Annotated in this window: 56 protein-coding genes, 1 tRNA gene and 1 pseudogene (2 of these 58 cut by a window edge); 33 read left to right on the top strand and 25 right to left on the bottom strand. The window is 45.6% G+C overall.

What is annotated here, in order from left to right:
* Both LIN78_RS07825 and dacB read left to right on the top strand, forming a co-directional pair.
* On the top strand, positions 1 to 447 hold the 3' end of the coding sequence (locus tag LIN78_RS07825) for a FecR family protein (protein ID WP_227180224.1). Its footprint begins 1203 nt before the window's first position; the window shows 447 of its 1650 coding nt (coding positions 1204–1650); the start codon falls outside the window, past its left edge; it ends in the stop codon at positions 445 to 447.
* Between the two features lie 28 nt (positions 448 to 475).
* Positions 476 to 1924 carry a D-alanyl-D-alanine carboxypeptidase/D-alanyl-D-alanine endopeptidase gene (dacB, locus tag LIN78_RS07820; RefSeq protein ID WP_227180223.1) on the top strand — a complete coding sequence of 483 codons (1449 nt, stop codon included), beginning with the start codon at positions 476 to 478 and terminating at the stop codon, positions 1922 to 1924.
* On the opposite strand, the gene LIN78_RS07815 is transcribed toward dacB, so the two are convergent.
* The 5 genes from LIN78_RS07815 to pssA form a co-directional block, all read right to left on the bottom strand.
* Positions 1918 to 2505, bottom strand: coding sequence for a hypothetical protein (locus tag LIN78_RS07815; RefSeq protein ID WP_227180222.1), 588 nt, complete (start codon positions 2503 to 2505; stop codon positions 1918 to 1920). The genes dacB and LIN78_RS07815 overlap by 7 nt on opposite strands.
* A gap of 34 nt (positions 2506 to 2539) precedes the next feature.
* On the bottom strand, positions 2540 to 3019 hold the full coding sequence (locus tag LIN78_RS07810) for a GNAT family N-acetyltransferase (protein WP_227180221.1): 480 nt from the start codon (positions 3017 to 3019) through the stop codon (positions 2540 to 2542).
* A 9-nt stretch (positions 3020 to 3028) separates the two neighbouring features.
* Positions 3029 to 3649, bottom strand: a complete 621-nt coding sequence (locus tag LIN78_RS07805) for a LysE family translocator (protein WP_227180220.1) — start codon at positions 3647 to 3649, stop codon at positions 3029 to 3031.
* 11 nt (positions 3650 to 3660) lie between these two features.
* Positions 3661 to 4830, bottom strand: coding sequence for a cation diffusion facilitator family transporter (locus tag LIN78_RS07800; RefSeq protein ID WP_227180219.1), 1170 nt, complete (start codon positions 4828 to 4830; stop codon positions 3661 to 3663).
* A gap of 143 nt (positions 4831 to 4973) precedes the next feature.
* Entirely contained in the window at positions 4974 to 5738 is a 765-nt protein-coding gene (gene pssA / locus LIN78_RS07795) for a CDP-diacylglycerol--serine O-phosphatidyltransferase (protein ID WP_227180218.1), read from the bottom strand.
* Positions 5739 to 6081: 343 nt separating this feature from the next.
* Here pssA and LIN78_RS07790 point away from each other — a divergent pair, with 343 nt between their 5' ends.
* Both LIN78_RS07790 and LIN78_RS07785 read left to right on the top strand, forming a co-directional pair.
* Entirely contained in the window at positions 6082 to 6555 is a 474-nt protein-coding gene (locus LIN78_RS07790) for an EVE domain-containing protein (protein ID WP_227180216.1), read from the top strand.
* Positions 6555 to 7052 (top strand): flavodoxin family protein, encoded by a 498-nt coding sequence (locus LIN78_RS07785; RefSeq protein ID WP_227180214.1) that lies wholly within the window; start codon positions 6555 to 6557, stop codon positions 7050 to 7052. Before LIN78_RS07790 ends, LIN78_RS07785 begins: the two co-directional genes overlap by 1 nt.
* A gap of 14 nt (positions 7053 to 7066) precedes the next feature.
* Here LIN78_RS07785 and ruvC read toward each other — a convergent pair whose 3' ends face one another.
* From ruvC to LIN78_RS07770, 3 genes are read right to left on the bottom strand one after another with little or no spacing between them, the layout of a single operon-like run.
* Positions 7067 to 7591, bottom strand: a complete 525-nt coding sequence (gene ruvC / locus LIN78_RS07780; RefSeq protein WP_227180212.1) for a crossover junction endodeoxyribonuclease RuvC — start codon at positions 7589 to 7591, stop codon at positions 7067 to 7069.
* Positions 7582 to 8307, bottom strand: coding sequence for an N-acetylmuramate alpha-1-phosphate uridylyltransferase MurU (gene murU, locus LIN78_RS07775; protein WP_227180210.1), 726 nt, complete (start codon positions 8305 to 8307; stop codon positions 7582 to 7584). Before murU ends, ruvC begins: the two co-directional genes overlap by 10 nt.
* Positions 8307 to 9359, bottom strand: coding sequence for an aminoglycoside phosphotransferase family protein (locus tag LIN78_RS07770; protein WP_227180208.1), 1053 nt, complete (start codon positions 9357 to 9359; stop codon positions 8307 to 8309). The genes murU and LIN78_RS07770 overlap by 1 nt, the downstream gene beginning before the upstream one ends.
* Before the next feature lie 45 nt (positions 9360 to 9404).
* On the opposite strand from LIN78_RS07770, the gene LIN78_RS07765 reads away from it, so the two are divergent.
* The 5 genes from LIN78_RS07765 to ruvA are packed head-to-tail and all read left to right on the top strand — an operon-like array spanning position 9405 to position 15393.
* Positions 9405 to 11642 (top strand): LPS-assembly protein LptD, encoded by a 2238-nt coding sequence (locus LIN78_RS07765; protein WP_227180206.1) that lies wholly within the window; start codon positions 9405 to 9407, stop codon positions 11640 to 11642.
* Between the two features lie 57 nt (positions 11643 to 11699).
* Positions 11700 to 13001 (top strand): peptidylprolyl isomerase, encoded by a 1302-nt coding sequence (locus LIN78_RS07760; RefSeq protein ID WP_227180204.1) that lies wholly within the window; start codon positions 11700 to 11702, stop codon positions 12999 to 13001.
* 15 nt (positions 13002 to 13016) lie between these two features.
* On the top strand, positions 13017 to 13997 hold the full coding sequence (gene pdxA, locus LIN78_RS07755; RefSeq protein ID WP_227180251.1) for a 4-hydroxythreonine-4-phosphate dehydrogenase PdxA: 981 nt from the start codon (positions 13017 to 13019) through the stop codon (positions 13995 to 13997).
* A gap of 35 nt (positions 13998 to 14032) precedes the next feature.
* Positions 14033 to 14812: a 16S rRNA (adenine(1518)-N(6)/adenine(1519)-N(6))-dimethyltransferase RsmA gene (gene rsmA / locus LIN78_RS07750; protein ID WP_227180202.1), complete on the top strand. Its 780-nt coding sequence runs from the start codon at positions 14033 to 14035 to the stop codon at positions 14810 to 14812.
* Positions 14809 to 15393: a Holliday junction branch migration protein RuvA gene (gene ruvA, locus LIN78_RS07745; RefSeq protein ID WP_227180200.1), complete on the top strand. Its 585-nt coding sequence runs from the start codon at positions 14809 to 14811 to the stop codon at positions 15391 to 15393. Before rsmA ends, ruvA begins: the two co-directional genes overlap by 4 nt.
* A 92-nt stretch (positions 15394 to 15485) precedes the next feature.
* Here the strand turns inward: ruvA and dksA are convergent, their stop codons facing one another.
* The 4 genes from dksA to LIN78_RS07725 form a co-directional block, all read right to left on the bottom strand.
* On the bottom strand, positions 15486 to 15902 hold the full coding sequence (dksA, locus tag LIN78_RS07740) for an RNA polymerase-binding protein DksA (protein ID WP_227180198.1): 417 nt from the start codon (positions 15900 to 15902) through the stop codon (positions 15486 to 15488).
* A gap of 173 nt (positions 15903 to 16075) precedes the next feature.
* Complete coding sequence (gene ccsB, locus LIN78_RS07735) at positions 16076 to 17221, bottom strand: c-type cytochrome biogenesis protein CcsB (RefSeq protein WP_227180196.1); 1146 nt, start codon at positions 17219 to 17221, stop codon at positions 16076 to 16078.
* A complete protein-coding gene (locus LIN78_RS07730) occupies positions 17221 to 19245 on the bottom strand; it encodes a cytochrome c biogenesis protein ResB (RefSeq protein ID WP_227180194.1) in 2025 nt (674 codons plus the stop codon). Before LIN78_RS07730 ends, ccsB begins: the two co-directional genes overlap by 1 nt.
* Before the next feature lie 188 nt (positions 19246 to 19433).
* Entirely contained in the window at positions 19434 to 20081 is a 648-nt protein-coding gene (locus LIN78_RS07725) for a c-type cytochrome (protein WP_227180192.1), read from the bottom strand.
* Between the two features lie 165 nt (positions 20082 to 20246).
* Between LIN78_RS07725 and yihA the strand changes: the two genes are divergently transcribed.
* Positions 20247 to 20864: a ribosome biogenesis GTP-binding protein YihA/YsxC gene (gene yihA, locus LIN78_RS07720; RefSeq protein WP_227180250.1), complete on the top strand. Its 618-nt coding sequence runs from the start codon at positions 20247 to 20249 to the stop codon at positions 20862 to 20864.
* Between the two features lie 161 nt (positions 20865 to 21025).
* On the opposite strand, the gene LIN78_RS07715 is transcribed toward yihA, so the two are convergent.
* Entirely contained in the window at positions 21026 to 21580 is a 555-nt protein-coding gene (locus tag LIN78_RS07715) for a gamma carbonic anhydrase family protein (RefSeq protein WP_227180190.1), read from the bottom strand.
* Between the two features lie 192 nt (positions 21581 to 21772).
* Between LIN78_RS07715 and LIN78_RS07710 the strand changes: the two genes are divergently transcribed.
* Both LIN78_RS07710 and LIN78_RS07705 read left to right on the top strand, forming a co-directional pair.
* Positions 21773 to 23803: a M3 family metallopeptidase gene (locus LIN78_RS07710; RefSeq protein ID WP_227180187.1), complete on the top strand. Its 2031-nt coding sequence runs from the start codon at positions 21773 to 21775 to the stop codon at positions 23801 to 23803.
* Between the two features lie 101 nt (positions 23804 to 23904).
* Positions 23905 to 24576 (top strand): glutaredoxin family protein, encoded by a 672-nt coding sequence (locus LIN78_RS07705; RefSeq protein ID WP_227180184.1) that lies wholly within the window; start codon positions 23905 to 23907, stop codon positions 24574 to 24576.
* 30 nt (positions 24577 to 24606) lie between these two features.
* On the opposite strand, the gene LIN78_RS07700 is transcribed toward LIN78_RS07705, so the two are convergent.
* Entirely contained in the window at positions 24607 to 25707 is a 1101-nt protein-coding gene (locus LIN78_RS07700; RefSeq protein WP_227180182.1) for an HD domain-containing phosphohydrolase, read from the bottom strand.
* A 117-nt stretch (positions 25708 to 25824) separates the two neighbouring features.
* Here LIN78_RS07700 and LIN78_RS07695 point away from each other — a divergent pair, with 117 nt between their 5' ends.
* Genes LIN78_RS07695 through LIN78_RS07685 form a run of 3 tightly spaced genes read left to right on the top strand, consistent with a single transcriptional unit; the run spans position 25825 to position 29320 of the window.
* Complete coding sequence (locus LIN78_RS07695) at positions 25825 to 26409, top strand: YqiA/YcfP family alpha/beta fold hydrolase (RefSeq protein WP_227180180.1); 585 nt, start codon at positions 25825 to 25827, stop codon at positions 26407 to 26409.
* 38 nt (positions 26410 to 26447) lie between these two features.
* On the top strand, positions 26448 to 28343 hold the full coding sequence (locus LIN78_RS07690; RefSeq protein ID WP_227180178.1) for a ribonuclease catalytic domain-containing protein: 1896 nt from the start codon (positions 26448 to 26450) through the stop codon (positions 28341 to 28343).
* Positions 28344 to 28390: 47 nt separating this feature from the next.
* On the top strand, positions 28391 to 29320 hold the full coding sequence (locus tag LIN78_RS07685) for an energy transducer TonB (protein WP_227180176.1): 930 nt from the start codon (positions 28391 to 28393) through the stop codon (positions 29318 to 29320).
* A 4-nt stretch (positions 29321 to 29324) separates the two neighbouring features.
* Here LIN78_RS07685 and LIN78_RS07680 read toward each other — a convergent pair whose 3' ends face one another.
* Complete coding sequence (locus LIN78_RS07680; RefSeq protein WP_227180174.1) at positions 29325 to 30740, bottom strand: cryptochrome/photolyase family protein; 1416 nt, start codon at positions 30738 to 30740, stop codon at positions 29325 to 29327.
* 112 nt (positions 30741 to 30852) lie between these two features.
* Between LIN78_RS07680 and LIN78_RS07675 the strand changes: the two genes are divergently transcribed.
* The 10 genes from LIN78_RS07675 (at position 30853) to LIN78_RS07630 (ending at position 39174) form a co-directional block, all read left to right on the top strand.
* Positions 30853 to 31413, top strand: a complete 561-nt coding sequence (locus LIN78_RS07675) for a YqgE/AlgH family protein (protein ID WP_227180172.1) — start codon at positions 30853 to 30855, stop codon at positions 31411 to 31413.
* Positions 31410 to 31892, top strand: a complete 483-nt coding sequence (gene ruvX / locus LIN78_RS07670; protein ID WP_227180170.1) for a Holliday junction resolvase RuvX — start codon at positions 31410 to 31412, stop codon at positions 31890 to 31892. The genes LIN78_RS07675 and ruvX overlap by 4 nt, the downstream gene beginning before the upstream one ends.
* Before the next feature lie 29 nt (positions 31893 to 31921).
* The gene (pyrB, locus tag LIN78_RS07665; RefSeq protein WP_227180168.1) at positions 31922 to 32938 is read left to right on the top strand and encodes an aspartate carbamoyltransferase; all 1017 of its coding nucleotides are present in this window, start codon (positions 31922 to 31924) and stop codon (positions 32936 to 32938) included.
* Between the two features lie 66 nt (positions 32939 to 33004).
* Positions 33005 to 33853, top strand: a complete 849-nt coding sequence (locus LIN78_RS07660; protein WP_227180166.1) for an undecaprenyl-diphosphate phosphatase — start codon at positions 33005 to 33007, stop codon at positions 33851 to 33853.
* A gap of 9 nt (positions 33854 to 33862) precedes the next feature.
* Positions 33863 to 35044 (top strand): cystathionine beta-lyase, encoded by a 1182-nt coding sequence (metC, locus tag LIN78_RS07655; protein ID WP_227180164.1) that lies wholly within the window; start codon positions 33863 to 33865, stop codon positions 35042 to 35044.
* Positions 35045 to 35143: 99 nt separating this feature from the next.
* Positions 35144 to 36037: a 50S ribosomal protein L11 methyltransferase gene (gene prmA, locus LIN78_RS07650; protein WP_227180162.1), complete on the top strand. Its 894-nt coding sequence runs from the start codon at positions 35144 to 35146 to the stop codon at positions 36035 to 36037.
* Positions 36038 to 36055: 18 nt separating this feature from the next.
* Positions 36056 to 37186, top strand: a complete 1131-nt coding sequence (locus LIN78_RS07645; protein ID WP_227180160.1) for a DUF3426 domain-containing protein — start codon at positions 36056 to 36058, stop codon at positions 37184 to 37186.
* 94 nt (positions 37187 to 37280) lie between these two features.
* Positions 37281 to 37661 (top strand): glycine cleavage system protein GcvH, encoded by a 381-nt coding sequence (gene gcvH / locus LIN78_RS07640; protein WP_227180157.1) that lies wholly within the window; start codon positions 37281 to 37283, stop codon positions 37659 to 37661.
* A 147-nt stretch (positions 37662 to 37808) separates the two neighbouring features.
* A complete protein-coding gene (gene tpx / locus LIN78_RS07635; protein WP_227180156.1) occupies positions 37809 to 38327 on the top strand; it encodes a thiol peroxidase in 519 nt (172 codons plus the stop codon).
* A 67-nt stretch (positions 38328 to 38394) separates the two neighbouring features.
* A complete protein-coding gene (locus tag LIN78_RS07630) occupies positions 38395 to 39174 on the top strand; it encodes a DUF3025 domain-containing protein (RefSeq protein WP_227180154.1) in 780 nt (259 codons plus the stop codon).
* Here LIN78_RS07630 and LIN78_RS07625 read toward each other — a convergent pair.
* From LIN78_RS07625 to LIN78_RS07615, 3 genes are all read right to left on the bottom strand, one after another.
* Complete coding sequence (locus LIN78_RS07625; RefSeq protein WP_227180151.1) at positions 39171 to 39746, bottom strand: DUF2889 domain-containing protein; 576 nt, start codon at positions 39744 to 39746, stop codon at positions 39171 to 39173. The two genes, LIN78_RS07630 and LIN78_RS07625, sit on opposite strands and share 4 nt — an antisense overlap.
* Before the next feature lie 175 nt (positions 39747 to 39921).
* Positions 39922 to 40377, bottom strand: coding sequence for a GNAT family N-acetyltransferase (locus LIN78_RS07620; protein ID WP_227180150.1), 456 nt, complete (start codon positions 40375 to 40377; stop codon positions 39922 to 39924).
* Between the two features lie 25 nt (positions 40378 to 40402).
* The gene (locus LIN78_RS07615) at positions 40403 to 40738 is read right to left on the bottom strand and encodes an antibiotic biosynthesis monooxygenase family protein (protein WP_227180148.1); all 336 of its coding nucleotides are present in this window, start codon (positions 40736 to 40738) and stop codon (positions 40403 to 40405) included.
* A 106-nt stretch (positions 40739 to 40844) separates the two neighbouring features.
* Here LIN78_RS07615 and pdxR point away from each other — a divergent pair, with 106 nt between their 5' ends.
* Complete coding sequence (gene pdxR, locus LIN78_RS07610; protein WP_227180146.1) at positions 40845 to 42341, top strand: MocR-like pyridoxine biosynthesis transcription factor PdxR; 1497 nt, start codon at positions 40845 to 40847, stop codon at positions 42339 to 42341.
* Here pdxR and LIN78_RS07605 read toward each other — a convergent pair.
* The 3 genes from LIN78_RS07605 to LIN78_RS07595 all read right to left on the bottom strand — a co-directional run bounded on the left by LIN78_RS07605 (position 42317) and on the right by LIN78_RS07595 (position 44062).
* Complete coding sequence (locus tag LIN78_RS07605; protein ID WP_227180145.1) at positions 42317 to 42976, bottom strand: HD domain-containing protein; 660 nt, start codon at positions 42974 to 42976, stop codon at positions 42317 to 42319. The genes pdxR and LIN78_RS07605 overlap by 25 nt on opposite strands.
* A gap of 3 nt (positions 42977 to 42979) precedes the next feature.
* Positions 42980 to 43294 (bottom strand): rhodanese-like domain-containing protein, encoded by a 315-nt coding sequence (locus LIN78_RS07600; protein ID WP_227180142.1) that lies wholly within the window; start codon positions 43292 to 43294, stop codon positions 42980 to 42982.
* Positions 43295 to 43408: 114 nt separating this feature from the next.
* A complete protein-coding gene (locus tag LIN78_RS07595; RefSeq protein ID WP_227180140.1) occupies positions 43409 to 44062 on the bottom strand; it encodes a protein-L-isoaspartate O-methyltransferase family protein in 654 nt (217 codons plus the stop codon).
* A 247-nt stretch (positions 44063 to 44309) separates the two neighbouring features.
* Between LIN78_RS07595 and LIN78_RS07590 the strand changes: the two genes are divergently transcribed.
* Together LIN78_RS07590 and lnt are read left to right on the top strand one after the other, a co-directional pair.
* Positions 44310 to 45176 carry a CorC family transporter gene (locus LIN78_RS07590; RefSeq protein ID WP_227180138.1) on the top strand — a complete coding sequence of 289 codons (867 nt, stop codon included), beginning with the start codon at positions 44310 to 44312 and terminating at the stop codon, positions 45174 to 45176.
* A complete protein-coding gene (gene lnt / locus LIN78_RS07585) occupies positions 45173 to 46687 on the top strand; it encodes an apolipoprotein N-acyltransferase (RefSeq protein ID WP_227180136.1) in 1515 nt (504 codons plus the stop codon). The genes LIN78_RS07590 and lnt overlap by 4 nt, the downstream gene beginning before the upstream one ends.
* A 172-nt stretch (positions 46688 to 46859) precedes the next feature.
* Here lnt and LIN78_RS07580 read toward each other — a convergent pair whose 3' ends face one another.
* A complete protein-coding gene (locus LIN78_RS07580) occupies positions 46860 to 47630 on the bottom strand; it encodes a flagellar brake protein (RefSeq protein WP_227180134.1) in 771 nt (256 codons plus the stop codon).
* Positions 47631 to 47816: 186 nt separating this feature from the next.
* Between LIN78_RS07580 and LIN78_RS07575 the strand changes: the two genes are divergently transcribed.
* Positions 47817 to 48596 carry a GNAT family N-acetyltransferase gene (locus LIN78_RS07575; RefSeq protein WP_227180132.1) on the top strand — a complete coding sequence of 260 codons (780 nt, stop codon included), beginning with the start codon at positions 47817 to 47819 and terminating at the stop codon, positions 48594 to 48596.
* Positions 48597 to 48698: 102 nt separating this feature from the next.
* A complete protein-coding gene (locus LIN78_RS07570) occupies positions 48699 to 49502 on the top strand; it encodes a lysophospholipid acyltransferase family protein (protein ID WP_227180130.1) in 804 nt (267 codons plus the stop codon).
* Between the two features lie 5 nt (positions 49503 to 49507).
* On the opposite strand, the gene LIN78_RS07565 is transcribed toward LIN78_RS07570, so the two are convergent.
* Together LIN78_RS07565 and LIN78_RS07560 are read right to left on the bottom strand one after the other, a co-directional pair.
* Positions 49508 to 50341 (bottom strand): symmetrical bis(5'-nucleosyl)-tetraphosphatase, encoded by an 834-nt coding sequence (locus LIN78_RS07565; RefSeq protein WP_227180128.1) that lies wholly within the window; start codon positions 50339 to 50341, stop codon positions 49508 to 49510.
* 6 nt (positions 50342 to 50347) lie between these two features.
* The gene (locus LIN78_RS07560) at positions 50348 to 53767 is read right to left on the bottom strand and encodes a bifunctional diguanylate cyclase/phosphodiesterase (RefSeq protein WP_227180126.1); all 3420 of its coding nucleotides are present in this window, start codon (positions 53765 to 53767) and stop codon (positions 50348 to 50350) included.
* Between the two features lie 117 nt (positions 53768 to 53884).
* Here LIN78_RS07560 and LIN78_RS07555 point away from each other — a divergent pair.
* Positions 53885 to 55654: pseudogene (locus tag LIN78_RS07555) on the top strand (UvrD-helicase domain-containing protein); the annotation flags it as partial.
* A 330-nt stretch (positions 55655 to 55984) separates the two neighbouring features.
* On the opposite strand, the gene LIN78_RS07550 reads toward LIN78_RS07555, so the two are convergent.
* Entirely contained in the window at positions 55985 to 56506 is a 522-nt protein-coding gene (locus LIN78_RS07550) for a c-type cytochrome (protein WP_227180122.1), read from the bottom strand.
* 157 nt (positions 56507 to 56663) lie between these two features.
* On the opposite strand from LIN78_RS07550, the gene LIN78_RS07545 reads away from it, so the two are divergent.
* Positions 56664 to 56740, top strand: a tRNA-Arg gene (locus LIN78_RS07545).
* A gap of 161 nt (positions 56741 to 56901) precedes the next feature.
* Positions 56902 to 57170, top strand: partial view of a transposase gene (locus LIN78_RS07540; RefSeq protein WP_227180120.1) — the 5' portion only. It continues 73 nt past the right edge of the window; 269 of the gene's 342 nt are visible here — the first part of the coding sequence; its start codon is at positions 56902 to 56904; its stop codon lies beyond the right edge, outside the window.

Genomic DNA, 57170 nt, shown 5'->3' with positions numbered 1-57170 from the left:
AATCCAGAGTTAAAGGAAGGCCAATATTACTGGCGACTCGCTTCTATTCGCCAAAAAGACAGTGAAGTTGACCAAGGGCCCTACTCTGACCTAGGTAGCTTGCTGGTTCGCCCTGCCCCAAGTTTGCCAAGTAAACCGATCGAAACGGCGAATAGTCTTTCCTTTAATTGGAAAGGTGAAGCAGACCAGCGTTTTGTTGTTCAACTGAGTGATGACAAAGCCTTTAAAGAAAACGTGTTGTCATTTTCAACTGAAACCCCGACCTTAACCATTCCACGCCCGGATGCGGGGGAGTGGTTTATCCGGATAAAGGCAATTGATCCTGATGGATTTGAAAGCAGTTTTACCAAGCCGCAGAAATTCATGATCTATCGTCGCTTAGTGACGTCCGATGGGCAACCGGTATTGAATGGTCAAGGTGAACCAATTACCGCACCAACCAACTAATGCTTTTAGCATCTAAAAAAAGAATTCCATGTTGTTAACAAAATTTTGTCGCACGGCGATGTTCACCCTATGTGGCATCGCTTTTTCAACCGCTTCATTTGCATTAGATGAGTCGGACATACAGTTATCGCTAAAAGCGGTGAAGTTGCCCGCAGATGCATTGTCCCTTGTTGTTCGACCACTAACGGATATTGCGCAACCGCCAATCAGTTATCGAGCGGACGTCCCTGTTAACCCTGCTTCTACAATGAAGCTTTTAACGACGTTCGCCGCATTAGATACCTTGGGACCAACGTATCAGTGGCAAACGCAAGTGCTTGGAACGGGACAGCAGGTAGGGGATCGTTGGCAAGGAGATCTATACGTAAAAGGACAGGGTGATCCTAAGCTCACCCAAGAGCAATTGTGGTTATTGTTGCGGCAGTTGCGCCAAAAAGGCATTCGACAAATTGATGGTAGGTTGTTGCTTGACCGTTCTTTTTACTCACCAATTGAAGATAATGATGAGTCATTAGATGGCGAAGATGAGCGTCCATATAATGTTCCTCCTGATCCATTAGCGGTCAATTTCAAAACGCTACGTGTCCAGATGTTGAATCAAAATGGGCAAATGCAACTCTCTGCAGAGCCAAACCTACCTGGCTTAACACTGACTAACCAATTATCGGTCGTCGATAGTGGCAGTTGCCTTACTTGGAAAAACCAAGTAGCAGTAAAAGTTACCCAACAGGGTGATCAAACCAACTTACTTTTTAAGGGCAAGTTTCCAGCAGCCTGTGACATGGCGAATTACTTAACAGCCGTTGGCTCGCACCCAACGTTTGCGATGGCTTCCGTCCGTGATACATGGGCTGAATTGGGCGGCAGTTGGCCGCTACTGGCGAAAAACGATGGCTCAGGTTGGTTGGCAGAGGCAGTCACGCCGGTAGACGCCAAATTACTCGCGGCACAGTCGTCTGAATCGTTGGTCGATATCATTAAGGATGTAAACAAGTTCTCGAATAATCTGATGGCGAGATCGGTTTTTATTGCGATCGGACGCAAGCAAGGGACTGGTAAATCACCGATTAATGAATCCAATGCCGTGATTCGCCAATGGTTAACGACCAACCAAAAAAGTTTTCCGGAATTGGTGCTAGAAAATGGTGCCGGCTTATCCCGTAAAGAGCGTATTAGTGCAAACCATCTGGCCGACGTGTTGAGCTTAGGGTGGCAATCTAGCTATATGCCGGAATATATGGCCTCACTACCGATTGCTGGGATTGATGGCACATTAAAACGACGTTTTGCAACCGACATGCAATCTAGCGCGCACTTAAAAACAGGTACGCTCAATAATGTGCGTGCACTAGCGGGTTATATCCGCTCACGCTCCGGGCAATGGTGTGCTTTTGTCGCTATTCTCAATCATCCCTCTGCCGATCGTGGCGTAGGGTTACTTGACCAACTAGCTGGTTATGTTTACGAAAATTATTGAACAAGGCTAAGCGGGTTCCAGCGCGTCAGTGATTGCTTGCTGAGATAGCGCTGGTGCTGGCTAAGCATTTTTTTGCTTTTTAAGGAAGAAAATCGAGACTTACTCACCAGATGTATCAGACATTCGCAGTCTTGCAATGAGACGTGTAATCGAATCGACTTCCCCGGTAGGAATTTATAATCCGCACCTTGATTCGTTAGGAAGAAAATTAGATTTTTTTCCTCTTCTTCTACCATAAAGATGCTCGGCTGATAGTGGGCACCATCGGCAAAGGGAAGCAAGGTAATCGCATCTACCAAGGCAGGCATACTCTCTTCATCTAACGCATCGAGCAACGCTAATACTTGTTGGCGAACGGTTTCGGTTAAGGGAGTGGCTGGACTAAATAACTGTTGATCTATTATCCACGCGGCGAGCACATCGTCTTCTGATGGTCGTGCTTTGGCGTAAGAAATTCCTAATAGCTGACAGGCTTCATTGATTGCATCTTCCGGATTCATCGCTTTCCCTTCGTTCAATAGCAATACCGCTTGATGAATGATGGACTGGGTGGTTAACGCGCTGTTTCGTGAATCGTGCATAGTCATTTTGCTTGGGAAGGATGACAAAAAGATGTCAGACCAGTGATTTTACCATTCGTACATTGTAAAGCGTGATGTCGTCTCTTTGATTCGCTTGTTGATGGATTTCAATAAACCCTTGTCTCAGAAAGAAGGGGATGGCATTGAGCGAGACATCAACGGCTAGATAGGGAAGCTGATGGCTTTTTGCTTGTTGCTCGATCTGCTGATATAAAAACTTCCCCGCGCCATATCCTTGCCAATCAGGGTGAATATAAAAACAATCTAGATAACTTGATGCCGGGATGAGTTCGGCAAAACCAATCAACTGTTTTTCTGATGAGTTTGAAGAAAATAATAACGTGGGCTGGGTAGTAATTAGCCGTGCAGCCCAGTTTGCCGGTGCATTCGCGGGGCTCCATGCCTCTTTTTGCGCGAGGGTGTAAAAGGATAAGGGGATGGCCTGTACAGACGCATGTAGCAATTGCCAACAAGCCTCAGCCTGCGAATCGTGATAACTAGCCCACTCGAACATGTCTAAAAATTACTTTTGCGTTTGCAATGCAACGCGAATGCCTAGACCAATAAAGGTACAACCGGCAAATTTATCGAGTTGGCCTGCAATTTTAGGTGATTTTTGCAAGTAACTGCCCAAACGGCCGGCGCAAAGCCCTACTAGGCCAAATATTACCGCGGTTTGGAGCATGAATAGCAAGCCCAAAATACTAAGCTGAACAGGTACATTGCCTTGAGATACGTTGACAAACTGCGGTAGAAAGGCAATAAAAAACAAGGTCACTTTCGGATTCAGCATATTGGCAATAATGCTTTGCTTAAATATCGGCCACATGGCTAATTGGGCCCCATCTTTGTTCAGACTAATTTGGCTCTTACCAGTTAAAGCCCGAAAGCCGATATAACATAAATAACCTGCACCGGCGAATTTAATCAGATTAAATGCCATCTCGGATTGCTTAATCAGCGCAGCAACGCCGATTGCCGCTAGCAATGTGTGCCATAAGCAACCTGTAGCAAAGCCAAGTGCTGCCGCAATCGCTGCTTTTTTTCCTTGGCTAATACCTCTCGTTAACACATAGAGATTATCTGGACCTGGTGCGATGGTCACAATGGCTGCACTAACTAAAAACATCCAAATATCTGGCATTGGATTACCTTTTAGGAATGCACTGCGTGATGAATACGAATGTCTCGGATGTGTGCGGTCGTTTTTGTGAGCAGGGCAAGCGCGGTGGTTAATTGTTGAACCTCTTCCTCTGTAAACTGGTCTTTCGCTTCAATAAACAAATCCATTTCGATTTGGCCATCTAAGTAATGCAAGACTAGTTGCTCTTCGCGTAGTTGATTGGTGGGTAGGTGTGGCAATAAGGTCGCGACCACACGTTGGCGATCTGGTAGTCCTGCACTTTTACGGGCATCTAAATCATCTTCTGGGTCAACGTGCACCAGTACGTCTAACACAGTCGCATTGGATAGCACATTGCGTCGTGCCTGCTCTGCAATGAAATGACCTTCAGACACACTAATTGTCGGGTTGACCAACACGTGAGCGTCCACTAACACCATATCGCCCATTTTTCGCGTTCTTAACTCATGAACACCTCTTACCCCCGCTGTATGTTCAAGGCTTTTCTCAATGGCTTTTACCACTTCCGCATCAGGCGCCGCATCACTGAGGTCTTGAAGTGCTTCCCAGCCAAATTTCCAGCCCATATGTGCCACCATAAAGCCAACAATGGCCGCAGCAAGTGCATCTAAGAAGGTGTAGCCTAATAAATTACCACCAATACCTAATGCAACTACTAATGATGATGCTGCATCTGAACGGGCGTGCCAGGCATTGGCAACTAGCATAGAGGATTTAACCCTTTCTGCTTCTTTCAGCATGTACCTAAACAAGCCTTCTTTTGCCACGAGCGTAAAACATGCTACCCAAAGTGCGGCCGCATGGACACTCTGTGCGGTAGATGGCATCGCAAGTTTTTCGCCTGCGCGCCAGAGCATCCCAATACCTACCACCAATAAGATGACACCTAGCCAAAGTGATGCAACGGTTTCATATCTCGCATGTCCATAATGATGGTCTTCATCAGGTGCTTGGTGGCTATGTTTGTTAGCAAATAGAACAACAAAATCTGCCACCAAATCTGATAGGGAATGTAAACCATCTGCAATCAAGGCTTGTGATTTGGCAAAAAAGCCAACTCCAACCTGAAGGATGGTTAGTACCAGATTGATAATGACACTAATCCACGTGGTCTTCGAGGCGACTCTTTGTCGCTCTTCAGAGAGTGACGCTGAGTAATTTTCTTTATTGATAGTAGCCATAATAGAAGGAGTTGCTTTATTTCGGTTTGGTGAAGAATATCAACTAATTTTTATAGAGGTGCAGTTTCTTTGCAAGCACCTAAAACAAAAAAGCATGAAACCGACATGGATTTCATGCTTTTTGTTTCATTACATCAATTGGCTTATTGTTGCTTACGGTTCTTTAACCATAACCAAGCGGTAATCACGTAGCCCGAAAGTGAGTAAATGACAAACATACCAAACAAGACGCCTGGTGGATACGATACAAGGAATAGAATAATCCCTACTAAAATGAGTAGTGCAAAAAAAGGCACGCTCTTACGCATTCCTAGCTCTTTAAAGCTCCAGAAACGGACATTTGTCACCATCGTAATGCCAGCAAATAGTGTAAACACTAATGCAACCCATCGTAGTGCAGGATATTCAGCCGGTGATAAGGCTAGGTCATTCGAAATCCAAACCGCGCCAGCGACTAATGCAGCAGCAGCAGGGCTTGGCAAGCCTGTAAACCAGCGCTTATCCGCAATACCAATTTGTGTATTAAAACGGGCTAAACGCAATGCCGCGCAAACGGCATAAATAAACGCGACCATCCAGCCAATTTTATGTAGCGGCTGTAGCGCCCACTGATACATCACTAGTGCAGGTGCAACACCAAATGACACCATGTCGGACAGGGAGTCATATTCGCCGCCAAAATCACTTTGTGTATGAGTAAGACGGGCGACTCTACCGTCTAGTCCATCTAAAACCATTGAAATAAAAATCGCGATAGCAGCATGTTCAAATTTGCCATTCATCGCTTGAACAATTGCGTAAAAACCACCAAATAATGCTGCGGTAGTGAATGAGTTCGGGAGTAAATAGATCCCTTGTTTGCGAATGCGCTCATTCAACGGCGTTTTTGCCGGATGATTATCTGACATGAATACCTCGGTTGCTTAGATTTTCCCTAGCGGGGAATCTCTACGTAATGACGAATTGCGATGATTGCTGCAATGCCTATCTAACTGCGTCCAACTTTTCTCATTATTTTTTGTGCTGTCTTAGCCATAACGCCGAGTTAGCCAATCTCGCTGACGAAAAAATTAACGGCAATTTGACCGTAGACCATTTTGTGAATGGATTTCACTTTTTCATCTTGCTGATATCTTAACTCAATCTGTGGATTCAAGGAATGTGGCTTCTTTACTAGTAGATCGTTTGACTGTGAAATTTTGATTAAATTCTTCATAATGAATTGGTATGAATTCAAAGAGCAAATGGAAGATGAAGTATTGGTTGATGAAATCAGAGCCCGATGAAGTCGGCATTGATCATTTAGCAGCTTCGCCACAGGCTGCATTTCCTTGGTTTGGCGTAAGAAACTATCAGGCTAGGAATTTCATGAGAGATCAAATGCAAGTGGGTGATTTGGTCTTGTTTTATCATTCCAGCTGTGAAGAGCCTGGCATCGCTGGCATAGCGAAAGTGAGTTCAACAGCCTACCCAGATGCCACGCAATTTGACGTGACTTCTAAATACTACGACCCGAAATCAACGCAGGAGAATCCGCGTTGGGTGCATGTAGATGTGCAGTTTGTTTCCAAAACAACGTTTTTATCGCTTTCGAAAATGAAAGAAGACCCTCTCTTATCTGACATGTTGGTGTTAAAAAGAGGCAATCGTTTATCCATTACACCAGTCAGCGAAATTGACTGGCAGTATATTGCTGAAAAAATTGGCTTTTCAGCGGGGGCATGATGCCTAGTCGCCAATTATGGATTGTCTATGACTCGAACACCGGTGCAACAGAAAGCTGGGTGCATGCATTTAAAGGGGGAGCAAGTGCCTGTGACAAGGTGTGGGTGAATGTCATTAAAGCCAATGAAGTGGATTGGATGCGTTTGCCAACTGCGGATGGGGTGGTCTTTGCATGTCCAGAGTTGCTAGGGTCTATGTCTGGGGGCATGAAATTGTTCTTTGACCGTGCGTATTACCCACTAATCGAACGCATGCAAGGTAAAGCAACACTAGCTGTTGTGGTGGCTGGAAATGATGGTGCGATGACGGTCAAACAGATGGAAAAAATTCTTACCGGATGGCGGGTAAAGTGGATTGCGCCAATCCACTTGGTTAAGCAAGGTATTTCATCTGTAGATGACCTACTGGCTAAAAAAACGTTATCCCCTCATCAATTGGAAGATGCACGTAATGTTGGTCAATTATTTGCAGAAGGTTTAGCTGCCGGTATCTTCTAAAAATAATCCCTCGCTTAAACTAAGCGACCATGCTTGACCCGATAGCCACTAGTGGCAAATTTACCTAAGTGGCCACCGTGAGCATGGCAAATGGCGGCAGCGAGTGCATCAGCTGCATCCGCTTGCGGTACGGCAGGTAACTGCAGCAGGCGTTTCACCATTTCTTGCACTTGCTCTTTTGCCGCATGACCATTGCCAACCACCGCTTGTTTAATTTGTAATGCCGTATATTCTGCAACGGGGATATCCCTAGCAACCATGGCACTAATCGCGGCACCACGGGCTTGCCCTAATAGCAGCGTAGATTGTGGATTGACGTTCACAAATACTTTTTCAATCACCGCTAGGTCAGGTTTATATGTATTAATGATTTCGCCGATGCTATCGAAAATCACTTTTAACCTTTGTGGTAATTCGCCTTCACCACTTTTAATACAGCCGCTCTGAACATAAGCGAATTGCTGTCCCGCCTGATCTATTAATCCAAAGCCGGTGACTCTTAAGCCTGGGTCAATCCCCAAAATGCGCTTTACTTGCATGTGGCGTCCCAATTCTGGCTGACCCAGTTCCTTGCATCTTCTAGACGGCTAGGGGTGCCTACATCAATCCATGTCCCATCAAAACGCTCACCAAATACCCCTCCAGCCTTCGCTGCGGATTTTAAAAGCGGGCCAAGTTTGGCTGGTTGATTGACTTCTACCTCTTTAAATAGAGCAGGGTGATATACCCCAATACCAGAAAAAGTCAGGCGGTTGGCTTCATCATTGCCAACTTTGTTTTCCGCCAGTGAAAAGTCACCATTGGGGTTATGCGCTGGGTTGGGGACGAGCACCAAATAGGCGAAAGCGCCTTGAGTAAAGGCTTCTGATGCACGGAGTAGCATATCCTGAAGAGGCAAGTCGGCTAGCACATCACCATTCACGACCAAGAAGGGGCTGGAAAAGTCTGGACTTAGAAAAGGCAGCGCTTTGGAGATCCCTCCGGCCGTTTCCAATGCAGTCCCTTCTGCGGAGTATCGAATCTTTACATCGAAGGCTTCGCCTGATTTGAGCGAGTCTTCAATTTTCTCGCCCAAATGCGCATGATTAATGACGACAGATCGAATACCTGTCTGGCGAATGTGTTTTAGATGCCAGCCGATAAGCGGTTGGCTACCTACTTGTAATAGGGGTTTTGGCGTATGGTCCGTTAACGGGCGCATCCGTTCTCCGCGCCCCGCTGCTAAAATCATTGCCGCTGAGATGGTGCTATTCATTAAAATGTATATCCAACTTGTACAGATTTATCTTGCAAATCATCTAAGATTTTTGCAATCGGTGCGAGTGCTCTGTAACGGCGAGTTGTTTTCTCCAGATAATTCAGTACGCGTGGTAGGTCGTTTAAATAGTTTGGTTTGTTATCTCTGTGAGCAAGACGAGCAAAAATGCCTACCACTTTTAAATGGCGCTGGACGCCTGCCCATTCAAAGTCTTGATAGAAGCTATCAAAGTCGCTTGAAAGTGGTAAGCCAGCCTTACGAGCAGATGCCCAATAACGAATCGTCCAGTCGAGCAATTCTTCTTCTGACCAGTCAATATAAGCATCTTTCAGCAGTGATGCCAAATCGTAACTGATAGGGCCTTCCATTGCGCCTTGAAAGTCGATAACTGCAGGATTGTTATTCGCCGCAAACATGAGATTACGGCAATGGAAATCTCTGTGCATAAAGACTTGCGGTTGATTCGATAGATTATTAATTAAAGCCAATTTGACTTCTTTTAACCATTGGCGGTGACGAACTGTCAGCGTGGCTTTTAAATGAACGCCCACAAACCACTCATCAAATAAATCCATTTCCATCGCCATATGCGATGGCGAAAATTTTGGCAGTTGAGATGCATCTAGTTTTTGCATCTTAATGAGTGCATTCCAAGCATCTTCATACAGTACTCGCGCACTTTCAGAAGATAATATGTCTTGGTAATGAGTGTTGCCCAGATCGCTTAGCAGCATAAAGCCTTGCGCTAAGTCGACTTGTTCTATGTGTGGAACGAGTACATCACTAGCGGCTAGTTGACGCCCAATTTCTACAAATGGGGTGCTGTTTTCTAATGCTGGCGGTGCATCCATTACAATCTTGGAGCCATTTGGCGTTTGAATTCGATAATAGCTACGAAAGCTAGCATCTGCAGATGCGGGTGCTAAGGTCTGGCTACTTTCTGGGTAGTATTGATCGATCCAGGTTTTTAAAGCCGCTTCTCTTTGCAAATTACTTGCGTCTGTCATGGTATTTTGTCTGCCTGCCGGTGTTGGCTTTGAGTTAAACATGGTAAAGTTGCGAGATTCTAACATTTTGCCGCAACTGTGTTTTCAATGCCGCAACTAAAACCACTTACTCTCGCCATTTTGACTGCATTTAGCCTACCAGTGTGGGCCGATGATGAACTACAGCAAGAACTTGTAGACATCGATGCGTTATCTTTGAGCCCTTCATTATCGACTAGTCAGAAAAATGAAGAAGCCCCCACTTTTGTTAATGCTGATAAGCTGCAAGGTTCTGGTAATAACGATCTTGAAGCAGAAGGTAAGGTCGAAGTCTATCGAGGCGACCAAGTTTTAAAGGCCGATTGGCTGTCTGTCAAAGACAATGGGAATGACCTGAATGCAAAAGGCAATGTGGTGTTCGAGCAGCATGGCGACACGATGTCTGGTCCTGCCTTTCGCTTAAATCAGGCAACAGGTGAGGGCGTCTTCGAGTCCCCTGAGTACGAGTTAGCTAGCCGAGGGGCAAAAGGAAAGGCCGATAATCTTTACTTCGAAGGTAAGGATTTATATCGATTCCAAAACGCTACCTATTCGACTTGTATTAATCCTGATTCGGATTGGTATGTCAAAATGTCGAGCCTGTCTCTCGATTACACTCGTAACGTTGGTGAAGGTACGCATGCGCAAATGTATTTTAAAGGCGCGCCGATCTTTTACTTCCCATGGATGGACTTTACCTTAGATGGCAGTCGTAAATCGGGATGGCTAACGCCTTCATTTAGAACGTCAAATACCACCGGTGCAGAGCTAGCAGTTCCTTATTATTGGAATATCGCGCCAAACCGAGATGCAACGATTACTCCTCGGCTAATTACAAAGCGTGGACTACAGCTTCAAGGTGAGTTTCGATATCTAGAGCCTAGCTATTCTGGTGTGGTACGCGCCGAATACTTGGCAAATGACAAAGAGGTCGATCGGAATAGATACGGTTTTAAATTTAATCATTTACAAAGTATCAATGGCTGGCAGTTTGGTATTAATGCCGAAAAAGTGTCAGACCGAAAATATTTCGATGACTTAAGTGATAAATTGTCCGTTACTTCTACCACGAACTTGCCTCGTGAGATGTGGATTACAAAAAGTGAAAACGGTCTGACGTTAACCGCACGGACGCTGAAGTATCAAACATTGCAGGATGATGAAAATAGTATCGATCCTCCTTACGCCAAAATGCCGCAGCTATCATTGAATTGGTATAAGCCAGATGTTGGCGTTACCGATTTCAATTTGGCAGCGGACTTTACAGCGTTCTCACACCCAACAAAAGTGAATGGCCGTCGACTAGTGGTGAACCCATCCCTGTCGATTCCTATTTCATCACAATATGCCTATTTCACGCCAAAAGTGGCCGTTCATGCGACACGATATAGCTTGTCGTCTGACAATAATACGCTAGGTATTTCAAACGCCACCCGTACTGTGCCTATTCTGAGCTTGGATAGTGGGCTCTACTTTGAGCGTGAAGCCAACTGGTTTGGACGTACAAGTACTCAAACGCTCGAGCCAAGGCTTTTTTACGTCAACATTCCTTATCGTGATCAGTCAAATTTGCCAAACTTTGATACGGCAGAAGCTGACTTTAGCTTTAGTCAGCTATTTTCTGAAAATCGCTACACCGGTAGCGATCGGATCAATGAGGCGAATCAATTAACTGCCGCAGTTACCTCGCGATTGATTGATCCGCTATCTGGTGAAGAAACTGCTCGATTTGCGATTGGTCAGCGCTACTATTTCCGTAAAACTCAGCGTGTAACATTAGACAATGTACCGATCACCGAACGTAGTTCAGATGTTTTGGCGGGTGTCGATGCGCAATTGTCGGATAAGTGGCATGGCTCACTTGCTTGGCAAGTCAATCCTGAAAAACTAAAGACGCAAAAAGCGAGTTTGGATTTGCAGTATCGTCCAGCGCCAGGAAAAGTGATTAACCTAGGCTATCGATACGACATTACGCCAAGTAGTGAAAGTGATCATTTCAAACAGTTTGATATCTCTGGCCAATGGCCGCTTGGAAATGGTTGGTATGCGGTCGGACGGTGGAATTACTCTGTAAAAGACCGTAAACCACTAGAGGTTTTGGGCGGATTAGAATATAACGCAGGATGTTGGGCGCTAAGACTGGTGGCTCAGCGGTATGTGACAAGTAGTAGCCAGCGTAATAATGCTTTCTATATTCAGCTAGAAATGAACGATCTAGCGCGTGTTGGCTCCAATCCATTGTCTGTATTAAGAGAAAAAATTTCTGGCTTCCAAACAAGTCAGGAGTTAGAAAAAGCAGGTAATTGATCTCGCATGTGTGATGGGAAACAACCTGTTTGTAAATTTTAAAAGGGTTTTAATTCGATGATTCGTAAACCAATTGCATTATTGATCGCAGGTATTATGTTGTCTGGAGCCGTTGCGCCATCTTTTGCCGCGCAGCCAATTGCTTTGGATCGTATTGTTGCAGTCGTGAATAAAAATGTGATTACCGAGCATGAGTTAAATGCGCGTTTACAAGTCACACTGGCAAACTTGAAGCAGCAAGGGGTAACACCTCCTTCTGAAAAAGTGCTGAAACAACAATTGCTTGATCGAATGATTACCGACGAAGTTCAGCTTCAACTGGCACGTGATAATGGTGTCAAAGTGGATGATGCTCAATTAGATGCTGCAATGAATCGAATTGCCGATCAAAACAAAATGACACTTGAGCAATTAAAAGAGGCAATTTCTAAAGAAGGGATTGTTTTTGAAAAATTTCGCGAGGATATCCGACGCGAGATTTTAATTGATCGAGTCAGAGAAAGCGAAGTAGATAGCCGCGTGCAAGTGAGTGATGCAGAAGTCGATAATTACCTTGCCTTGCAAGGTCAAGCTGCGGACCAGACGGTTGAGTACGAATTACAGAATATTGTGATTGCAGTTCCTGAGCAAGCAAGTGCTGACGAAATGGCGGCTAAACAAGCGAAAGCAGAGGCGGCATTAAAAGAGTTAAAAGCAGGCAAATCTTTTGCTGAAGTGGCTGCTGCATATTCTAATGCCAATAATGCCATGCAGGCAGGGCAATTAGGATGGCGTCAAGGTAATCGATTGCCTGATATTTACTTGAATGCCATTAGTAAACTGGATAAAGGCCAGTTTACTGGCGTGTTAAAAACACCAAATGGTTTTCATATCGTGTTGGTACACGACAAACGCCAACAGGGCGGTGCACAAATGGTTGAACAAACCCATGCGCATCACATCTTAATTAAAACGAATGAAGCAGTGTCTGAAGCGGATGCAAAAGCACGTTTAATGGCGATTAAAGAGCGCTTAGACAACGGAGCAAAATTCGAAGAGTTGGCTCGTTTGCATTCTGAAGATGCGAGTGCAAATAATGGTGGTGACTTGGGCTGGTTAAATCAAGGCGATACCGTACCAGAGTTTGAGAAAGCAATGAATGCGCTTAAGCCAGGTGAAACCAGTGGTTTAGTGAGAACCCAGTTTGGTTGGCATTTAATCAAAGTGGATGAGCGTCGCCAACAGGACGTTTCTGGCGAGAAAGCACGTTTAGAAGCGCGTATGGCATTGCGGGCTAAAAAAGCTGACGAAGCCTACGATAGCTGGGTGCGTCAGCAAAGAGATCAAGCATACGTTGAAGTTCATTTGGATGAGGAGTAATCCTTGTTGGATGAATTGTTAAAGCCACTTGCTATTACAAGTGGCGAGCCTGCTGGTATCGGCCCCGATCTCTGTATAAAAATTGCTGCTCAAAATAAATTGCTGCAGCAACCATTGGTGATTCTTGGTGATCGGCAAGTATTTGCAAACCGAGCGAAGATGCTCGGTTTGTCTTTTGATGTGCCCGAATGGGATGTCACAAAGAAACCTTTGATTTCCTTTTTGCATGTGCCGTGCGCAGGTGATGTAAGGCCAGGTGAATTAAATGCAAATAATGCATCGCATGTTTTGCGTATGCTAGATGTGGCAATTAAAGGCTGCTTAGATAAAGACTTTGCTGGCGTGGTGACTGCGCCCGTTCATAAAGGGGTCATTAACGATGCCGGCATTCCGTTTACCGGACATACCGAATACTTGGCTGAGCATACGGATACTGAGCAAGTTGTGATGATGCTGGCTGGTGGCGGCCTGAAAGTGGCGTTGGCGACAACTCACTTACCGCTTGCTGATGTTAGTGATGCGTTAACACCAGAACTACTTGAGCGTGTCTTAACCATTCTAAATCATGATTTGAAGAAATGGTTTGGCATTGTCGAGCCGCGAATATTGGTTGCCGGCTTGAATCCCCATGCGGGCGAGTCTGGCCATATGGGACGTGAAGAAATTGATGTCATTGAGCCTGTCCTTGATCGGCTAAGAATGCATGGGTTGCAACTCATTGGACCACTGCCTGCTGATACCCTGTTTCAACCGAAGTACCTTGAAAGTGCCGATGCGGTATTGTCGATGTTCCATGACCAAGGTTTGCCTGTACTGAAATTTGCTAGTTTTGGTAAGGGTGTCAATATCACGCTTGGATTGCCAATTGTTCGTACTTCTGTCGACCATGGTACGGCGCTAGATTTGGCGGGAAAAGGCATTGCGGATGAAGGCAGTTTGCTAGAGGCGATTCGCTATGCGTCTGAAATGGCAAATGCTAATCGACAGATGCGCTAATTTTTAAGTCGTAAAGTTTTTATTTGGAAGTAACGATGCAGCATATTCCCCGTAAACGGTTTGGTCAGAATTTTTTGATCGATAATAGTATTATCGATTCAATCGTTCGTAGTGTGAACCCGAAAGTTAGTGACAATGTAGTTGAGATTGGCCCAGGGTTGGCTGCTATTACCAAGCCATTATCCGATCGCTTGAACCATTTGCATGTGGTTGAAATTGACCGCGACATTGTGTCTCGCTTAAGCAGGCAATTTCCGGCTGAGAAATTATCGATTCACTCGATTGATGCGTTGAAGTTCGATTTTTCCACATTGGGCGAAAAGCTCAGAATTGTTGGTAATCTTCCGTATAACATTTCCTCGCCACTACTTTTCCATTTGGCGGATTATCGTTCGAATATCACGGATATGCACTTCATGTTGCAAAAAGAAGTGGTTGATCGGATGGTGGCAGAGCCAAATACGGCAGACTATGGTCGTCTAACCGTGATGTTGCAATATCGCTTTCATTTAGAGTGGTTGTTAGATGTACCTCCAGAATCCTTTAACCCTCCACCTAAAGTGAATTCAGCCGTCGTGAGATTAATTCCACGCGAGGATCTGACCTTAAGTGCAAGCGTTGAGAAAGCGCTCAATAGGGTAGTGACCGCTGCATTTGCGCAAAGAAGAAAGACGCTGAGAAATACGCTTTCTGGTCTATTTACGGCAGAAGAATTGTCTCAGTCTGGCATTGACCCTCAAGCAAGGGCGGAAAGCCTCAGTGTGGAACAATTTATTGGGCTTGCAACCGTATTTGCTAACAGAGAACAAGCATGATTGGTTATCTACAGGGTGTTATCTTAGAAAAAGCACCGCCGGCTATTTTATTGTTAGCTGGTGATGTAGGTTATGAAGTAGATGTGCCAATGAGCACCTTCTATGACTTACCTCCTGCAGGCGGTGCAGTAAAGCTATTTATCCATACCGTGATTCGTGAAGACGCGCATCTGTTATTCGGGTTTGCCTCAAAAGATGAGCGGGAGGTTTTCCGCAAGTTACTGAAGGTGAGTGGTGTTGGCCCACGTTTAGCATTAGCGGTACTCTCTGGTATGTCGGTTAAAGAGTTTGCATTGGTGATTGCCAATGCAGATGCGGCAAGGTTGGCGAAAGTACCGGGTATTGGCAAAAAGACTGCAGAACGTTTGCTACTTGAACTTGGCGGCAAGATTTCCATCGCCGAACCGTTGTTGCCAGGTATTATTGCGCCAGTCGTTAGTGCCAGTGATGAAGTTAGCCAAGCGCTTGTGGCGCTGGGTTACTCTGAAAAAGAGGCCTGTTTAGCGGTGAAAGCATTACCTGAAGGTAGCTCTGTTGAGGATGGAATTCGACTCGCGTTAAAACACTTGGCAAGAGTGTAATGCTGGATTGAATCTTTGTTATCACTGCAGTACCAATAAAAAACGGGCATTTAAATGCCCGTTTTTTATTGGTACTGCAGAAGAAAAACGAATTAATCTGCGTACTGACGTTTTAAGCGCTCGCGGCGTTCTTGTGCTTCGATACTGAGTGTCGCAGTCGGTCTAGCAAGCAAACGCTTAAGGCCGATTGGTTCTCCTGTATCTTCGCAATAGCCGTATTCACCTTGATCGATACGGTTAATCGCTTGATCAATTTTGATCAGTAGTTTACGTTCACGATCACGGGTGCGAAGTTCCAGCGCGTATTCTTCTTCCAACGTTGCACGGTCTGCAGGGTCAGGAGTTGCTTCTTGCTCTTGCAAGTGCTGGCTGGTCGCGTTGGCATTTTCCAGTAACTGAGCCTTCATGTTCAGTAGGTACTGGCGGAAAAACGCCAGATGCTGACTGTTCATGTAGTCTTCACCGTTATCGTTCTGGATGTCTTGTTCTGTCAAAGGGCGATTTTCCATCTTTTCTACCGTCCATGTTGCTGCACAACAAATAAAGAAGTGTTATAGGGTAAACGCTTCAATTGTGCAAGAATAATATGACAATTTATACTTTATATTTGCCACAAGCAATATCTCTGTTGTCAACAAACAATCAAACGACATAAAAATATTGCGAATATTCTATTAATTTATTATAGACCACCGTACGAGTGCATGCCGGAAAGCCACATATTTACGCCTAAAAAGGCAAAGGTAGTCACTAGCAACCCACCAACCGCCCACCATGCTAAAGCCATTCCTCTTAAGCCTTTGATGAGGCGTAAGTGTAACCAAGCCGCATAGTTTAACCAAACGATGAGTGCCCAAGTCTCTTTAGGGTCCCAAGACCAATAGCCGCCCCAAGCTTCTGCTGCCCATAATGCGCCTAAGATTGTTGCAATGGTGAAAAAGAAGAAACCAATTGCAATTGCTTTATACATTACCTCATCTAGTAGTGTGGATGGTGGTAAAAATTTAGCCATTTTGGTTTGCGTCAGTAACTGTGCCACACCGATCATCGCAGCAAAGGCAAAACCACCGTAACCCACAAAGTTGGCAGGTACGTGAATTTTCATCCAATAAGATTGCAAAGCAGGAATAAGCGGTTGTATTTGTTGAGCGCCACGCGAGACGGTGTACCAAACGGTAAAGACAACCGCTGCATTAATGACGACTAACGCAAAAGGAATGAGTTGCTGGCTTTCGTAACGTTCTGAATAGAATAATGCCACCAATGCAGCAATCAAACAGAAAAGCACAAATACTTCATATAGGTTAGACACGGGAATGTGTCCAACATCTTGACCTAACAGGTAACTTGCATACCAGCGTACAAACATGCCGGTAAAACCAAAACAGGTTCCTGCCCAAACAAGGAATTTTGCGAAGTTGCCTAAGAAGGTGGATTGTCTAAATAGTCCAAGCCAGCCAATGAACAGGGCAAATACATATAAAACCCCCATCCACATGATGGCGGATTGGCTAGATAACCAATATTTCAGGATAAACTTCGTATCTGCATTCGCAAGTGAGCCATCATAGAGTTGGATGGCGAATAAACTGAGCGCCGTCATCGAAACCATGAGCGTGCGAGTTGCTTGCCAGTACCAGCCCAATGCAATAATGCATGGCGTTGCGCCAATCAGAATCCCTTTTTCATAAATATCCATAAAGTCTGCAAATTTGTGAAAAGCAAAGGCGGCACCACCAATCACAAATAGGGCAAACAAAATATCAAAAAGGTTTGGCTTAAACCATTTTTCCTGAGTAGAGATGGTTTGCTGATTTGCCAATTCCATCACGATTTCTCCGTTGGTGTGACCAATAGCTGCTGCAACTCTGATAAGTGCTGTTGGTACAATTGCTCAAACTGTTGATGCTTGCGGTTCCCTGACATGGCAAACATCACTTTATCTTTTTGGATCACTAGCCATACCCGATATTCTTGAATGTAGAACATGGCAAAAATACCAATAACGAGCAGCAAACAGCCCAAATAGACTAGATTTTTAGCCGGTGCACGTGCAATCTGAAATCCACTGGCTTGAATTTGCTGAAAATTAGTTAGCTGCAAGTATACAGGGGTTCCGTAATCATTTAATGCGCTCATCGAGACGAGACTATCTAGGACAAACCGCATTTCATCTCCAGAGACATTTTGTTGTTGGCTACTCTTTTTATACGCCTCTAATGCAGCTGTTTGTAAGATCTTCATGTAAATGCCAGCAACCTCATTGCGTTTGTCCTGCGGGACACTTGCTTTGAGTTGTTCGTCTAGCGCTGGGAAGCCTCCTTTGGCAAAGGTGGCCAAGACCCGTTCCGCACTATCTACAAACTGGACCCTAAATGTCTCAGATAACGCACTGCTACTTAATGCTTGGTTGGCAGTGAGGTTTGCTAAGTTTTCTCGCTCCTCAGGATTCAGTAGTAGGGCTCTTAGTTTCATAAAGCCCGTAATTTCACCGTTGCGATCGGCAGGAAAGCGGAAGTAGCGATAGGGGTCTTGCACCCGTGTTTTCATGCCACTGATGAAGTACGGTGCACCTTCAAGGGTAACCGGTTGCATATAGTTGATATATTCAATCGCCTGACCAGTTGCATCTCTCCATTTGAAGGTAATACTAGGGCCCACATTGTGTAATGTTTTTGGCTTGGTCACTTTGGCCGCATCTTGCATATCTCCCTTGAAACGATCGACAAAGTCTTGTTTTGCTTTGTCTTCTGTGCGGTCAAAGTTTTCAATATTGAAGAAGCGGAAGTCACCTAGCTCTAGTGAGGCGGGTTTTCCTGCGAGTGCTAATTGTTTTGTGCTTTGAGAAACGCCCTCAACTGCGGAAGCTTCTTCGCTTGGAGAGGCGAGATTCCAAGACTTCAAGGAAACAGGAGAGCCGCCATCGCCAAAACTTGCTTGATAGATGGCAATGCCGTCAACAATCACCGGGTGGTTTACACTGGTGGTTCCGTTAATCACTTTGCCTGAGTCTTTCATCGTAACCACGATGTCGCTAGCAAATTTTTTAGGCTGACCAGTAGGGTAGTGCTCTACATGAAACTTCTTGAGCGTGACGAGAAAAGGTAGTTCTTGAACGAAATAGCCATCTTTATGGTTGAGAAATAGGACATCGGTGCTGCTTCCTTCAGGAATCGTTACATTGCCTCTAAAGGTTGGATTACTGGTAGGAAGTTTACTAGATTCTGGAATTTCGCTTACTCGTAAATCTCTTTTTTCCACGTGCTTGCCGTTGAACCACTCTTGCGCTCTGATAAATAAATTGCCATCAGCCAAACCACCAACGCAGATTAAGATAATCGCTGCATGTGCGAAAAAGTAACCTAACTTTTGAAAGGTTCCTTTTTTCCCTGCAAGTAGTAAATGACCGTCATTTTGTTTTTCTTTGAAACGGTAGTTATGTTTGCTTAAAAAACTTTGCAGTTTTTCTTGGGTGTTTGCTGAATTGGAAACGTCAAAGGATTGCTGGTGTTTAAACAGTGAGAGCGAGTTAAGCGTGGCATTTTCACGATAACTTCGCATTTCTTTTAAGAATTGTGGGGTGTGTCGATAAATGCAAAGACCGGTGGATAAAACCAAGAAGGCCATAATGCCTAAAAACCAGCCTGCACTGTAGATATTATAAAAGCCTAAGCGTTTAAAAATTTCAAACCAGAACGGTCCAAATTCAACTAGGTAGCCTGTGTAAGATTCATTTTGCTTAATGATGGTACCAATAATGGAGGCTAAAGCAATAACCACCAATAAGGTGACGGCAAACCGCATTGAACTGAGTAATTCGTATACCGAATAGGCTCTGGAATGTTTCCGCACAATATACCTGACAAAATTTAAATGAGCCCTAAAGGCAAAGCGTAGAACCTTAACTAGACTGCGTGAGTAATATTAAGTTCCAAACGATAAAAGCAAAACAAGGCTATCGGATGATAGCCTTGTTATGTGCTAGCGCGATTGCGTCTAGTCAATGCCCGATTAATTTGTTAAATCAGGCAGTTAACTAATTAACGTAGGCCGGCAATGTATTCTGCTACTTGTTTGATCTCGGTGTCAGACATACGAGACGCAGCAGTGCGCATCATCTTGTTTACATCGTTTGCACGTTGACCAGAGCGGAAAGCATTTAGCTGAGCAACAATGTAATCACTGTGTTGTCCTGCTAGGCGAGGATATTGCACTGGAATGCCAGCGCCGCTTGGGCCGTGACATGCCATACAGGCTGGAACACCTTTGGCCGCAATACCACCACGGTAGATGCGCTCACCTGCTGCGGCTACGTCTTTACCTTGGCCTTTGCCTGGTTTTGGTTTTTGCATAGAGTAGTAAGCTGCAACATTAGCAATATCTGTATCAGACAGTGCTGTCACAATGCCGCGCATTGGGTTTGCACCACCGCGCCAGTCTTCTGGTTTTTTCGGATCCATTGGCGCTTTGAACTGTTTCAGCTGTTTCTCAATGTATTCAGCGTGTTGACCGGCTAGTTTTGGGTTGGCTGGCACCGCACTATTGCCGTCCGCTGCGTGACAGGCTGCACATACCGTGCTGGCGATTTGTTGACCTTTGCTTGGGTCGCCCTTCACTGGTTCACCAGCCAAGGCAAACGGAGCGATGACTGTGGCGATCAATGCGGCCACAATACGGGTACGCTTCATGAATAAAACTCCTAGCTATGAATAAAATTCTTGCTGGCTGGCGTCACAGACAAACAACATCTTTTGCGCGAAAAGGTAATAAATTGCGCAGTCAGACTTTCGCCACCATTCTAAACACGCTATTCTAAACACCTTTTGTTAGATGCGCTATATCGCCACGCCCCAATGCCTAGTCTTCAGCAGCTTAAATTCTTTATTACCGTCAATCATTTGTCAGATTTGCCACAGACATTAGCCGAAGTGGCTTTTGCGGGGCGATCCAACGCGGGCAAATCGAGTGCTATTAATACGTTGGCCAAACACACCCGCTTGGCTTTTACGAGTAAAACACCTGGTCGTACACAACATATTAACTTTTTCCAAATTACTGACGGCGTTCATGTCGTGGACTTGCCCGGCTATGGATATGCGCAAGTGCCAAATGCCGTCCGTAAACATTGGGAAGGTTTGTTGGGCGATTATTTAAGACTTCGCGAGCAATTAAAAGGCTTGGTGGTGATTATGGATAGCCGCCATCCATTAAAAGATCTGGATTGGCAGATGTTGGAGTGGTTTGCGCCAACGAAAAAGCCGATTCACATTTTATTGACTAAAGCTGACAAGTTAACGCGTCAGGAATGTGCGAAGCAGTTAAGTCTGGTGAAAAAAGCAGTTGCTGACTGGCCGCAAGTGTCAGTGCAGCTTTTCTCTAGTTTAAAAAAATCTGGTGTTGAAGAAGCTGAGGCGACCGTTCTTTCTTGGTTGTATCCTGCGGAACCTGAAGAGGTTAGTGAAGTTTTGTAAAGATGATGATTGATTGGAACTTTGCTGGAGTAGGTCACTCTTACTCTTGAGCGCTACGAGCTCCCCGCTTTCCTCCCTGAGCGGGTGCCTTGTTCTAATAATCAAGGTTTTGGCCCCGGATCTTAGAAGACCCGGGGTTTTTTATTTTGTACTAGCTTGTTTTACTCGGTCGGGGGCTGCTGCTGTTCGGTTTTGATGTGATTGTTTTTTACACGGACATAATGTTCGGCAGAGTATTTTAGAAAGCCAAGTTCTTTTTCGGTTAGTGGCCGGACCGCCTGTGCTGGGCGCCCAATGTATAAATAACCAGATGCAAGTGTTTTTCCTGGTGAAACTAAACTGCCGGCTCCAATCATGACTTTATCTTCGATCACGACATCATCCATAATGATGGACCCCATTCCGACGAGTACCTCATTTCCAATTTTGCAGCCATGAAGTACGACATTGTGGCCAATTGTGACGTAATCTCCAATAATAAGTGGAGAGCCATTCGGTTTCTCTGGTGTTTTGTGAGAAACATGGCACATCGTGAGGTCTTGGACATTGCTAAAGTTGCCAATTTCAATATGATTAACGTCACCCCGTAGCACCGCGTTACACCAGATAGAGCTGTCTTTTCCTAATTTAACATCGCCAATGACTTGGGCGCTGGCGTGTACGTAACAACCTTCCTCGATTGTGGGGGTTGTCTCTAAGTAAGCAGAGATAGTCATATTGAAATCCAAGTATGAAAAGAATAAATGAATTTTACTTGAGTATTGGCAAGATGGCCGTATCTATATCTAATCAAGACCGTAAAACGGTTAAATGCGAACAAACCATATTGTGAATGGCTTCCAGTTTTTAGATGATGTAATTGATTGGTTGCAACACACAATACCTAATTCATGCGAAAGAAGATGTTGATGAGTAATCCTCTATTACTGGCCGATGGCCTTCCACGATTTTCCAGTGTAAAACCAGAGCATCTCTCGCCTGCAATGGATGAATTGCTTGCTAATGCAAGCGCAGTCATTGCTCAGCTAACTTCGCAGAATGAGCTACCAAGCTGGAATAACTTAATCGAACCACTAGATATCGCTTTAGAGAAACTCTCTAGAGCCTGGGGCGTGGCAGGGCATTTAAATGCGGTGGTGAATACGCCTGAATTAAGAGATGCCTACAATGAAAATTTACCGAAAGTAACTGAGTTCTATACAGCACTTGGCCAGAACGAGGCGCTGTATCACCTTTATAAGCAGTTGGTGACAAGCGAGTGGTATAAGAATGAAGCAACATCAGAGCAGCAGCGCTTTTTGCAAAATGAACTAAGAGATTTTCGCCTGTCTGGTGCGGAGTTGTCTGAAGCCGATAAGGTTCGTTTTGCTGAGATTCAGTCAGAAATGGCGGAGTTGTCGAATCAGTTTTCAAATCATTTATTAGATGCAACAGATGCTTATGTAAAGTATGTGGAAGATGAATCCGAACTAACTGGTATTCCAGAAGAAATGCTAGAAATGTATCGCCAAGCAGCCGAAGAAGAGAATAAAACAGGTTTTAAGCTAACACTGCAAATGCCTTCCTATTTGCCTGTGATGCAATACGCAGAAAATCGAGCGTTACGAGAAGAGTTGTATCGTGCCTATGTAACAAGAGCCTCTGAGTTTGGGCCGCAAGCGTTAGACAATGGCCCGGTGATGACGCGCCTACTTGTACTGCGCGATGAAGAAGCTAAATTGTTAGGCTTTAGTGATTTCTCTGCGCTATCGATTGAAGCAAAGATGGCAGACTCTTCAAAAACGGTGATTTCGTTTTTAAAAGACCTTTCTGCTAAAGCTAAGCCATTTGCTAAATCAGATATGGGTAGCTTGAGGGCCTTTGCCGGACAATTGGCAATTGATGATATGCAAATGTGGGATGTGCCATTTGTGTCAGAAAAACTAAGGCAATCGGCTTATGATTTTTCTGAGCAAGAAGTAAGACGTTATCTGCCTGAGCATAAAGTGTTGGCTGGCTTGTTTAAAGTTATACAAACATTATTTGATGTGAAGGTTGTTCAGACAGAGGCTGAGGTGTGGCATCCGACAGTACGTTTTTATAGTATTAAAAATAAAGATGACAGCTTGGTTGGTCAGTTCTACTTGGATCTTTATGCCCGTTCAGGTAAGCGAGGTGGTGCCTGGATGGATGATGCGATTACGCGCTGCCAAAGAACTGCTTCACCGCTTCAGTATCCAGTTGCCTACTTAGTTTGTAACTTCCCTGCGCCAGTAGGTGACGAGCCTGCATACTTTAGCTTTGACGATGTAATCACCCTGTTCCACGAGTTTGGTCACGGCTTGCACCACATGCTAACTGAAGTGTCTGTTCGTGGTGTATCGGGTATTAATGGCGTGGAGTGGGATGCCGTCGAGTTGCCTAGCCAGTTTATGGAGAATTTCTGCTGGGAGTGGTCTGTATTGGAAGAGATGACCGAACATGCCGATACGGGTGAGCGGATGCCTAAGTCCTTGTTTGATAAGATGTTGGCAGCAAAGAACTTCCAAAGTGGTATGCAGATGGTGCGCCAACTAGAATTTTCTCTGTTTGATTTAATGATCCATGATGGACGGACATTTACGCAGGTAAGCGACATTCAACAAGTGCTAGACAATGTGCGTAAAGATGTCGCTGTTGCGATCCCGCCTGAGTACAATCGTTTTCCAAATAGTTTTGGCCATATCTTTGGCGGTGGATATGCGGCGGGCTACTATAGTTATAAGTGGGCAGAGGTATTATCTGCGGATGCATTCTCTGCATTTGAAGAAGAGGGCGTTTTAAATACCGAAACGGGGACGCGTTTCCGACAAGAGATTTTAGCAGTTGGTGGAAGTCGGCCGGCGATGGACTCTTTTGTTGCGTTTAGAGGCAGACAGCCGGCGGCCGATGCATTATTAAGACACAATGGTTTGGCTTGAGTAAATTGTTGTTTAACTTGTGGGGAATCGGTTGACCAATTGTTCTATTGATATGAAAATTGAATAATTCGACCTCAAATATTGTTGCAGGGAATAGTTGCATGCTAAATAAATTGCTAAAAAACATCTCGCTTTCGATGGCTCTGATTGCATTAAGTGGCGTTGCTACTGCTCAGATTTATGTATGGACTGACCCTGCAACGGGCAAAAAGGTTTACTCAGACCAACCCCCTCCTGCAAATGCGAAGGATGGACAGGTTAAAAACTTGGGCGGGAATGTTGTTTCTTCCGGTGGTTTGCCATTTGCAGTGCAAGATGCAATGAAGCGTAATCCTGTTGTGCTGTACGCAAATAAATGCGATTTGTGTATCAAAGCAGTAACCTTGTTGAATAATCGAGGTATTCCATTTTCGCAGAAGAACCCTGAGACAGAAGGTGCTTCAGCTGAGCAATTGAAAAAATTGGTTGGCTCGCTGCAGGTACCGGTATTGACTGTCGGTACAAAAGTGTTGAAGGGGTATGATGAGGCAGCATGGACAGCTGCGCTTGATGCTGCTGGGTATCCAAAAACTAGTATGCGAGGGGTTAAGTCGGTAGATGATGCTTCTAAGCCTACAGGGAGTGCGAGTGCAGGATCCGCTCCTGCCGCAAACAAATCATCTTCAGGAAGTGCAGGATCTTCCTCATCATCTAGCACAACAAGTTCGTCTAGTAGTAGCGCCTCTTCAAGTGCAGGATCATCTAGTGCGCCAATTAAACCGCCTGGTGAATAAAGCTCTTTTGTTCTAAAAGCCGCATGAACATCATGCGGCTTTTTTATTTTGTTGGCGTATTTTTTCCATCGCTAAGCCATTGAACACATCTACCCATTTCTTGCTAAATTGTGCATTTGCACAGGCATTGATTTCAGATACTGCGCGCAATAACGATTTGCCATAGGTGCGATCTGCACGCGGGTTAGTCATGGAGAAAAACGCATCGACAATGGCTAAGATTTTCGCGCCATCACAAATAGCATCTTCTTTTAGCCCTTTCGGATAGCCTCTGCCGTCTACTCTTTCATGGTGCTGCATGACCATTACCGAAGCTGGTTGCCAGTTAGGCATTCGCATCAATATTTCGCTGGCAAAAACGGGGTGTGCATGAATGCCTTCTAATTCATTGGCTTCATATTTTCCCATTTTTTGAAGTTGGGACTCTGGCAGTAAAGCCATTCCAAAATCATGTAGATAGACAGCTGCTGCGAGTTGTTTTTCATTGATGGGTTTGCCTGCCGCGCGGTTGATCGCCATAGCTAAGGTCATTTGAAATTCTGTTCTGCCAGACCAGAATGGATTTTTATTGTCAAATAACTTGGATAAGCGAGCGAAAAAGGCTAGGTCTGCGTCTAAGTCGGCAGAGGTGTTTTTTTCAGTTGGGTCTGCCGGGTTGTCGGTTTCCGTCGTGGGGGCGTATCTACCTGACATTAAATCGATAATTTGTATGGCAAGTTCATCTGCTTGTGCTGCTGGACATGTGGGTAATTTCATCAGCTCCTCTTCTATTACCCCTGGTTCGAAACCCGCTAATGTTCGGACATTAGAGACTTGTACAGCCATTTCCCGTAAACGATCTAGCGACAAAAGGATGACTTCACCAATCACGCCACTACAGGGAAAGCTTCCTTTTTTTACAGCGGAAAGAACCTCTTCTATTTTGTGGGCGTAGTTTACCAATGGGTCACATTGGCACATAGCGAAGTTTCCCTTGATAGAATGGACTTCTCTGTAAATATCATTCATCAATTCTGTATAGCTAGGGTCTTCGATGAGTTGGTTAATATCGGGTTCAATGCGCTCCATGGACTCATCCATTAATCCAATAACTTCAGGAAGAAGCGATAGGTTTGTTTTTCCGAGATCCATCTGAAAGAACCTTTAGCGCAAGTATGATGTTTTGATGTATTTAAGTGTCTCTTTATCGTTTTATAGATAATAAAAATTGGGATTGCAAACTGCTTTTTTTGAGAGGTAAGGTGAATAATGCTGCTGTATTTACATGGGTTTCAATCGAGCCCTCGGTCTGCAAAGGCATGGGAATTAGGTCGGTATATCGATGCGCTAGGTAGGAGTGACCTAATGGTGCCGATGTTGCCTGATCGGCCAATGGCGGCGGCAGATGTGATGTGCGAGTTAGTGGAAAAGTCATCTGAACCATTGTGTTTGGTGGGGAGTTCGCTTGGTGGCTTTTACGCGCAATGGTTGGCCGAAAAGTATGCATTACCGGCTATTTTGATTAATCCTGCGGTGGAGGCGCCGACTTTACTTGCTTCAAGACTAGGTCTGCATCGCAATCCCTATACGGGTTGTGAATATCGCTTAACGGATCTGGATTTGGCGGTGTGGCGGCAAATGGCATTGCCAGTTACTAATCCTGATCGATATTGGCTGATGCAGCAAAAAGGCGATGAGGTACTCGATTATCAGGCTGCAGTTGCTCATTTTCAGGGGGCAAAGATCACTTTAGAAGAGGGTGGCTCGCATCGATTTGATGGGTTTGATGTTTGGTTGCCTCAAATTATTTCTTATGCAGACAGTCAGGCGGTAATGCCTCGTTCTCCGGTATAATGGCCTATTAATTTTTTGATTTCAGTGTTGCGTTTGTCATGAATGTATTGTTTGAAGAAGATGGAAGTTTCAAAGTCGGCCACGTGATGAGTGAAGCAGAGGCTTCCTTGCAAATAGAGAGTGTGTCTGGCAAGCGCAGCAAAATTAAAGCCTCAAACGTGATGTTGCGATTTAAAGAGTCATTAAGTGATTTTTTAAAGTTAGCTGAACAGCAGGCTGAAGAGTTAGACGTCGATTTTTTGTGGGAAATGGCGCCTGATGAAGAGTTTGGCTTTCTCGAATTTGCCGCTGATTATTACGGGGTATCGCCGGTGGCAAGCGTGCAATCTGCTGCGATGTTAATCCGACTACATGCAAACCCGATGTACTTTTATCGTAAAGGTAAAGGTCGATTTAAAGCTGCGCCAGAGGAATCGTTAAAGGCTGCGATTGCAGGGCAAGAGAAAAAACGTCTTCAAGCCGAAGAAATTGCCAAGATGGCAGATATGCTCGTCAATGGCCAATTGCCAGAGCGTTTTCCGCCTCAAGTTCGTCATCTCTTGTATAAGCCTGATAAAAATTGCGTGGAATATAAAGCACTTGAACTGGCCATGCAGTCGTCTGCAAAGTCTGCTTTGCAGCTTTTGATTGAGGCGGGCGGTGTAACTAGCCATCACGATTATCATTTGGGCGCATTCTTATTTGAATACTTCCCTAAAGGAACTGCGTTTCCTGAGGTAGAGTTGGCAACGGTTGATTTGTCTGATTTGCCAAAATCAACATCGAAAGCTTTTTCGATTGATGATGCCGCAACAACTGAAATTGATGATGCTTTTTCTGTGGAATGGATGCCTGATGGCGGCGCGAAAGTGGGTATTCATATCGCGGCACCTGCACTAGGTATTGAGAAAGGCGGCTCGATTGATGAAATCGCTATGAGCCGTTTGTCGACGGTTTATATGCCGGGCAATAAAATTACGATGTTGCCGGAAAATCTGGTTTCTCAATTTACCTTGCAAGAAGGACGCGTTTGTCCTGCATTATCATTGTATGTCTTAGTGACGCCATCAGGTGAGATTTCACCGGATATTACGCGCTTAGAAATGATCGAAGTCGTTGCAAACCTTCGGCATGATGCGCTTGAGCCAGTCTTTAATGAAGAAACATTGGCAAATGAAGGCGCGCCAGATTACCCGTGGAAACGTGAGCTAACCTTGTTGTGGAAGTTGGCGAATCAACTCGAGGTGAATCGAGGTAAGGCGGATGCGAATCGTCCAACCCAGCTAGATTATGGTTTTGTGATCGACGGCGAACACGTCTCTATTGTGCCTCGCAAGCGAGGGTCTCCAATGGATAAACTGGTCTCTGAGTGGATGATCTTAGTGAATAGCCATTGGGGTAAATTGCTGGCTGATCATGATATTCCTGCTATTTACCGCGCACAGTCTGCCGGCAAGGTGCGGATGACCACTAGAGCGGAGCCTCACCAAGGTTTAGGGGTTGCTCAATATGCTTGGTCTAGCTCTCCTTTGCGTCGTGCGGTCGATTTAATTAACCAACGTCAATTAATTGCTTGCTGCCAAGAGACAAAAGCCCCGTATCCAAAAGGGCAAGATCTCTTTGTGCCGATGCGCGAATTTGATGCGACCTATAGTGCCTATCTGAGTTTTCAAGATCGCATGGAAAACTATTGGTGCCTAAGATATCTTGAGCAAGAATCCATTACCGAACTCGATGGCGTTGTGTTACGAGATGGGCAAGCAGTTCGGTTGCAGGGCATGCCGCTAGTGGTTAAGCCAGAAGCAATGCCCGTGTTGCCACAAGGAAGTAATGTGCGGGTGAAGGTGCTCGAATTAAACTTCTGGCAGAACAGCGCAAGGATTCTATTTGTTAAGTCTGATCAAGTGGCGTTAGCGGAAGAAGATGTGCAAACCGAGGATATGACGAATGCGTGACAGTGAGGCTTTGCTCGCTTAGAATGCACACTGTTCACGGAGTCCCTATGGCATCGGTTTCTGACAAAAAATCTACTCGTTTTTCTCCCGCACTGATGGTGGAATTTGCGCCGCCTAGAAAGCCGCGTACTTGGCCGCTGTGGAGTGCATTAGCATTATCACTAGTGCTCCATGCTGGGGTGATCAAAACCCATTTTGTTGATCCGATGTTAGATGCTTTTTCCAAAGTGCCGCGCAAGCTAGAAGTGGTGCTAGTGAATGCGAAGCACAAAAAACCGCCTGTCGACGCCCAAGCATTGGCGCAAGCTAACCTAGATGGTGGTGGCAATACCGATGCAGATCGCATGGCCAAATCGCCGCTACCAGCGATGGATAATGATCTAAAAGGCGATGATTATGAGCAGTTGCAAAAGAAACAGCAGGCATTAGCTGCAGAGGCACAAGAGCTTATTCGCCAAATCCATCAGCAAAAAACGTCAAAAACCCAGGTCGATGTCGAGAAATTAAAACCGCAAGAGGTGGGCGTGCCTACGGATGTTGGGGATGCAGAGCTTCAAAAGCAGCTTGATATTGCACGTTTAGAGGCGCAGCTAACGAAAGAGTACGAGGCTTATCAGAAAAAACCACGTCGTAAATATATTACGGCGAGAACGCGAGAAAGTAGTTCTGCACTGTATTACAGTGTGTGGAAAAATAAAGTGGAGCATGTGGGTGAGCTAAACTACCCGAAAGGTCTGTATGGCTCCCTAAAGCTCGTGGTGACGATTCGCAAAGATGGCTCTTTGGACGATGTCGAAGTCATCAAGAGTTCTGGCAATAAAAAATTGGACGTAGCTGCAGCAAAAGTAGTGATGCTAGCCGGGCCATTTCAAGCGCCTGGTGCTGCTGTGTTAGGTGAAGATAACCGATTGTCGATCATCTCCACCTTTACGTTTACCAATACGGGTAAGCTAAATAGCACCTTAGAAAACGAATAGGCGATTAGCCTTTTGCAATTTTAAAGAGGGCGAGCGCCGCTTCCCTCTGCGTTGCATGGTCGACAATCGGCTTGGGGTAGTTTTTGCCTAGTGTTACCCCTGCTATTTCTAGGGTTTGCCTGTCAGCCAACCAAGGGGCATGAATCCATTTGTTGGAAAGATTGGCTAACTCTGGTACATACCTTCGAATAAATTTCCCTTCCGCATCAAATTTCTCACTTTGGCTAATAGGATTAAAAATTCGAAAATATGGCTGTGCATCACATCCTGTACTCGCCGACCATTGCCAGCCACCACTGTTGGCTGCCAAATCAAAATCTAATAGTTGTTCTGCAAACCACGCCTCGCCTAAGCGCCAATCTACTAATAGGTCTTTGACTAAAAATGATGCCGCAACCATGCGAAGTCGGTTGTGCATATAACCACTTTGGCTAAGTTGTCTCATCGCGGCATCAACGATTGGATAGCCGGTTTCCCCTTTTTTCCATGCGTCTAACCATGCCTGATTGTTTGGAAAGGCAAGGTTTTGATATTCCGCCTTAAACGATGAGTGAACGACATGAGGGAAATGCCAAAGAATTTGGTGATAAAAATCCCGCCAAATAAGTTCGCTTAACCAGGTGTTGGCGCCTGATGAGCTATCGTGCATGGCAAAGTTGGCCAGCTGGCGGATGGACACGGTGCCAAACCGTAAGTGGATTGATAGATAAGAAGGGCCTTTTATGGATGGGAAGTCTCTGGTTTGATGGTAAAAAGGTAGGCGATGGATAAAGTCTTGCCATAATTTTTCAGCCCCATCTTCGCCTGAAAAGACATTTTTCGTGGCTAATGGTTGTGGTTCAAACCCTAGTGCTTCCAATGGCATCCAATCGTAGCCCGTTACTTTTGCTAGTTGGCCAGTATTCGGTTTGGAGGGGTACGCGCGTAAGTAAAACGGCGTTACTTTTTTTAGCCAAGCGTTTTTATATGGGGTAAATACGGTATAAGGTTTTCCGGCTTGGGTAAGGACTTCATCCTTTTCAAAGATGACTTGATCTTTAAAGTCACAAAGCAGACAGTCGAATGTGCTTAGCTGTTCGGCTACTGCCTGATCTCGTTCGATAGCAGCGGGTTCGTAATCTCGATTGCAAAAGACTGCTGTGGCGCCGACGGCTTGGGCAAATTCGGGTATGCAGGTACGAGGGTCTCCCTGCAAAATATGTAACTTACTGCCTTGCTTGATGAGCGCTTCATGAAGTTGTAAGCAGCTTTCCCAGATAAATGTCACGCGTCGATCTTCTTTGGAGAGCTGAGACAATATGGTGGTATCAAAGACAAAGACCGGCAATATGGGCGCATTTGTCTTAATGGCATGGTAAAGCGCGGCATGGTCAGCTAGTCTTAAATCTCTTCGAAACCATAAAATTACCGGTCTTGTCATGGAGCTATCTTTCCCAAAAATCATCAAGATGCAGAGTGATAAGTATTATCCGAAGTCGACTTAGTTTGAGTCGTAATCCCACTTTAGCGTCAAGCTGTGAGATAATTTGCTTATGGAAAATGTCAATCTTACCCATCACTTCCTAATTGCCATGCCTAATATGCAAGATCCTCATTTTATGAGGACGATTGCCTATATTTGTGAGCACAATGAGCGTGGCGCTTTAGGCATTATTGTAAACCGTCCGACGGATCTCACGTTAAAAGAACTATACGAGCAAGTTGATATCCCGCTAGAAGACGAGGAAATTGGCAAGCAGCCCGTGTTCTTTGGCGGTCCGGTACAAATGGACAGAGGGTTTGTTTTGCATCGCCCTGTTGGCAGTTGGTCTTCTACCATGGCAATGAATGGTGATCTTGCACTGACAACTTCAAAAGATATTCTACAAGCAATTGGCCAGCATCAAGGCCCAACCCATTTTATGTTAACGCTAGGATACTCTGGGTGGGATGCCGGGCAGTTGGAAGAGGAAATTGCGCAGAATGCATGGTTAACTGTGCCTGCGACGCATGAAGTGATTTTTGATGTGCCAGTGGAGAATCGATTCGAGGCGGCGATCTCTCAGTTAGGTATCGATTTAATGAATTTATCTGATCAAGCTGGGCACGCATGACCGAAGACGTCTTTCCAGCGCCGCTTCTGCCAAAAGCTGGATGGCAATTGCCTTCCCAAGGGACTGTACTTGGGTTTGATTTTGGAGAAGCAAGAATTGGGGTGGCAACGGGTGATTTGTTCATGCGACTTGCCACGCCATTGCAAGTCATTAGTGAAACACTGACGGATAAGCGTTTTGCTGCCATTGAAGCAATCATTAAAGAATGGCAACCCGTTTGGCTAGTGGTTGGCCGGCCATCTTATCCCGATGGTGGAGCGCATCCCGTTGCCGCTTTAACAGAAAGATTTGGGCGTCGTTTATATGGTCGCTTTAATCTTCCTGTCACATGGATAGATGAACGTTATACCTCTAGTGTGGCGAGCCGTTTATTGTGGGATCAGCAAATTAAAGCAAAGCAGCATAAAGGTAAGTTAGACCAGCTAGCTGCGCAACAAATATTACAAGATTTTTTTGATCATCATTCTCATGGTGGCTGAAGTAGTCACATGACCTGGAGTCGATAAATATGGAATTTTTGGGTAGCCATCTTATTTCAGCAGAACAGTTATCAAGAGAAGATATTGCGACGGTGTTTAGAACTGCGGCAATGCTAGAGCCTGTGGCGCAAGGCCAAAAAATCACGCAAGTATTAAATGGCGCAGTGCTAGCAAACTTGTTTTTTGAACCATCAACACGTACGCGTATTAGCTTTGGCGCCGCCTTTTCACGCCTAGGTGGACGCGTGTTAGATACTACCGGATTCGAGTTCTCTAGCTTTGCTAAGGGTGAGTCAATTTATGATACAAGCCGTGTGATTTCTGGTTACGCAGATGTAATGGTGGTTCGTCATCCTCATTTAGGTGCGGTCAAAGAATTTTCTGAAGCGAGTTGTGTTCCGGTGATTAATGGTGGCGATGGTCCAGGCGAACACCCAACACAAGCGTTGCTAGACTTGTATACCTTGTCTAAAGAATTAGAAAGATCGCCAGAGCAGTTTGATGGTATTCGGATTGCCCTAGTAGGTGACTTGAAATACGGTCGTGCGGTTCGTTCATTGGCAAAGTTGATGGCATTGTTTAATAACATTACCTTCAATTTAGTGGCGCCAGATGAACTACAAATGCCGCAATCGATGGTGGATTACCTAGAGGCGCGTGGCCACACAGTTTACAAAACGGCCAATCTAGAAGATGGATTGGATGAAGTCGATGCCATCTATACCACACGCATTCAAGAAGAGCGTTTCCCGAACCCAGAAGATGCAGAACGTTTTCGTGGTAGTTACACCATTAATCGTGATGTGTTTTCCCGTGTGTGCCGTCCAGATGCTGTGTTAATGCATCCGTTACCGCGAGATAACCGCACTGAAAACTGTGAGTTGAATAACGACCTGAATGACCATCCTCAACTCGCGATTTTCCGTCAAACCGACAATGGTATCCCTGTTCGCATGGCATTGTTTGCACTAGTGCTAGGCGTGGTTGATGAGATCCCCGGTTCATTGCGCGACCCTCGTTGGCAAAATCGTCGTCGTTATTTTTAATACACTATTAATCACTGTAGGCTGGCATCAAGTTGCCAGCCTTTTTCATTTCTTTAGGAACTGAACGTGGATGTCATTTTATTAATCAAAGCCGCCATCATGGGGGTGGTTGAAGGCTTAACAGAGTTCCTACCTGTCTCTAGTACGGGGCACTTGATTGTAGCGGGTGACCTGATTAACTTTTGGACAAAAGAGAAGGCGGATGTTTTTGAGATCGTGATTCAGTTGGCTGCCATTTTGGCGGTTTGCTGGGAGTTTAGAGCACGAATCAAAGATGTGGTGACTCGATTACCTTATGAGCGCTCTGCCCGGAAATTTGTGATTAATCTATTCATTGCCTTTTTGCCTGCGGCAATTTTAGGTGTGTTGTTTATTAAAAAAATTAAAGAGCATTTATTTAACCCTGTTGCAGTGGCAACTGCCTTGGTACTTGGTGGTTTAGTCATCTTATGGGCAGAGAAACGTCAGCCTCGCGTGCGTGTGCACGAAGTGGATGAAATGAGCTATGGTGACGCACTAAAAATTGGTTTGGCCCAAGCGTTGGCGTTGATTCCTGGAACTAGCCGCAGTGGTGCAACCATTATTGGTGGTTTGCTATTTGGCTTGTCACGTAAAGCCGCAACCGAGTTTTCATTCTTCTTAGCGATTCCCGTGATGTTTGCTGCAACGGCAAAAGAACTCTGGGGCGTTATTCATCCTAAAGCTGGCGCCGCACATATTGCCTTTACGTCTGCCGATTGGTTAGTGTTTGGTGTTGGTTGTTTCACTGCATTTATCAGTGCGTTTATTGCCGTGCGTGGCTTGCTACGGTTCGTGTCACGTCACGATTTCTCTGTTTTTGCATGGTATCGGGTTGTTTTTGGCGGCATTATTCTGGCCACATGGTACTGGGGCATTGTTAGCTGGGCTTCATAAGGAATCGGTATGTCAGAAGATAAATATCAAGCCGCTACCGCACTTACTCATTTAGGTAGAGAGCCAAAATCGGTTCAAGGACCGGTTAATCCCGGCGTGATTCGCGCTTCTACTCAACTATTCCCCAATACGAAAGAACTATTGGCAGCAAATGGTACACGTTGGGCGTATGGCCGTTATGGAACACAAACCCATGCGGCGTTAGAGTCAGTGCTGTGTGAGCTAGAAGGCTTTGAGGGCTGCTTGCTGACGCCATCTGGATTGTCTGCGGTCACAGTCACGTTGCTTGGTTTATTGCGTACAGGTGATCATTTGCTAATGCCTGATAGCGTTTATGACCCAAGCCGTCATTTTTGCGATCACGTTTTGCGTGAAAATGGTGTGGAAGTCACGTTCTACGATCCACTCATCGGCGCTGAAATCGCGACTCTGATCCAGACAAATACAAAAGTCGTATTTGTTGAGTCGCCGGGCTCTCATACGTTTGAAGTGCAGGATATCCCTGCGATTGCGAAAGTGGCGCATGACGCCGGCGCTATCGTGGTGTCAGATAGTACTTGGGCAACACCGATCGGCTGGGTGCCCCAAGCATTGGGAATTGATGTCTCTGTTCATGCGGCGACAAAGTACATCGGTGGGCATTCTGATGTCATGATGGGGGTGGTGTTAGCCTCTGGTGCCGCGTTCAGTAAAATTAAAGCAATGCATAAGTTACTGGGGCTGGCAGTGAGTGCAGACGAAGCATCGCTCGCCCTTCGCGGTGTGAGAACGCTATCTACCCGGATGAAACAGCATGCGAAAAATGGATTGGCGATTGCTCATTGGTTAGCAACACAACCAGAGGTGGAAACGGTGCTGTATCCGCCACTGACTGGTGCGCCGGGGCATGAACTCTGGAAGCGAGACTTTAATGCTTCCGTTGCCGCGAGCCTCATGGGCGTGGTGTTTAAATCATCGGTTCATCGTGCAGCCGCAGTGAGCTTGGTCGATACAGTGAAACTATTTGGGATTGGGTATAGCTGGGGCGGATATGAGAGTCTTATTCTCGCTTCGAAACCTGCTGCCAGTCGGACTCAAACTGCAGATAGATGGCAAAATGCCATGGTGCGTATTCATGTTGGTCTTGAAGATCCAGAAGATCTTATCCGAGATTTGGAGCAAGGGTTTTCTGCGTTAAGACAAGCAATGTAGTGGTAGTTGGGTTGATTTCATTTGCGTTGGATCAATCCTGTTTTTTTACATATTTTGTGTTGCATGGCATTATGATGGCTGTGTAATTTGGATGATGTCATGGGCTGGATTTCTTTATCAATTCTTTCGTCAAGCGAAGAGGCTGAAAAGCTTTCGGATGCATTGTTTGAGCTAGGCGCGCTTTCTGTCAGTATTGAAGACGCACATGCTGGGACGGAACAAGAGCAACCGCTATTTAATGAGCCGGGCGAAGCGGTCGATTCTTTGTGGAATCATAGCCGAGTGCTTGCTTTACTGCCGGAAGATAGTGATGCCGAAGCGTGGGTAAATGCGCTGGTCGAAGGATTGGGGTGGGATCATGTGCCAAGCTATACCGCTGAAAAAGTGGAAGAGCAAGATTGGGTTCGTTTAACCCAAAGCCAATTTGATCCAATCCGCATTTCAGATCGTTTATGGATTACGCCGACTTGGCATGAAGCTCCGGGTGAAGGCACGGTGAATCTTTGGTTGGACCCAGGGCTTGCATTTGGTACTGGTAGCCACCCAACGACTAGACTGTGTTTGGAATGGTTAGATAAACATCTCGTTCCGGGAACCGAGGTGCTGGATTATGGTTGTGGTTCCGGTATTTTAGCGATCGCAGCCAAAAAACTAGGGGCAGGTAGTGTGATTGGTGTGGACATCGATCCGCAAGCCATGATTGCAAGTAATGATAATGCCGCACAAAACCAAGTTGAAATCAGTTTTTATTTGCCTGATGCTGCGCCGGAAAGGCAATTTGCACTGGTAGTTGCGAATATTTTGACCAACCCGCTGAGAACGCTCGCGCCATTATTGTCTGGTGCAACTGAAGTAGGTGGCAAGATTGTGTTATCTGGTATTTTGGTTGAACAAGTGTCTCTCGTTCAAGAAGCGTATGCCCCTTGGTTTGATCTGGTATTAGAAGATCAAAGGGAAGGTTGGGCTTGTTTAAGCGGTACCCGTCTACGTTAATAGAGTAAAAGGAAGCTCATGCACTACGCCACGCGATGCCCAAATTGCCGCACTGCCTTCCGTGTAAAAGCGGATCAGTTAGCCGCAATGTCTGGTCGAGTGCGTTGCGGGCGTTGTGCCTATGTGTTTAATGCACTAGAGCATTTATTGCCTCCTGCAGATGGACCAAGAACGGAGCTACCTGCAGAAATTGCACCTGAAACCGCGTATGGCGAAGCAAGAACCATCATTGCATCTGAAAACAAATTAGAAATTAAGCCAAAAGAAGCGCCAGAAAAGATCATTTCATCTGGCGGAGCAGATACGCATGCAGCGTATAGTGAATTAAGTAAAAAAATTCTTTCTATCGAAGAAGAGGCGCTAAAAGATATTGATCTAGCGTCAGCTGCACTAGGTGCTGCAGATAACGCGTCTACGCCATCTGAGTCCAATCCTCAGACGGCAGAAGTGCACAATGAGGACGTGCTTGTTGAAGAGGCCCCACCCGTTGTAACACCACCGCCTAATGTGCCTCAGCGCCCCGCTATTAATACGCCGACAGGCCCAATTGCGGTGATTGTGGATACGCAATCTGCCCCACCGTTAGCGTCCCCGACTTCCGTGGTTGGGGTGGTGGATGAGTCTCCCAATCCAGATTTGGATTTGTCTGCCTTGTTAGAATATGGTCAGAGAAAACGCTTTAGCTGGACATGGTTCCTTTTGGCGTTGATCACCTGTTTCGTATTAATTGCACAATGTGTATGGATTTGGCGTGAGCCGTTGCTAAAAAGCTGGCCTGCTAGTAAACAGATTTGGACGACGCTTTGTCCTAAATTGACTTGTGAAGTGCCATTAGTAAAAGATGCGACGGCGCTTGCGGTAGATAACGTCACGCTTGAAGAAAAATCTCGCCAACCGAAAACGGTGATTTTATCGTTAGAACTAAGAAACGGTGCGGACTATGCCGTTGCTTATCCTATGTTGGCATTAACACTGACGGATACCAATAATCAACCGGTGGCGAAAAAAGTATTGTCGCCTACGGATTACTTAAATCCAAAAGATAAAAAACAAACCACTTTACCCGGTGGTTCTGGCTTGACACTCAAAGTGCCTTTGGCGTTAGATGAGATTAATCCTGCAGGTTATGCAGTAGAAGCTTATTATTGAGTAAGTATTCATTAGCAGCGAGATGCTGCTTCGACACAAACTGTGTAGAAGGCAATTTTTGTCTTCATCTTTGTAGTTATTTTATGGAGTGAACATGAGTATCCCTGCAGATCGTAAATATGCCGCTTCTCATGAGTGGTGCAAAGTAGAGAACGACCAATTAGTGACCGTAGGGATTTCCGATCATGCCCAAGAATTGCTAGGTGATTTGGTTTACATCGAATTACCTGAGGTTGGGCGTGTTGTCGAGGCGGAAGAGGCTTGTGCTGTGGTAGAGTCCGTTAAGGCTGCATCAGATGTATATTCTCCAATCGCAGGGGAAGTGGTGGAAGTGAATCAGTCGGTAGTGGATGGCCCAGAAGCCGTGAATACAGACCCATACGGCAACTGGTTGTTTAAAGTAAAGCCTGCAGACGTTGGTGCTGTAGATGCACTGCTTGACGCGAGTGGCTATGCTGCAGAGATTGGTGCTTAATTTAAAAGTATCTTTCTTCTGACAGAAATTCAGATAAACCAATAGGAATGGGCTTGCCAATTTGAGAAAAGTCACCCATTCTTATAGATATGCCGCACAACCAAGATGGTTGCTTGCGTATTGATGATCGAATAAGGAGACCAGTCAATGTCTACTGTATTGCTGAGAGGTGAGCCGGTGAATGTCGGTGGAACCTTCCCGCGTGAGGGTGACACAGCGAAGAGCTTTATGTTGGTCGATAAGAATCTGAACGATGTGTCATTGTCCAGTTTTTATGGCAAACGAAAAATCCTGAATATTGTTCCAAGTCTGGATACCGCCGTTTGTCTTGCCTCTGCACGTAAGTTTAATGAAGTTGCTGGGCAACTAGATAACACCGTTGTACTAGTGATTTCTGCCGATCTACCATTTGCTCAAGCACGTTCGTGCGCGGCAGAAGGCTTAGAAAATGTAATTACACTATCTTCTATGCGTGGTCGCGATTTTTATAAAGATTATGGTGTGATGATCACAGATGTGCCGCTATCAGGTTTGATGGCGCGCGCAGTGATTGTGCTAGATGAAGAAGACAAAGTGCTTCATTCTGAACTAGTGCACGAAATTACCAGTGAACCAAACTATGATCGCGCACTGAAAGCGCTAGAACCGCCTCCGACAGAAGGTTGATGGTTTCTGCTGACGCATAACAAGCCTGCCAGTAAAATGGCAGGCTTGTTTTTTTGTATTAGGTTGAATGGACGTGCTATCTCAACGCCAAGTCTGGAATCCTCATGTGTTGCAATCTGGTCAATGGTTTTCTCCTCTGTACGAATGGGACGAAGCGATTCAGCGGTTGCTAGATTGGCCATCTTACGATTGGTTAAACGCAGAAGCGGTTCGGCTACATGTATGCAATGATCAAGGCATGCCACTTGAGTTCATTCAGCAAGATGAACCGATGAAAGCCTTAGCCTACGAAAAGCAAATATACGAAACAGGCAAAGTGCCTACTCGGCTAGCCAATTGGCACGATTTCTTTAATGCCTTATGTTGGTTTCGCTTCCCTAACAGTAAAAGCATCATGAATGCGATGCATGCGAAAAGCGAAGATACGATCTCCGCTCGTGGCAAGATGAGAGATGCGCTAACCTTATTTGATGAATGTGGCATCGTTATCGAAGTCGCGGATGATACGTGGAAAACCAGACTTCAATCGCATGACTGGAAGGGCGTTTGGTGGGTAGATCGGCAAACTTCCGAGGCAGAGGTTGAATACACTTTGTTTGGTCATTCTGAGTTTGAAAAGGGAATGACTCCCTTCCGCGGTTGGACGGCGAAAGCGCTGTTTCTACCTAGAAATCCAAATATCTCTTTAGATGAGCGAGTCGCTAATGTGTTGGCTTCTGGTGCGCTGATGCAGCCTAGAGAACTAAGCCCTCTGCCCGTGTTGGGCGTGCCAACATGGCATGAGGGCCAAGATGCATCTTATTACGATGATACGGATTATTTTAGACCTGCAAGACAGCGCGTTTAATCTTGCTCCGCGGCTTGGTAGAACTCGGGGTACTGTACTTTGACCGCATCTCCATCACTTCTCCAGCCGTGACAGGTGTCAATCAGCGGCGCAATATGAATAGGGGAGGTCGATGGCACATCTAGCCCTAAATCTCTTTGACGCTTGCGTTGACCAGAAGTAACCGTCTGGTAGGCGGTCGTCGCAATAGGCCCCATCAACTCGGTCATGTGAGTACAGCCTTCACGGCCTTTGAAAATGGTTTTTAGCTTTCTGGTAAACCCCGGGCCAATGGTTAGCCCAATCAGTTTTTTATACATGACAGCAACTTCCGGGCAGGGCAAAAATGGGCCCGCGTCGGAAATCGCATCTGCGTCGACAATCTCGTAAGATTCATTAATCGTGATACGGATTGTCATGTCATGCAAGGCTTCACCGGGTTGTCTCACGCGGTTATCGTAAAAGACCATTTCATAACTTTTGGTGTCAACGATTCTGCCTTCAATGTCCCAAAGGCCATCTGAGCGCGAGTAGCCTTGGCAAACCACTTGTCTGGTGTGAAAAAGTGTTCTTTCTGCTGGTGGGGGTAGCATGTGTATCCTCATACTCCTTGGCAATATAGCGTCTTTACCAAGGTTGGCTGGCTTGTTTTCTCCGGTAGTACGGTTTTGTTTTGATTATGATGCAATGCGTTTAGTGTGCAAAGCATCTCTATTCTATGCCAGATTATCAAGGATGACGATAGTTAACATTAGCCATCTTCACGGCCTATGAATCAACCGTTTTTGTATAAACATAAAAAACGTCATCACGAATATAGCCTTCAGACGCATACAGTGCTTGTGCCTTTAGATTATCTTTAGCCGTAGAAAGATCGAGCCTGGCTTTGCCTAATGATTTTGCTAAGGTCTCGGCGGCTTGCATTAGGTCTCTTGCCGCAGAGAGTCTGCGGTGAGCTGGTGTGACGTATAAGTCATACAAAATAAAAATAGGCGCGGCGATGACAGAGCAGTAGCTATGGTAAAGCTGGCAAAAGCCAACAATCTCACCACCTTCTAATTCGGCAATCAATACGATACTTGCTTGCTGGCTAAGTAGTGTGGTCAAAAATTCAGCTGCCTTAGATAGATTGGGGGCTTGCTCATAAAATTGCCGATAAGCATCAAATAAAGGGGCAATTTTAGGGATGTCTAACAGACTGGCTTGGCGAATCTGGATGGTCATGTTGTGCTCCAATCAAACTAAATCGTTATGGGCGAGAAATCGTGACACCCGCAAGCGGATGATCTAATTGACTATCTCCATAGGTGTGTAACACCTGCTGAATAATGACTTGGTAACCATCTAGCCATTTGGATTGCGCAGATTTTGCCGATTGATGTGCCGGATGGTTCATCAATGCAGATAAAGCCGCCTCGTCAGCCCAATAGTAGGTGCTCAGGGTTTGCCCTTTTTCTGTATTTTCCCAACTGGTTTCGCCAATATAGCCAGGTAGCGATTTAGCAAATGTCGCTATTTCATTATCCAAACGGTGAAACTCTTCATCAAACTGTTTTTTCTTAAAGATAAACGTGGCGGCTATCATTTGGCGTTTCCCTTTTGCTTTCCATTGGGTAAAGATAACGCCATAATGGCTTTCATAAAAGTGCCAATTGGTACTAATAAAATAGAACCAATTTGATGGGGAAGTGATGGAAAGTACGATTTCTGTAGAAACCTTGCAGCATGCATGGTTGTTAGATTTGGCCGTTGCACCAAGTTTGCCGATGAATCGACGCTTATATCTCCTGCTGAGACAGTCTATCTTAATTGGCAACATCAAAATTGGCGCCAAACTCCCCGCCACAAGGCAATTAGCGAAAGCGCTAGGAATTGCCAGGAATACGGTGATCTATGCATTTGAATTGCTGCAAGCCGAGGGCTTTTTAAATGGACAAACAGGGGACGGGACATATGTCGCGGATGTTAGTTTTTTTACGCAGCAACTATCCAACCAACAAGCCGCAGTAGGGCATCCTCAATTTTCCCAGCGTGGCATGCAGATAATTGGGGATACCCAATTAGTGCCTAGAATCCAATCCCAAACACATGCATTTATCCCCGGCATTCCTTCCGTCAAAGATTTTCCTTTGGATAAGTGGATTAAAACGCTGAATCAAGTGGTTCGGCGTTATGAACCAGATTGGATGGGCTATGTTCGAGAGGGGGGCGTTGCAGAATTAAAAATGGCGTTATGCCAACATTTGCGGCTGACTCGCGCATTAAATTGCGAACCAGAACAAATTATTGTGACGGCAGGTACGCAGCAATCTTTAGATTTATTGATTCGATCCTTAACGGATCACGATGATTTGGCCTGGATTGAAGATCCTGGTTATAACGGCGCTCGCTCAGCTATGCGGGCCTCTGGCGTATTTCCTTGTCCGGTACCAGTAGATGAGGAGGGGTTATATTGGGAGGGAGAGTCCGCATTGCCCGTTCCAAAGCTAATCTACATTACCCCTTCGCATCAGTATCCTCTTGGTAGTGTGATGAGCCTGGCACGCAGACAAGCGTTGCTGCAATACGCCTATCAAAACAATTGCTGGATATTAGAAGACGATTACGATAGCGAGTTTAGATATGCAGGCCCGCCACTCACCGCTTTGCAAGGGCTTGATCAGCAGGGGCGAGTCATCTACATGGGGACATTTAGTAAGGTGATGTTCCCTGGCTTGCAATTGGGCTACTTGGTCGCTCCCAAGTCATTGGTTTCTGGATTGATGAAAGTGCAGTCACGGTTGTATCGGGAAGGCCAATATTTGGTTCAGGCGGCATTGGCACAATTTATCGATCAAGGACTTTTTGCCGCGCATATTCGCAGGATGAAAAGCATCTATGCAGAGCGTCAAAGCTTATTAAAAGAGACGTTATCAAATGAGTTGAAGCAAGAGGCACGCTGGTTGGGCGGCAGTGCGGGTTTGCACTTAGTGATTGCCTTGCCAAACACAGTTGACGATGTGGCCTTAAGCCAAGACTTATTGCGAGACCATATTATTGCACCAGCACTTTCCACTTACTATACCGGCGAGGTGAGGCAAAAGGGCTTGATGCTTGGGTATGCGGCGGTGACGCAAGAAGATATGCCGTTAGTGGTCAAACTATTGGCGAAACATTTATCTAATTACTTAGATAAAGTCTGTAGCTGATGTTGCCAGTAAGTGATGCTATTGGCTAAATTCTTTTTGGCCACGTGGTTTAGGTGTGCTAGGGCAGGTAAATGAAAGATAGTTGGTCGATCAGCAAATTGCTGTAAAACTGCTAGTCTGCCTTTCGCAAAATCAATGTCCGGAATATGAGCGTACTCCAAGCGTATTTGGTGTTCGTACTCCATAAAGCGAGTATCGTCTGCGCCCAGAATACTTAAATCAATTTCTAGCAATCGCTGTGTTAGCGGATCATCGCTGCGGTGTTTCTTGGTTGCCAAAATCATCTGATGCACTTGGCAAAGCTTGATGCTCCCCAGCTGGCTTTGCTGAAGCCAAGCAGTCGCCATTTCTGCGCTAACTTCTTCATTGTCGGCTCTGGTACTGTCGTATTCAATATCATGAAACCACAGTGCAAAACTGAGGAGTTGTTTTTCTGGGGGGGCTAAGGCTGTGGAAATCGCATCTAGCCAGGTAAAACATTCTGCTAGATGCTGTAAGGTATGATAATGCCGGTTGGAAGTAGAGTAGGCCGTGCTTAGCCTTTCCCAAAACGGGAGACAATGCTCGGCATTGCCTCCAATCGATAGCCAGTCTTGCTGCCATCTATCAAAAAGGGATGTTTTTACGGCCGTCATGAATTAATAATGTGCCATGGTTGGATCGACTTCTGAAGCCCACGCTTCCACACCACCGGTTAAATTATGAACTGGACCAAGCCCCGCATTTTCTAGATACAGTGCTACCTGATAACTACGCATGCCATGATGGCAAATTGTCACAATATCGCCTTCCTCAATATCATTTAGGCGAGAAGGAATGGTCTGCATGGGAATATTAATGCTGCCAGGAATAGCGCAAAGTGCAAATTCCCATGGTTCTCTCACGTCGATTAATTGTGGTTTGCTTTCTTTTTTTACCCATTCAGAGAGCGCTGGTGCGGTGATTGTTTGCATGTGTATATCCTTAACTAGTCGTTCATCTATAGCATAAACGGCTAATCATTTTTTGAGAATGAAAAAAAACCAGCTGCTAATCGCAAGCTGGTTTTTTGTAAGTCGCCTAAAGGCTTAGAAGCTAAAGCGTTTTGGCTGAGCCGCATTGGTTAATGGCGTCACTACGGTTTCCATAAACTGACGCTCACTCAACTTGCCATCGGCTTCTTTGGTGAATACGGTTACACGCATAATTGGCGCGTCACCAACAATCGCGAAAATTCTTCCACCACGGTTTAGCTGGTCTACAAATTGCGTTGGTAGTACAGGGACAGAACCAGAAATAACGATGATGTCGTAAGGCGCATTAGCCGCCCAACCTTGAGCGGCATCGCCAGTCTCTAAGGTCACGTTACGGATGCCGGCTTTATCTAGATTCGCTCGCGCCATTTCAGTTAGCTCTGGGTCAATGTCCACGCTATAAACGTGACGACCAAGCTTCGCTAGCAATGCAGTGGTATAACCACAGCCTGTGCCCACTTCTAGAATTTTGTCGGTTGGCTTTACCGCAACTTCTTGTACTAGACGTGCTTCGATACGTGGAGGCAAGGTACGAACATCTGCCTTGATTGGCGTTTCCATGTCAACAAATGCCAAATTGCGCCATGCTTCAGGGATGAAGTCTTCGCGCTTTACCACTAACAGTAGGTCAAGCACTTTTTCATCAAGAACCTCGGCTGGGCGAATCTGTTGCTCAACCATGTTGAAACGGGCTTGTGCCAAATCCATTGCCATACTCCGTGTCTAGGGCGTATCACCCTGTATTGTCATTTACTGGTATTGATATGAAAAAAGTCTGATCAGATGATCATTTAACATTATCCCATATTTGTGCGTTTCTGACACGTTTGACGGTAAAAGTTGAGCAAACACAGACACAACAAAAAAATTAACCCTTTTTTTTACATGGGAATCGTGTCCATTTGTACAAATTCATGGCTATAATCCCCAGCATGTTTATTCAATTAAGAAGATGATGGAAGGTTCCCCCAGTAGTAAATCGACTGTAAAAGTCAGTTGGCTAGAAAGAATTTCTGCCTTATTAATGCGAGAGCCAGAAGATAGAGAGCAATTGGTTGATCTCTTACATTCTGCTTTTGAGCGCAACTTAATGGATGCCGATGCCCTTTCCATGATAGAGGGTGTGTTACAGGTGTCTGACATGCGCGTAGTCGATATTATGGTGCCTCGTGCGCAAATTGATGCGGTGGATCTAAATGACTCTATCGAAACCTTTTTGCCCATGGTGCTGGAAACTGCCCACTCTCGTTTCCCTGTTTTCGATGGCGAAAAGGATCGCATTCAGGGCATCTTATTGGCTAAAGATTTACTCCGATATTTTGCAGATCCTGAAAAGTTTGATCTCCGAGATATGCTGCGCCCTGTTGTATTTATCCCTGAATCCAAACGCCTGAATGTGCTCTTAAAAGAGTTTCGTAGTAATCGTAACCACATGGCCATTGTGGTGGATGAATATGGTGGTGTGTCCGGTTTGGTGACCATTGAAGATGTGATCGAGCAAATTGTTGGCGATATCGAAGACGAATACGACTTTGATGAAACTGAAGACAATTTGGTTGAAGAACGTGATGGTAGTTGGCGGGTAAAGGCGGTTACTGAAATTAGTGACGCGAATGAAGTAATGCACGCACAACTTCCGAATGAACAGTTTGAAACCATTGGTGAATTAGTCGTTGATATATTTGGCTATGTACCTAAACGTGGTGAGTCTGTCTCTAAATATGGCTGGCAATTTGAAGTAGTCAGAGCCGATAGCCGCCAAGTTCATACCTTGTTAATTTCTCCTGCAGATGAGCCTACTCCTGCAGATGAGCGCGAATGAGTTTATCCCGATGGCGTGAGCGCGGCTTAGCTGCGCTCATTGGTGCCCTTTCCGTATTTACCTATGCCCCGTTTCAAATTGGCGGTGTGTCGCTTGGCTGGCTAGCGCCATTGCCACTGGCGTGGTTGTTTGCGCGTGGTTTAGTGACGCAACCTGTAACAAGATGGCAACTAACAACCGTTAGTTGGTGGTATGGTGTGGGCGCATTTGTTGCCGGCGTGCACTGGATCTCTGTCAGTCTTTCTGTTTTTGGTGGCATGCCCGCTTGGATGGCGGATACGGGGACAGTGCTATTTGCCATGTACCTCGCCTTATTCCCTATGTTGGCCGGTTTTGCCGCCAGTTGCTTGCGCTCAAAGCAGCGATGGCTAGACGTGGTTGTGTTTGCCATGATTTGGGTATTAAGCGAGTGCTTGCGCGGTTGGTTATTTACCGGATTTCCTTGGTTAGCGGTTGGTTTTAGTCAGACAGATACCGTCTTGGTCGGTTTTATTCCTGTGGGTGGTGTTCTTCTTGCTTCATTTGCTGTTGCGTTGGTGGCGGGATTGTTTGCGTTGGCATGGCTTAAAAAATCGCTAAAACCTGTTGTTTATATTGCGCTGATTTATGTGGCTGGTGCTGGGTTGTCTATTATTCAGTGGACGTCTCCAATGAAAGCGCCGCCACTAACCGTCTCTTTGCTGCAGGGAAATATTCCGCAAGATTTAAAGTGGAACCCTGAATTTGCACGGCAATCGTTAGATACGTATTTGTTGCAGTTGCAAGCATCTAAGGGGCAACTAAAAGTATTGCCAGAAACCGCGCTGCCACTATTTTACCAACGTGCCAAAACCGATATTCCTGATTTCCTAGCGCAAGTTAAAGCCATTGCCTCTGTCCCTCGTCAGGGGGTGTTAATGGGGACGCCTGAAATGGGGCGCACTTGGGATGAGTATTACAATAGTGCCGTTCTTATTCAGGGTAAGGACGTAGATCAATGGTATCGCAAAGCGCATCTTGTCCCATTGGGCGAATACTTGCCACTAAAACCGCTTACGTCTTGGTTACTCAAAGTATTGAATATTCCATTGGGGGATATGTCCTCAGGAAGCGCATATCAATCGCCAATACAATTTGGCTCGTACCGGTTGGCAGTGAATATTTGCTATGAAGATGTATTTGGCACAGAACTGATTCAAAGTGCGAAGCAAGCTAATGTCATGATTAATATGAGTAATCTTGCTTGGTTTGGAAAGACGATTGCTTTAGATCAGCACTTGCAAATTGCCCGAGTGAGAGCCATCGAAAATGGTCGGCCAATGATTCGCGCGACTAACACGGGAGCGACGGCGATTATTGATGCCAATGGGAAATTACTCTCTGCGCTTCCTTACTTTGAATCGAGCATTCTAGAGGGGCAAATACAGGGTATGGAAGGGGAAACCCCATATCAGCGTCTGGGTGGGGATCGTTGGATTTATTTGCTTATCTTAGTGCTGATTGGTCGCTACTGGTGGTTGCGTCGTGCTTAGTTGCGCTTCCGGGATGGGGTAAAAAGCGGTAAGCCAATATCAACCCAAGCCCGGCACAAATACAAAGTACGATTATTCCGACTTGCATTTGCTTTTCACTGATGGGCAACTTGGTTAGCCCAAAAATGGCAATCGGAACGAGTAGTAAGGCGAGTTCTAACACGTAGTTTGCTCAGTCACGCTTAAGTAGTGCGTTTCTTTCTCTTTCTAATTGCGCCAGAAACCGCTGCAGCTTATTTTGGATGTGGGCAAATTTCCCAACAAATTGGCAGCCCATACGATGCTGAACGGTGCCATTGCGTTGCGGCACGCTAGAGAGATTACGTACTTGAAGTGCGACATCAAATAAGCCGGCTTCTTTGAGATCTAACTGACAATCTCCAAAATTTTCCATCAGGTGGAATAATTCGGGTTCCGATACATTTAAGCACACACCACCAAGGCTTAAATCAAACATCGTAAAGCGTTGCGAACCTTTGGGTGTGCCATGAATGGTTACCCAGAAAGGATTCGCAATTGGCATTTGTAGGCGGTAGAACTCTCTACGCTGAATCTTAATTAGCGTATCTGGCAGTCTTGTGGAGAAGGCCGGTTTACCATCTAATTGAATCTGATTGATTTTGCCTGTAACAAATTGAATCTTTACACCTTCTGGAGCACAGACAAACACATTACGATCACTATCGAGCAGATGTTGGTTAACCGTTTCACTTCCGCCCCAGTCAAATATTAACTCTCCCTTTTCTGAATTAACATCCAGCAAGGTGGTTAACATGGATTCTTTTCCCTGCCGAAAATAAATGGCGAGGGTTTGCTTGCTGCGGATCAGATTACGCAGCGCATAGACGATCTCGATTGGCGTCATTAACGTGAAACGCGCCAAATCGTCTGTTGGGGCAACGGGGGTGTGATTTTCTGTCGCTTGGTTTTCTGTGTCGCTCATTACGGCTTCAACATCTTATTAACTACAGTGTGGCGATTATGTCATATTAGTTGTGATGCGGGGGAGTCAATTTGTCGCTGCTTTGTATTAGTTTTACAGGTTTCATCAAGTCGTAAAGTATTGGTCACGTATCTGTCATGATCAAAGATTAATCTTCTTTTCAAGCAAAAAGAAAAGGAGAAAAAAATGTTCTTAACTGAAGATACATTGATCCATGAGCAATTGGCTCGTGAAGTACAAAAACCACAATTAACATTATCATTGGCGTCTAGCCAAGCAGACATCGAAGATGCTCAACGTCTACGTTTTAAAGTGTTTGCAGAAGAAATGGGCGCAACGTTGCCAAATGCGGCAAGTGGCCTAGACCAAGATATTTTTGATCCTTATTGTGATCACCTACTGGTACGAGACGAACGCATTGGTCGCGTCGTTGGTACTTACCGAATTCTACGTCCAGAATCTGCAAAGCGGATTGGTGGATACTATTCTGAAACTGAATTTGATTTAACCCGTTTACAGCATTTACGCAATCAATTGGTCGAACTTGGTCGTTCTTGTGTTCACCGTGATTACCGTTCCGGTGGTGTGATTACCTTGCTGTGGGCTGGTTTGGCAGATTACATGGCCCGTCATGGTTATGATTATCTGATTGGTTGCGCAAGTATTAGCATGGCAGATGGTGGCCACGCAGCAGCTTCCATTTATCGCCAGCTGAAAGAAAAGCATTTGGCACCGGCAGAATGGCGTGTGATGCCACGTTGCCCGCTACCTTTATATGCCTTAAACCAGCATGTACTGACAGAAGTGCCGCCGCTTATTAAAGGCTATATGCGTGCAGGTGCCATGATCTGTGGTGAGCCAGCATGGGACCCTGATTTTAATACTGCAGACTTGCCACTACTATTGCCAATGTCTCGTTTAAGCCCGCGCTACGCAAAGCATTTCTTGCAAGCAAAAGTGGCGTAAGCACGGTTAATGTATCAATGAGAGACACCTGATCTGGTATTGGGTGTCTTTCTGCTTTCTAGTATTAATGACCAAATGAGTGGATACTCATATAATCAGCGCATGACTGCTACTCCTTCTTCTACTCTTCCTATTTGGCACCGTTGCTATCGAATTGCTCGTTTGGGGATTCACTTACTTTCTGGCATGTTAGAAGTACGGATTTTCTTTGGTCGCGCGTCAGAAGAGGAGCGTCGGTGGCGTATTCAGCGCTGGTCTACCAAGATGCTGAAAGTACTCGGGGTAAAGTTAGAGGTCGTGGGGGATGCCCCGTTAGCGCCGCCAAAAAATTCACTTTGGGTGGCGAATCATATTTCTTGGCTGGATGTGTTTGTCTTGAATGCCATGCTGCCGTTACAGTTTGTTGCCAAATCAGAAGTGGCCAATTGGCCTGTCATTGGTTGGATGTGTCGCCATACCGGAACATTGTTTATCGAGCGAGATAGCAAAAAAGACTTGCTGCGAGTGAATGCTTTAGTTGAAGGTGCTTTGCAGCAAGGTGGTGCGGTTGCATTTTTCCCTGAGGGGACAACTACCGATGGATCTGAGCTTAAACCGTTTGCAGCATCATTGTTTCACTCCGCTTCGGTGACGAGAGGGGACATTTACCCGGTTGCGCTTCAGTATATTCAGCCGAATGGGTGTCGTGAATTAGCGCCAGCGTATATCGATGAAGTTACCCTTATGGATACCATTTGGCAAATTGCAGGGGCAAAAGAAATTACCGCCCAAATCACGCTACTGCCACAAATGAATGCTGCTCATCTAAACCGCCGTGAACTAGCCTCAACGGCACACAAACATATTGAGGCCGTGATTCATTCTATTCCTTCTGCACCGACTCCTTCTTTAGCAATGCAGGATTAATTCGATTACTCCGTCATCAGAGGGATGGCATCGGGCAATTGGCTGCAATCTACTTGAATAATGCGTTTATCTTCCAAGCACATCGCGGTGAGTTTGCCGCCCCAAATGGCGCCCGTATCTAGTGCATAAATCGGATGATCAATTTTTAAACCGAGTGCAGACCAGTGCCCGAAGATAATGGGCGTATCTGCCGATTGTCGATTGGGGGCATCAAACCATGGGGTGAGGTTGGATGGTGCGCCTTCAATTTCCCCTTTGTATTTGAAGTCGATATCGCCGTCCTCATCCACAAAACGTAGTCTCGTCATCGCATTTACAATGACGCGCAGACGATCATCGCCTTCTAATGCATCATCCCAGTGCCCAGGCTTGTTTCCCCACAGTTTGGCTAAAAATTTTTGCCATTTCTTACCGCGTAGGGCTTTGGAAACCTCTTTGGCGAGAGAGAGGGCTTGTTTGGCTGACCACGTAGGAAGAAGCCCTGCGTGCACAATCAGATGGCCGCTTTCCATGCGTGCTAAAGGTTGTTCACGCAACCATGCCAGTAACTCTTCTCTATCAGACGCTTCTAAAATTGGGGTGATGGTGTCGTCATCACGAATTTTTGCATGGCCTTCTGATGCGGCTAATAAGAAGAGATCATGATTACCCAGAACAACCCCAGCTTTGTCACCTAGTTGGCGGATAAATCGTAACGTTTCCAACGAGCCTTGACCACGATTGACCAAGTCACCAACAAACACTAAGCGGTCTGTTTCTGGTTGCCAATTGAGTTCTGACAGTAATAATTGCAATGCACTAAAGCAACCTTGAAGGTCGCCAATGACGTAGGTGGCCATAATTTCTTATTGAATGGTTTCTGGTGCAGAAAAATAAGACGTTTGTGTCGGATGATTGCCTTGCAACAGGGCCTCAAATCCATCTGGCACTAATGGTGGCGCATAGTAATAGCCTTGGCAACTGTCGCATCCTGCTGATTTTAAGAATGACAGTTGTGCTTCCGTTTCTACACCTTCTGCAGTGACGGCCATTTTTAGGTTTTGGGCTAGGCCAAGAATGGCGCGAACAATTGCTTCATCGCCGCCGCCATGCTCAAGGTCCTTCACAAAGGACTGATCAATTTTAATGCGAGTTACGCTGAGGCGTTTGAGATAGCTAAGTGAAGAATACCCCGTGCCAAAGTCATCAATCGCAACGCCAACGCCTGCACTGGTTAATACCTCCAGCACATGCTGTGCATGTTGAGGGTCATGCATCAGCATAGTCTCGGTCAACTCAATTTCCAACAACTTGGGCGGTAAGTGATAGTAGGCAAGGGTGTCGAGAACCTGCTCTGCAAAACCATCTTGCATGAGTTGGCGTAGCGACACATTAATGGCTAGCGTTGGTGGTGTATGACCAGCAGCAATCCATTCTGCTAATTGTCGGCAACTTTCATTGAGGACAAAATTACCTAAATCCAGAATCAAGTGACTTTCTTCTGCAATTGGAATGAACTGGCCTGGCGATACTTGGCCAAGTTCTGGATCTTTCCAGCGTAGCAGCGCTTCCATGCCTTCTAACTCGCCAGAAGCGGTATTAAATTGTGGCTGGTAGCGAAGGCTTAGACGGTCGTGATTCAGTGCCGCACGCAGCCCGGATTCAATAACGAGCCGTTCGCGTGAAGCATCTAGCAAGTTTTCTCTAAACTGCTGAATATTATTTCGACCTTGTTGTTTCGCATGGTACATCGCCACATCGGCGTGCTTAATCAATGACTCTGCAGTCTTTCCATCGTCAGGATAGACACTAATCCCAATACTTGGCGTAATGTGTAGTACATGGTGATTAATTGTAAATGGATCAGAGAGGGTTTTTCTGAGGTGTTCACAAACGCGATCAATGTCTTTTGAGCTGACATTTGGCAGCAATAACACAAACTCATCTCCACCTAGTCTGGAAATGGTATCTCCCTTGCGTACATGGCTGGTTAACCGTTGGGCGACATCTTGCAATAGCAAATCGCCGACTGGGTGGCCAAGTGAATCATTGATATGCTTGAAATGGTCTAAATCAATGAATAAACATGCGAAGTTAGTTTTTTGTCGTTCGCAATTTAATAATAATTGCTCTAGCCTATCCATCATGAGTGCCCGGTTTGGAAGGCCGGTTAACAAATCATGATGGGCTAAATACTGGATGCGATCACTATCGGCTTTCCGTTGTGTCATGTCGCTTGCCAATAGGATGTAGCGGCTAGCATGCGTGTTTTCTTGTGCCATGACACAAGAGACCGACAACCAGAGCGGGAGATGGCTGCCATTTTCTTTTTGTGCAATCCATTCGCCTTGCCAAAACTGCTGAGACGCTAGCTGATCCCAGAAGAGATCTTGCTCGTTGGTAATGGTAATCGCGCTAAAAAATAATGCCGGTTTATGGATGACTTGATCTGCACGATAGCCAATCATCTGCAAGAACGCAGAGTTGGCAGACAAGATGCGCTTATCTTCATCAATAATCAAAATACCTTCATGACTCGCTTCAAATACTTGTGCCGCAAGTAGGCGCTCTTCATCTGCTTGGCGAAGTTCAGAAACATCTAATACGCTACCAATCATGCGCACTGGCTTGGCATTTTCATCCCAAGAAATCACTTTCCCGCGTGAAAATACCCATTTGGATTTGCCATTTTGCTGCAAAATGCGAAATTCGCTTTGGTAGTGATCCGTTTCACCATTCAAATACTGCTGTAAAGCGGTTTCCCATTTTTCAACATCATCTGGGTGAATGCGGTTGCGCCATAGGTAGTGCGCATCGTGAGTCACCGCTTCTGCAAAGCCCATCAGTAATTGGCAGCGGTTAGAGTAATACTCGACATTTGCTTGAATATGCCAATCCCAAATGCCTTCGCCACTACTTTCCAGTGCGTATTGCCACATGGCTTCCGCATCTCTTAATGCCATGCCTAAACGTTGACGCTCTGCATCAATCAGCCGTTTCTCTAATTCACTTTGGAGCAACTGGCGTTGATCATTAAAGAAAGACAGCAACTCACCATTAATCAATAGCGGGTTGTGCAATGTAATTAATAGCAATAAGTCCCCATCGTGTTTTTCTTTTAGCGGGATACAAATCACGGTGTAGTTTGTTGCTGGAATCGGGTAGCTACTGCAGTTTCTGCGATCAATGTACTGATCTTCACGCAAAGACATTGGCGTCTTATCGTGTTGCGTCAACATGAAGTCATATAGCCATTCGTAGCCATGATTGGTTTCTTTGGCAATGCCAGCGTGAATAGCTGCCGAAATGCTTTTTGCGCTTTTGCAGAGTTGGTACAGCACATCAGCACCGGTGCCGGACGCGCCAAATTGCTGCCGCATTCCTGCAAGCCACCGGTAAATTTCATTTCGCTGCTGCAGCAGGTTTTGCTGATAACGGCGTTCACCTTGTCTAGTCGACATGAAAAGGCTGGTTGCGATACCAACAAACATAACGATTGCCATCGGCACTTCAAAGTTGTTGATGACTAAAGGAGAAGAGAGAAAGCGCGCTGGCATGACTAAAATACCAGTGGATAATTCAATTAAGATAATCGAGTGCGCAAACCGCTTTAATCGAATAGAAGACCAAATGATCAACGGCGCAAAAATGTACATAATGGGATGTTCATCATTATTGGCGCCAAAGGTAATCGGTAAGCAAAAGACCGAGAGCGTCACTAATGATAAAAGCCAAAACTCCACATTGGTAAATGCACGTTTTAGTCGTTTGTAACTCACCATCAAAATGGGAATGGAAACGAGTAGGCTGCCTAATAGTTGCCCAAATACTACTTCTAGGAGTGGGAGCGGTACCCAATCTTGATCTGGCGGCAGAATGCCAGTTGTCATCAGTAAGAAAAATAGGGTGATGGGGATGCAAGAAAGTACGGGGATGAGTAGTACTAATGCAAAGTCTTTTCCTCTTCGTAATAAAGGATCAAAGTCTTTCTTGGATAATACGAGGTAAGATAGCCAAGAGGTGCCTGCTATTGCTGCTAAATGTAGCCCGTCGATAACGTCTTTGTCACTAGCGGCGAACCAGCTGCCCGCTAACGTGGCAAGCATCGGAAGCGTTCCCGCACGGCAAAGTAGAGCAAAGGCAATACCTGACAGTAAGACGAATTCAGCATGGTTGCCAATTTCGGTTGCGGTATGCAGGCTGATTAGGACATTTAGGAATCCCAAAGCAAAACCAGCAACGATAGCGAAGACGGTGGTTTGGCGAGTTTGCTTAACTGGATTCATCTAATAAAAACAGGTGTACGGCGTTAAAGGCGAGACTATAGACCTCTTGTGCTAGAACCGGAAGAGGTTACCAACGTGTTACAATAAAAACTTCCCTAAGGTGTATGAATTCTGCCCATGCTAGATCACTTAAATGCCCCGCAAAGAGATGCTGTTAAGTATCTAGATGGCCCATTGCTAGTGCTTGCTGGTGCTGGCAGTGGTAAAACCCGTGTGATTACGCAAAAGATCGCGTACCTCGTGCAAGAGTGTGGTATTGCCGCTAAAAATATTGCTGCGATTACCTTTACCAACAAAGCTGCACGAGAAATGCAAGAGCGTGTCGGTGGATTGATTAAAGGGAAAGAGGCCAGAGGACTCACCATTTCTACCTTTCACTCGCTTGGGCTAATCATGCTTAGGCAAGAGTGCAAGTTGCTTGGTTATAAAACCAACTTCTCTATTTTAGATTCGGCAGACGCAGCAAAGATTATCTCCGATAACTTAGCAACCACAGACAAACAACTGATTCGAAATGTGCAGAGCCAAATTTCCATGTGGAAAAATGCGCTGCTGAGTCCCGATGAGGCAATCAAAGAGGCGGGTGATGAGGCGGAAATGGTCTCTGCCAAAATTTACCGCGTTTACCAAGATACCTTGTTCGCCTATCAAGCTGTCGATTTTGATGATTTGATCCGACTGCCCGTCCGTCTTTTTGAGTCTCATGATGACGTATTAAATAAGTGGCAAGACAAACTCCGCTACTTATTAGTGGATGAGTATCAGGATACCAACGCTTGTCAGTACACCCTGCTTAAATATATTGCCGGTAGTCGTTCGCAATTTACTGCCGTGGGGGATGACGATCAGGCGATTTATGCTTGGCGCGGCGCAGATATCGAAAACTTGAAGAATCTGCAACGAGACTACCCAAAACTAAAAGTGATTAAGCTCGAGCAAAACTACCGTTCAACATCACGGGTGCTAAAAGCTGCCAACACCTTAATTGCGAATAATCCAAAGCTGTTTGAAAAAACGCTTTGGAGTGAACACGGTTTGGGTGAGCAAATTCAAATTGTGGCTACGCGAGACGAAGAAAGCGAAGCAGAAACCGTCGCACAGCGATTGTTGGCGCATAAGTTCGAACATCGAACCAAGTTTTCTGATTACGCGGTGCTATACCGTGGCAACCATCAGGCACGGGTGATCGAACAGGTTTTTAGAAACCATCGCATTCCTTATGCGATGAGTGGTGGGCAAAGTTTTTTTGATAAAGCAGAAATTAAAGATATCTTGTCTTATCTTCGTTTATTAGCGAACCCGAATGACGACCCTGCTTTTATTCGAGCCGTCACCACCCCGAAGCGTGGAATCGGCAACCAAACCTTAGAGCGGTTAGGTGCCTATGCGGCGGATAGACACATTAGCTTGTTTGATGCGGTATTTGAAAGTGGATTAGAGCACCAAATGCCCGCCAAACAATATGAATTGCTGACGATGTTCTGCCAGTTTATAAACCGAATGCAAGCAAGGGCAGAGCGCGAGCCAGCCAATGTGGTATTGCAAGATATTCTAACGGCGATTGATTACGAAACATGGCTTTTTGATAGCGAAGATGTCAAACCAGCTGAAGCCAAATGGAAAAACGTGCTCGATTTTGCCACTTGGATTAACCGTCGAAGTGAAGGTCAAGATGATGGTCCCGCGCCAACCTTAATCGAACTCGCCCAGAAGATAGCCTTAATCACTATGCTAGAAGGACGAAGTGAAGAAGAGATTGACGCTGTCAAACTGTCTACGCTGCATGCGAGTAAAGGGCTAGAGTATCCTCATGTGTTCTTGATCGGGGTCGAGGAAGATATTTTGCCACACAGAGAAAGTGTGGATACGGGCAAGCTAGAAGAGGAGCGCCGCTTAATGTATGTTGGCATTACCCGTGCGCAAAGAACCTTGACACTAACCCATGCTTTAAAGCGTAAACGTGCAGGAGAATGGCAGGTAGTGGAGCCTTCTCGCTTTATTAATGAAATGGGGGTGGATGATCTTTGGTTTAGTGGACGACCTGTTGCCGATAAGGCCGCCGCTAAAGTGCGCGGATCGGAACGCCTTGCCGGCTTAAAGGCCATGCTGAAAAAGCCAGACGTAGAAGGGGAAGGCAGTAGCTAACCTTTTTCCCCTGTAACTATAGCCAATAAAAAAGGTGCCGTAGCACCTTTTTTATTGGGCAGCTGCAAATGATTATTTGCTTGCAGCGCCTTCGCTTGCTTTAGACTCGCCAGAAGCAACGCCTTCTACTTTTGGTTCAGTAAATTTAGCGCCGCCGCTGTTAGCCATGTAAGCAACCGCACGTGCAACTTCTTGGTCTGTCAGGTTAGCGTTACCACCTTTAGCTGGCATCTTGCCATTAAAGCCTTCAACTGCATGCTTAACCAATGTGTCGAAACCTTGTGCAATACGTGGGCCCCATGCTGCAGCATCACCTAATTTAGGTGCGCCAATCAAGCCATCTTTGTGACAGGAGAAGCATACTTGCTCATAAACCATTTTGCCGGTCATAGCACCAGCAGCAACTACTTCGCCAGCATCTAGTTCACCAACTTGTTTTACGCGCGCGTTAATCGCTTCTGCAGTCATATCATCAGGGTTTGCCTGACCTGCGTTGTAAGAGATCACTAGTTTAGCTAGTAGAAATACAGCGGCTACCGCTACAACAATCCCTGCAACGACCAACCCTAGTGGGTTGCTTTTTCCTGTGCTCATGCTTCTCCTACCTTGTCTAGAGGGCGAAAAAATTAAAATCCTGCGAATTATAACGTCAAAATAACATGCTGCGATAGAAATTCATGGACGTTTGATCAGAAAATAGCTATCCTTTGCGTCCTAATGTCGGTGTCGCAACAACCGTTGTCGCCATTTGGCACCCGTAGCTCAGTTGGATAGAGTGTCAGTTTCCGAAGCTGAAGGTCACAGGTTCGATTCCTGTCGGGTGCGCCACTACCTTCCTTCGTTCGCCCTTTCATTATCAATTACTTAACTTAAAGCCCCTGTTTGCTGGTGCTGGGTTATCGTTTGCTTTTCAGGCGCGCTGTGCCACTGAGGTGGCCTGAAAAAACAGACACACCTGTTTGTTAAAATGGAACTAACAGGAGGATGACGTGAGTAAGAGAGTTACACAAAGCTATACACCAGAATTTCGGACAGAAGCAATCAAACTAGTTATAGAGCAAGGCATGTCTGTTGCAGAAGTGGCCTCAAGACTTGGTGTGAACCAAGGCACGCTCGCCGATTGGGCGACGAAAGCACGTAAGCTACAGCGGTCGAGTACTGAGAGCAATCGGAAACAAAGTGTTGAATCACTAATCGCCGAAGTTCGACGGCTACGCAGGGAGTTAGCTGAAGCCAAAATGGAAAAGGAAATATTAAA

This window comes from Leeia speluncae, from assembly GCF_020564625.1.
Classification (GTDB): domain Bacteria; phylum Pseudomonadota; class Gammaproteobacteria; order Burkholderiales; family Leeiaceae; genus Leeia; species Leeia speluncae.
The sequence above is the reverse complement of the archived record's forward strand: the minus strand, read 5'-3'. Positions and strand labels throughout refer to the sequence as shown.

Coding starts and splice junctions, on each gene's coding strand:
- LIN78_RS07815 (WP_227180222.1), bottom strand. CDS start 2,505: ATGCACGATTCACGAAACAGCGCGTTAACCACCCAGTCCATCATTCAT.
- LIN78_RS07715 (WP_227180190.1), bottom strand. CDS start 21,580: ATGACTATCTCTGCTTACTTAGAGACAACCCCCACAATCGAGGAAGGT.
- metC (WP_227180164.1), top strand. CDS start 33,863: ATGTCAGAAGATAAATATCAAGCCGCTACCGCACTTACTCATTTAGGT.
- LIN78_RS07810 (WP_227180221.1), bottom strand. CDS start 3,019: ATGTTCGAGTGGGCTAGTTATCACGATTCGCAGGCTGAGGCTTGTTGG.
- LIN78_RS07605 (WP_227180145.1), bottom strand. CDS start 42,976: ATGACGGCCGTAAAAACATCCCTTTTTGATAGATGGCAGCAAGACTGG.
- LIN78_RS07790 (WP_227180216.1), top strand. CDS start 6,082: ATGAAGTATTGGTTGATGAAATCAGAGCCCGATGAAGTCGGCATTGAT.
- ruvX (WP_227180170.1), top strand. CDS start 31,410: ATGACCGAAGACGTCTTTCCAGCGCCGCTTCTGCCAAAAGCTGGATGG.
- LIN78_RS07565 (WP_227180128.1), bottom strand. CDS start 50,341: ATGGCCACCTACGTCATTGGCGACCTTCAAGGTTGCTTTAGTGCATTG.
- LIN78_RS07590 (WP_227180138.1), top strand. CDS start 44,310: ATGGAAGGTTCCCCCAGTAGTAAATCGACTGTAAAAGTCAGTTGGCTA.
- pssA (WP_227180218.1), bottom strand. CDS start 5,738: ATGTCAGATAATCATCCGGCAAAAACGCCGTTGAATGAGCGCATTCGC.
- LIN78_RS07645 (WP_227180160.1), top strand. CDS start 36,056: ATGCACTACGCCACGCGATGCCCAAATTGCCGCACTGCCTTCCGTGTA.
- LIN78_RS07710 (WP_227180187.1), top strand. CDS start 21,773: ATGAGTAATCCTCTATTACTGGCCGATGGCCTTCCACGATTTTCCAGT.
- LIN78_RS07630 (WP_227180154.1), top strand. CDS start 38,395: ATGGACGTGCTATCTCAACGCCAAGTCTGGAATCCTCATGTGTTGCAA.
- ruvA (WP_227180200.1), top strand. CDS start 14,809: ATGATTGGTTATCTACAGGGTGTTATCTTAGAAAAAGCACCGCCGGCT.
- LIN78_RS07695 (WP_227180180.1), top strand. CDS start 25,825: ATGCTGCTGTATTTACATGGGTTTCAATCGAGCCCTCGGTCTGCAAAG.
- tpx (WP_227180156.1), top strand. CDS start 37,809: ATGTCTACTGTATTGCTGAGAGGTGAGCCGGTGAATGTCGGTGGAACC.
- LIN78_RS07680 (WP_227180174.1), bottom strand. CDS start 30,740: ATGACAAGACCGGTAATTTTATGGTTTCGAAGAGATTTAAGACTAGCT.
- LIN78_RS07705 (WP_227180184.1), top strand. CDS start 23,905: ATGCTAAATAAATTGCTAAAAAACATCTCGCTTTCGATGGCTCTGATT.
- LIN78_RS07570 (WP_227180130.1), top strand. CDS start 48,699: ATGACTGCTACTCCTTCTTCTACTCTTCCTATTTGGCACCGTTGCTAT.
- LIN78_RS07625 (WP_227180151.1), bottom strand. CDS start 39,746: ATGCTACCCCCACCAGCAGAAAGAACACTTTTTCACACCAGACAAGTG.
- prmA (WP_227180162.1), top strand. CDS start 35,144: ATGGGCTGGATTTCTTTATCAATTCTTTCGTCAAGCGAAGAGGCTGAA.
- LIN78_RS07550 (WP_227180122.1), bottom strand. CDS start 56,506: ATGAGCACAGGAAAAAGCAACCCACTAGGGTTGGTCGTTGCAGGGATT.
- dksA (WP_227180198.1), bottom strand. CDS start 15,902: ATGGAAAATCGCCCTTTGACAGAACAAGACATCCAGAACGATAACGGT.
- LIN78_RS07620 (WP_227180150.1), bottom strand. CDS start 40,377: ATGACCATCCAGATTCGCCAAGCCAGTCTGTTAGACATCCCTAAAATT.
- LIN78_RS07600 (WP_227180142.1), bottom strand. CDS start 43,294: ATGCAAACAATCACCGCACCAGCGCTCTCTGAATGGGTAAAAAAAGAA.
- LIN78_RS07760 (WP_227180204.1), top strand. CDS start 11,700: ATGATTCGTAAACCAATTGCATTATTGATCGCAGGTATTATGTTGTCT.
- ccsB (WP_227180196.1), bottom strand. CDS start 17,221: ATGGAATTGGCAAATCAGCAAACCATCTCTACTCAGGAAAAATGGTTT.
- LIN78_RS07700 (WP_227180182.1), bottom strand. CDS start 25,707: ATGGATCTCGGAAAAACAAACCTATCGCTTCTTCCTGAAGTTATTGGA.
- LIN78_RS07805 (WP_227180220.1), bottom strand. CDS start 3,649: ATGCCAGATATTTGGATGTTTTTAGTTAGTGCAGCCATTGTGACCATC.
- murU (WP_227180210.1), bottom strand. CDS start 8,307: ATGAATAGCACCATCTCAGCGGCAATGATTTTAGCAGCGGGGCGCGGA.
- LIN78_RS07560 (WP_227180126.1), bottom strand. CDS start 53,767: ATGAATCCAGTTAAGCAAACTCGCCAAACCACCGTCTTCGCTATCGTT.
- LIN78_RS07800 (WP_227180219.1), bottom strand. CDS start 4,830: ATGGCTACTATCAATAAAGAAAATTACTCAGCGTCACTCTCTGAAGAG.
- LIN78_RS07580 (WP_227180134.1), bottom strand. CDS start 47,630: ATGAGCGACACAGAAAACCAAGCGACAGAAAATCACACCCCCGTTGCC.
- LIN78_RS07690 (WP_227180178.1), top strand. CDS start 26,448: ATGAATGTATTGTTTGAAGAAGATGGAAGTTTCAAAGTCGGCCACGTG.
- LIN78_RS07685 (WP_227180176.1), top strand. CDS start 28,391: ATGGCATCGGTTTCTGACAAAAAATCTACTCGTTTTTCTCCCGCACTG.
- LIN78_RS07785 (WP_227180214.1), top strand. CDS start 6,555: ATGCCTAGTCGCCAATTATGGATTGTCTATGACTCGAACACCGGTGCA.
- pyrB (WP_227180168.1), top strand. CDS start 31,922: ATGGAATTTTTGGGTAGCCATCTTATTTCAGCAGAACAGTTATCAAGA.
- LIN78_RS07595 (WP_227180140.1), bottom strand. CDS start 44,062: ATGGATTTGGCACAAGCCCGTTTCAACATGGTTGAGCAACAGATTCGC.
- gcvH (WP_227180157.1), top strand. CDS start 37,281: ATGAGTATCCCTGCAGATCGTAAATATGCCGCTTCTCATGAGTGGTGC.
- LIN78_RS07575 (WP_227180132.1), top strand. CDS start 47,817: ATGTTCTTAACTGAAGATACATTGATCCATGAGCAATTGGCTCGTGAA.
- dacB (WP_227180223.1), top strand. CDS start 476: ATGTTGTTAACAAAATTTTGTCGCACGGCGATGTTCACCCTATGTGGC.
- ruvC (WP_227180212.1), bottom strand. CDS start 7,591: ATGCAAGTAAAGCGCATTTTGGGGATTGACCCAGGCTTAAGAGTCACC.
- lnt (WP_227180136.1), top strand. CDS start 45,173: ATGAGTTTATCCCGATGGCGTGAGCGCGGCTTAGCTGCGCTCATTGGT.
- LIN78_RS07765 (WP_227180206.1), top strand. CDS start 9,405: ATGCCGCAACTAAAACCACTTACTCTCGCCATTTTGACTGCATTTAGC.
- LIN78_RS07615 (WP_227180148.1), bottom strand. CDS start 40,738: ATGATAGCCGCCACGTTTATCTTTAAGAAAAAACAGTTTGATGAAGAG.
- LIN78_RS07675 (WP_227180172.1), top strand. CDS start 30,853: ATGGAAAATGTCAATCTTACCCATCACTTCCTAATTGCCATGCCTAAT.
- LIN78_RS07725 (WP_227180192.1), bottom strand. CDS start 20,081: ATGAAGCGTACCCGTATTGTGGCCGCATTGATCGCCACAGTCATCGCT.
- rsmA (WP_227180202.1), top strand. CDS start 14,033: ATGCAGCATATTCCCCGTAAACGGTTTGGTCAGAATTTTTTGATCGAT.
- yihA (WP_227180250.1), top strand. CDS start 20,247: ATGCCTAGTCTTCAGCAGCTTAAATTCTTTATTACCGTCAATCATTTG.
- LIN78_RS07770 (WP_227180208.1), bottom strand. CDS start 9,359: ATGTTTAACTCAAAGCCAACACCGGCAGGCAGACAAAATACCATGACA.
- pdxR (WP_227180146.1), top strand. CDS start 40,845: ATGGAAAGTACGATTTCTGTAGAAACCTTGCAGCATGCATGGTTGTTA.